Here is a 57,671-nt window from a genome sequence, read left to right as displayed (position 1 = left end):
ACGCCCGGCCCGCTCCAGGTGCCCCCGGCGGGCGTGCCCCCCGTCAGGCGGAAGCGGTTGTTGGTGCCGCACACCACCGTGTCGGGGCCGGCCGTGACGCGCCGGGGCAGCACCGTGACGCTGGCCTGCACGCTGCCGCAGGAGCCGGGCACGTCGAGGGTATAAGTGAGCGTGTGGGTGCCCACACCGGCCTGAGCGGGGTAAAACTGGTTGCCGACCACGCCGGGCCCGGTCCAGTTGCCGCCCGGGGGCTGCATGGGCAGGCTATTAGCCTCCTGGCCCACTTCGCAGAAGCTGCGCGGAGCCACGGGCGGCATGGTTACGGGCGGCCGGACGGTGACGTTGAGGGCGGTGCGGGGGCAGCTGGAGCCGGCTGGCGGGGCGTAGGTGAGCGAGTAGAAGCCTATGCCCACCAGCGCCGGCGAAAACTGCTGCCCGCCGCCCGGGGCCGGTACTACGCCCGGGCCGCTCCAGGTGCCGCCGGCGGGCGTGCCGCCCAGGGGCAGCGGTCCGGCATCGAGGCAGCGCTGCAGGGCGAGGGGCTCGTTGGGAGTGGGCGCCAGCAGAATCTTCAGGGAAGCGTCGTTGCAGTTGCGGGCGGCGTTGGAGGTGGTATAGTAGCCCGCGCCGGGCGGAACAGTGAAGGTACCGCGGCCCCCGGCCGAACAGTCGCCGCACACGGCCTGGTACAGCGTGCCATCGGGCCCGAAGCGGCTGACGGCGTGGGCATGGTCGCCGGTGAAGAAGCCCGCGTATTCGGCCATGACGGCCCCGGCGCTCAGGCGCACCACGTAGGTGCCTTCGCCCTGGGTGGGAGGGGGTGCACTCACGGCCGGCAGATTGAGCACGTAGCCGATGCCCGCCAGGTACAGCCGGCCGCAGTCATCGACCTGAAAGCCGGTGAGGTGCACGCGGTTCGAAGGCACTAGGCGCGTCAACCAATAGGAAGTACTGAGGTCGGCGGAAAGCTGCTGGATAAAGGCCCGGCCGCCGGGCTGCTGGTGGCGGCCGGGTGTCGTGGGCAGGTTGCCGTCGGAGTAGCCGGCCAGGTACACGGTGCCATCGGCCGCGACCTGCACGAAGTGGGCCCCGTCGGCTTCGGCGGTGCCCAGGCGGCGGGAGTGCAGCACGGCCGAGCCATCGGGAGCCAGGCAAGCGACGAAGGCGTCGCCGGGCGCATTGGCGGGGGGCGGGGTGCCGGTGGTTACCGGGAAATTGCTGCTGTTGGTGGTGCCGGCTACGTACACGCGGCCGGCCGCGTCGAGGCTGAGGCCGTAGGCCGCATCGGCGCCGCTGCCGCCCAGCAGCACGCTCCAGCGCAGCTGCCGCAAGTCGCCGGAGAAGCGGCAGACCACGGCATCGGAGGGGCCGCCCTGGTAGCGGGAGCCGGCGCCGCCGGTGGCCGGGAAGCTGCGGTGCGTGGTGGTGCTGGCTACGTAAATGTCGCCGGCGGCATCGGTCTGCACATCGCCCAGAAACACCTCCCCGAAGTTGGGCAGGGCGCCGGCGGGCCGGTAGGAGTGGGCAAAGCCGTCGTAGCCGGGGCTGCCCAACAGGGTGCAGCCGCGCAGGTCGCGGCCGTTGGCGCTGAGCCGGGCCACGAATAAATCGGTGCCCCGGTCGAAGCTCACGCCGTTTTCCGGCTCGCAGGCGGGGCCGCCCTGGAAGCTGCGGCTGTAAGCCCGGCGGGTGGTTGGGAAGTTCTGGGAGCTGGTGGTGCCGAGGATAATCAGCTCGTTGTCCGGCCCGCTCACGATGCGGTGGGGCACGTCGGTGCGGCTGCCGCCCAGGTAAGTAGACCACAGCCGGGCCGAGGAGCCGCGGGCGGTGGGGTTGTACTTGATAATGCCCACGTCGAGCCCGCCGTTGAAGCGCACGTCGTAGGCGCCGTTGGAAGTGGGGTAGCCGGTGCTGAAAGCCACGCTGGCCGAGTACAGGTTGCCGTCGGCGTCGGGGGCCGCGGTGAAGCCCCAGTTGTCGGTGGTGGAGCCGGTAAAGGTGGCAAACACCACCGTGGGGTCGATGGTGAGCGGGCGGGTGGCGTCGTAGGCACCCAGCTGAAAGCTCACGTCGGTGCCCTGCAGCAGGTAGCGGCAGCTCACCGGCTGGCGGCGGCCCTGGGCGTCGAGCTGCCAGGCCCGCGGAGCCAGCTCGTGCACGGCGCCCACGCTGGTCTGAATCTGCAGGCGGCCGTCGGGCAGCAGGCGCAGGCCGCTGGTGCCGGCGTAGCGCAGCCGGATGGCCACGGGCCGAGCCCCGGGCTGCAGCAGGAAGTCGTATTCGAGCCGGCCGAGGCTGTCGGCGTGCAGGCGCAAATCGGTGCCGGCGTACACGCCCGGGTACCACACCTCACGGAAGCTGCGCACGTCGGTTTGCCAGCGGGTGGAGTCGGCGGAGAGGAAGTAGTTGCGCCGCTCGGTGGTGGGCTGGCGGCCGGTGGGCTTGGTGGCCGCGGCGCCCAGCAGCTGCACCCGGTAGGCGTGGGCCTGGTAGGTAGCCCGGGCCGTGTCGGCGCGGTGGGCGGGCCAGGTGCGCGGTCCGGCCACGGCGTAGGTGAAGCCGGCGTTTTCCAGAAACAGCGCGTTGCCGCCCAGCGGGGCCAGGAAGCGCACGGCCGCGTCCCACTGCCCGCGGTTTTCGATGAATTCGGCCGGGGCCGCCGGCTCGGCGGGGGCGGCGCCGGCAGTGGCCGCGGCGGGCAGCAGCCAGCCCAGCAGCAGCCAGGCCCAGAGCCGCCGGTACAGCGGATAAGCGGTAAGAGTATAGCTCATAAGACAAGCACGGCAACAAGCAGCGCACTTTGGCGCCAAACGAAGCCCAAAACGGACTTTACAGATAATAATTGTGCGGCTGAAAAGCCGTTTTCCGACCCGCGCGACGCTGTTTGGGTGGCTGCGGGACGGATTTTATCAGCGCACGATTTCCAGCCAGCCTTTCTGCGTCTGCCCGTTGGGGAAGGTCAGCAGGTAGTAGTAGGTGCCGGCCGCTTGGGTGCCCCCGTTCCAGTCGTTGCGGTAGTCCGGGTTGTCGTACACCTTGTTGCCCCAGCGCGTGAATACCTGCAGGCGGGGCGGGCAGCTGCGCGTTACCTCGAACACGTCGTTTTTGTCGTCGCCGTTGGGCGTAATGACGTTGGGGACCAGGCGCGGGGTCAGCACTTCCAGCGGCACCACCTGCGTCACGGAGCACTGGTCGTTGTTGTAGCCCACCGTCACCCGCGGGTTGTACGTGCGCGCCGTGGTGTACACGTGCTCCACCGAAGCGCCGGTGCCGGTCGTGCCGTCGTCGAAGTCCCAGCGGATGGTGCCGCTGCTACCGGGGCTGCTTACGTTGAACTGCACGCGGAGCGGGGCTTCCATGTCCTCGGGGCACTTCACGTTCTGCTTCACGATGGACACCACCGGGGGCGCGGGCACCGCGATGCGGCGCGTGGCCGTGAGGGTGCAATCGAAGTAAGGGGCGGTATAGGTGAGCTGCACGGTGCCGGTGAAGCCCGCCGGCACGGTAAAGACGCCCGCCGGCGTTACGTTCGGGCCCGACCAGGTGCCGCCGGGTACGTTGGCGCGCAGCCGGATGGGCTGGCGGTAATCGGGGCAGATGAGCGTATCGGGGCCGAGGCTGAGGGCGGGCGGGGCCGCCACCGTTACCTGCTGGGTGGCGCGGGCGGTGCAGCCGTTCAGGGTGTACGTGTAGGTAAGCGTGTGCGTGCCCACGCCGGCCGCCGCCACCGAGAAGCTGTTGCCCGTCACGCCCGGCCCGCTGAACGTGCCGCCCGCCGGCGTGCCCGTGAGCGGATAAGTCGGCAGGTTAGGAGCCTGCGAGCAGAACGAGGTGCGCGGCAGCGCGGTAAACGTGGTGGTGGGCGGGGGCGTCACCGTCATCTGCAGCGAAGCCTGGCTGAAGCACTGCCCGGTGCCGGCGAAGGTGTAGGTCAGCGTCTGGGGGCCGAGCAGGGCCGGACTGGGCGTGAAGAAAAAGCCGTTTTGCACCGAGCCGCTCACGCCCGGGCCCGACCAGGAGCCGCCCAGCGGCGTGCCGCCCAACCGCACCGGGGCGGCCGTGGCGCATACCTGCTGGTTGGCCCCGGCCACCGCCACGCTCACCTCAAAGTTGAAGCGGAACGCCGCGTTGTTGCAGTACACCGTGCCGGGGGCCGTCGGGCTGTAGGTGTTGGCGCCGGGCGGCACCGGCCAGGCAGTGCCCCCGCAGGCGCACACCGACTGGTACACCGCGCCGCGCGGGTCGAAGCGCGAGGTGCCGCCGTCCACGTGGTCGGCCACCAGGGTGTTGTAGGAGCCGTAGAAAGTGGCGTACTCCAGGCCAGTGGCGCCGGCCGACAGGGCCAGCAGGTAAAAGTCGCCGCCGTCGGTATTGGGCTGTACCGCCCCGGCCGACACGGGCATGCCGAAGGTATTGCCGTTGGGCGTATAGTGGCTGTTGTTGTCGCCGCCCCAGCCGCTGGCGTAAATCCGGTCACACTGGTCGACCAGGAACGCCGTGGGCGAAATGTCGATGGTATTGCGGCCCGAGCCGAACACGGTGGAAAAGCCCGTGGCGGTCAAATCGGCGTTGAGCTTGTGGATAAACTGGTGGCTGCCCGCGTTGTTGTAGCGGCCGGGCGTGACGGGGTAAGCCCCCAGGCTCTGGCCCAGCAGGTACGGGTCGCCGCTGCTGTCGAGCTGCACGAAGAAAGCCTGGTCGTAGCTGCCGGTGCCGAGGTAGGTGGCGCGTTGCAGGGCGCTGCCGTCGTTGCTGATGCGCACCAGGAAGCCGTCGACGTTGCCGCCGTACTGCTGGCCAATGACCCCGGGCGTAAAGGGAAAGTTGGCGCTGGTGGTGCCGCCGCACACAAACAGATTGTTCGTGCCCGGCGCCAGCTGCAGCGAGTACGCCGCATCGGCCTGGGAGCCGCCCAGAAAGCTGCTCCACAGCAGCGTGCTCAGGTTGGGGCTGAGCTTGCACACCACCGCGTCGCCGTTGCCGCCGTAGCCGGAGCGGAAGCCGCCGACGATGGGGAAGTTGTTCGAGAACGTGTTCGAAGCCAGGTACACGTTGTCACTGGCGTCCACGATGATGTCGCCGCGAAACGGGTCGCCATAGTTGCGGACCAGGGGGCTCAGGCTCGTGCTGCTGGTGGCCAGCAGGCCGTCGTTGGCACTGCCGCCGAGAAAGGTCGAGCCCACCAGGCTGGCCCCGTTGGCCGCCAGGCAGGTTACCACGATATCGGAGCCGTTGCGCAGCTCGTAGGCCGCGCCGTAGCCGTAGGGGTCCACCAGCGTGCCGCCGTTGTAGATTCGGTCGTAGCCTGTGCCGCTGACCGGGTAATCGAGGGAGCTGCTGGTGCCCAGGATGACCAGCTGGTTCTGGCTGTTGACCACCATGCTTTCCGCAAAGTCGGCCTGGGTGCCACCGATGTAGGTAGCCCACAGCCGGGCGGCCGCGCCGTTGGCGGCGGTGTTGTACTTGATGACGGCCATGTCGATAACCCCGCTGAAGGAGGTGCGGTAGGCCCCGGGCGAGGCCGGATAGCCGGGGTTAAAGGCAATGCCGCCGGAGTACAGGTTGCCCTGCTGGTCGTAGGTGGCCGTGAAGCCCCAGTTTTCGGCCGTGGAGCCCGTAACGCTCGAAAACACCACCGTCGGGTCGATGGTAAGCGGGCGGCGGTGGTCGTAGCGGCCCAGCCGGAAGCTCACCTCGGTGCCCTGTAGCACGTAGTGGCAGCTCACCGGCTGGCGGCGGCCCCGGCTGTCGAGCTGCCAGGCCCGTGGGGCCAGCTCGGTAATAGTGCCCACCGCCGTGCTGATTTCCAGGGCCCCGTCGGCGCGCAGCCGCAGCTGGTCGGCCCCGGCGTAGTGCAGGCGCACGGCGGCCGCATCGGCCTGCGGGGCCAGCTCGAAGTCGTATTCCAGCCGCTGCTGGTCGTTTTCGTAGAAGTGCGCGTCGATGCCGGGCCAGAGCCGCTGATAGCGCAACTGCCGGTAGCCGGCCACGCCGCTGGCCCAGCGCTTCTCATCCTGCCCAATAAAGTAGTTGCGCACCTCGCCGCTGGGCTGGCTGGGCAGCAGCGCCGCGGCCGCCGCCCCCACGAAGCGCACCTGCACCGCCTGACCCTTGAGCAGGCGCTGGGGCGGGGCCGGGCGGCCCTCGTGGTGGTGAAAGTCGAAGGGCTCAATCAGGCTGTAGGTCAGCCCGTCGGTTTCCACGAACAGCCGCCCGCCGGGCACGGGGGCCGCGAAGCGCACGGCATCAACCCACTGCCCGCGGTTTTCGATGAACTCCAGCCCGGGCGCGGGCATGGCGGCGGCGCGGGCTGCTACGGCGGCGCCCAGACAGATAAACAGGGTAAAGAAACGGCGGAACACGATGCGCTAAAAAAGAACAGACCCCCGAATGTACTGCATTCGGGGGTCTAATCAGGCACTTAGCGGCGGATTTCCAGCCAGCCTTTGGCTTTGCGGCCTTCCGTATCGGTGAGGTGATAGTAGTACACCCCGTCGGGCAGGGTGCCGCCGCCCCAGTCGTTGCGGTAGTCCTTGCTTTCGTATACCTGGTTGCCCCAGCGCGTAAACACTTTCATCGTCACCGGCAGGCAGCTCAGGCGCTGCTCAAACACGTCGTTCTGCTTGTCGCCGTTGGGCGTGATGATGTTCGGAATGAACGGGTCGCCCACGTACACCGGCGCAAACTGCGTGGTCGACTGGCAGGTGCCGTTGTAGTAAGCCGTGAAGCTCACGCGGTAGGTGCCGGGCTTGGCGTACACGTGCGTGGGATACTGCTCGGTGCTCGTGTTGGCCGGGCCGGAGTCCGGGTCGCCGAAGTCCCACTCGTAGCGGGTAGCGTAGGGCAGGTCGTGGGTGAAGGTGTGCGTGAACGGGGCCATGCCGGTGTAGGAGGGCAGGCCTTCCTGCGGGCGGGGCGTGAGCGGGCACACGGGCAGCTCCAGCGGGCGGTTGGTGCGGTTGTCGGGCACCAGCATCACGCGCAGCTGGGCGGCGTTCAGGCAGCCGGTGCTGGCGCGGTAGGTGTAGGTGAGCATTACCGGGCCGCTGGTAGCCGGGGGCGTAAACATGCCGCTGGGCGTGCAGCCCTGTCCGCTCCAGGTACCGCCCACGGGCGTGCCGCGCAGTTGGTAGCTCTGGCGCTGGAAGGCGCACAGGGCCGTGTCGCGCCCGGCCACCACCACGGGCAATTCATTAACCAGAATCTGCTGGCGCGACACCCCACACAGCGGGCTGGGCAGGGTGTAGGTAATGGCGTGCGTGCCCGGGCCGGCCGCGCGCGGGCTAAATTCGCCGTTGCTCACGCCGGGGCCGCTGAAGGTGCCCCCGGCGGGCGTGGCCGTCAGGCGCAGCGGGGTTTCGTCGCGGCAGATCTGTTGGGGCAGGGCGAAGCTGATGGGCGTGATGGGCTTCACCGTCATGGTCAGCGTGCTGGTGGTGACGCAGGTACCGGTGCTGGCCACCGAGTACGTCAGCACGTGGTTGCCCACCGCGGCGGTGGCGGGCGTGAAGGTGTAGCCCGCCTGGGCCGAGCCCGTCACGCCGGTGCCCGTCCAGGTGCCGCCGGCGGGGCTGCCCACCAGGCGCATCGGGGCCGCATCGAGGCAGATGTCCTGGTTGGGACCGGCCACCGCGGCGTTGATGCCGAAGTCAATCTTGAAGGCGGCGTTGTTACAGTTGTCGGCGTTGTTGCGCGTTGAGTAGGAGCCCGCGCCGGGCGGTATGGGGAAGCTCGACGAGCCGCCGCAGCCCCCGCACACGGCCTGGTACACGTAGCCGCGCCGGTCGAAGCGCGAGGTGCCGCCGTCGACGTGGTCGGCCCCGGTGCCCCCGAAATAGGTGGCGTACTCCAGGGTGGCCGCGTAGGGCGCCAGCTGCATCAGGTAGAAGTCGTTGCCGTCGGTGGTGCGCTGAATGGCCGTGCTGGTGACGGGCAGGCCCACCACGTTTTCGTTGTCGTAGGGGGCACCCTGGTTGGTGGTGCCGCCCCAGCCGCACACGTAAATCCGCTCGCACTGGTCCACCAGGAAAGCCGTGGGCGAAATATCCGGGTTGGTGCGGCCCGTGCCGAAGGCCGTGCTCAGCACCACGCTACCCAAATCGGGGGCCAGCTTGTTGATGAACTGCCGGCCGTTGGGGTTGCGGTACACGTTGCCCACGATGGGCCAGGTGCCGCGCGTCTGGCCCAGGGCGTACACGCCGCCCAGGTCGTCGAGCTGCACGAAGTACACCTGGTCGTACTGGCCGGTGCCCAGGTACGTCACGCGCTGAGCCTGGTACGAGCCGCCCGCGGTAGGCGTTAGGCGCAGAATGTAGCCGTCGACGCCCCCGAACAGGGTGCCCTGGGCGGCGCCGGCCGTGGGCGTGAGGTCGGCGCTGGCCGTGCCCCCACCGACGTAGATGTCGCGGGCCGCGTTCAGCTGAATGGAGTACGCCGCATCGAGGCCGCTGCCGCCGAAGTAGCTGGAGAAGGTCAGGTTGTCGAGGGTGGGGGTGAGGCGGGCCACTACGGCATCGAACACCCCGCCGCGGTGGCTGCCCTGCACGGCGCCCACCAGCGGGAAGTTGATGGAGTTGGTGCTGGAGGCTACGTACACGTTGTCGCTGGCGTCCACCGTAATGTCGCCGCGGAACTGGTCGCCGTAGTTGCGCACCACCTGGTTGAAGGAGCCGGTGGAGGCCAGCAGGCCGTCGTTGCCGCTGCCGCCCAGGTAAGTCGAGCCCACCAGGTTGGCGCCGTTGCCGCTCAGGCGCGTCACCACCAAGTCGGAGCCGGCCGCGTAGCTGATGCCGTTGAGCGGGGTGACGTTGCTGCCCAGGTTGAAGCTACGGTCGTAGCCGTTGCCCGATACGGGGTAGTTGTTGGACGAAGTGGTACCCAGAATCAGCAAGTCCCCCTGGTTATTGACCACCAGGCTGTGCGGCACATCGGCCTGCGAGCCGCCGACGTAGGTGGCCCACAGCCGCGAAGCCGCGCCGGTGGCAGTGGTGTTGTACTTGATGATGCCGATATCGATAACCCCGCCGAAGGAAGTGCGGAAGGCCCCGGGCGAGGTGGGGTAGCCGGCCGCGAAGACAACGCCGCCAGAATACATATTGCCCTGCTGGTCGTAGGTGGCCGTGAAGCCCCAGTTATCGGCCGTGGAGCCGGTAAACGAGGAAAACACCACCGTCGGGTCGATGACCAGAGGGCGTTTGGCGTCGTACTTGCCCAGCTCGAAGCGCACTTCCTTGCCCTGCAGCACGTAATGGCAGCTCACCGGCTGGCGCTGGCCCTTGGCGTCGAGCTGCCAGGCCTGCGGGGCCAGCTCCGTCACGGTGCCCACCGAAGTGCTGATTTCCAGGGCCCCGTCGGCGCGCAGCTTCAGGGCGTCGGCCCCGTCGTAGCGCAGGCGGATGCGGTCCGGGTCGGCCTTGGCGGCCAGCTCGAAGTCGTATTCCAGCTGGCCCTGGCGGTTTTCGTACAGGCGCGCGTCGATGCCGCTCCACAAACCCTGGTAGCGCAGCTGCCGGTAGCCGGCCACGCCGCGGGCCCAGCGCTTCTCGTCGTTGCCGAGCAGGTAGTTGCGCACCTCGCCGGTCGCCTCGCGGGGCTGCAGCGTCACGCCGGCGCGGCAGTCCACGAAGCGCATGGTGTAGGCGTGGGCGCGCAGCTCGTCGGCCACGGGCACGGCTTTGTCCTCGCCGTGGCGGTGGTGGGCCGCCAGCTGCTGCGGGTCGAGGAAGCTATAGGTAAAGCCCCCGGCCTCGAGGAACATGCGGCCGGCGGGCAGGGGCGCCACGTAGCGGGCCCGGGCGTCCCACTGGCCCTTGTTCTCGATAAATTCGAGGCTGCGGGCGGGTGGCTCAGAGGCGGTGGCGCGCAGCCCACCGGGGAGGGTAAAGAGGCTCAGCAACAGGGCCGAGCGGCCAAAAGTAGAAAGGGACATGGTGCGGGAATATGCTAAGGACCCCGAAGGTACGGCGAAACCCTGGCCTTATTGTGCGCGTCACCCGTTCATGTGGTGGGCGCCGAAATGCGTCGTAGGTTTGCGTCTTTCTGAGGTTCGGTTGGTTTTTCTGGTTGTCGGTGCGTCGTTCGTTCGCGTTTAAGCTCACGCTGCTCACCCTGGCGTGGGTGCTTCTGGCCATAGGGTGCATGCAAGTGCCGCCAAGGTTGCTTTGGCCGGCTGCTTTTGGTGCCCTGACCCTGCCCGTAGCGCTGTTGCTCAACGGGTTGGCCCTGCTATGCTGGCTGCGCCGCCGCTGGCCGCTGGCGTTGCTGCCGCTGGCCGCCCTGCTGCTGACCTGGCCTCACCTGCAGCGGGGCCTGGCTCTGCACCCGTTTGGCGGCGCTAATACCGTACCAACGCTGCGGGTGCTGAGTTCCAACGTGCGCATTTTCAACGTGTACCCCCAGCTGCGCGACCCGCACCTGGCTTCGTCCAAGGCCATGATTCGCTGGCTGGCCGAGCACCCGGCCGACGTGCTCTGCCTGCAGGAATTCTACACCGAGCCCCGGCCCACCGATGTGGGCACCTTATTCAATGCCGAGCGGCGCATCGGCCGGGACACCGGGCGCCAGGCGTTCGTCTCCACCACGCTCACCAATCACCTAGGAGCCAAGTTCGGGCTGGCCATCTTTTCGCGCTTTCCTATCCTGCGCCGCGGGGTCGTCAGCTTCGGCAAGCTCACCCAGAACCACGCCATGTGGGCCGACGTGCGCCTGCCCCAGGGCGACACCGTGCGCATCTTCAACGCCCACCTGCAGAGCATGAGCATGGCCGAGCAGGACATCGTGGACAGCTACAGCAGCAAGGCCGGTTTCAAGGCCAAGGCGCTGGGTTTGCTGCGCCGTTTCAAGCGCGGCATGGTGGCCCGCAGCACCCAGGCCGATACGCTGCGGGCGCGCATCGACGCTAGCCCGTACCCGGTCGTCGTCTGCGCCGACCTGAACGACTTGCCCTACAGCTACACCTACGACCAGCTGGCCGACCGCCTGCAGAACGCCTGGACTACGGTGGGCTTCGGCGCGGGCGCCACCTACAACGGCAAGCTCCCATTGCTGCGCATCGACAACCAATTCGTCAGTCCGCGGTTTGAGGTGCTCGGCTGCCGCGTCCGCCGCGACATTCCCTACTCCGACCACTTCCCGCTCGAAGCCGAATATCGGCTGCATTGAATGGCCAAATGGCTGAATGGTTAAATGGTTGATTGTTCCAGTAGAACGACCAGCCATTTGCCCATCCAGCCATTTAACCATTTAACAGTTTAGCCATTTGGCCCTTTACTTACCTTTGCCCCCATGCAACACCCACTGTCGCTCCACAACACGCTTACGCGCAAGAAAGAACCGTTCGTCCCCGTGCACGCGCCCTTCGTGGGCGTGTACCTCTGCGGCCCGACGGTGTACTCCGAAGCGCACGTGGGCAATGCGCGCGGCCCGGTGGTGTTCGACGTGCTGACGCGCTACCTGCGCCAGCTCGGCTACACGGTGCGCTACGTGCGCAACATCACCGACGTGGGGCATTTGGTGGGCGACGCCGACGAGGGCGAGGATAAAATCAGCAAGATGGCCCGGGCCCAGAAGCTGGAGCCCATGCAGGTGGCCCAGGACTACGCCAACCGCTACCGCCGCCACATGGAGGCCCTGGGCTGCCTCGCGCCCGACATTGAGCCGCTGGCTACCGGCCACATCATCGAGCAGATTCAGATGATCCAGGAAATCATCGACAACGGCTTCGCCTACGAGGTCAACGGCTCGGTGTATTTCGACGTGCCCAAGTACAACGAGGCCGGCAAAGGCTACGGCAAGCTCTCGGGCCGGGTGCCGGAGGAGCTGCTCAGCGGCTCCCGCGACAACCTCGCCGGCCAGGACGAGAAGCGCAGCCCCCTGGACTTCGCCCTCTGGAAAAAGGCCGATGAGCGGCACCTGATGCGCTGGCCTTCGCCCTGGAGCGACGGATTCCCGGGCTGGCACCTGGAGTGCTCGGCCATGAGCCGCAAGTACCTCGGCCGCGAGTCCGATATCCACGGCGGCGGGCTGGACCTTATGTTTCCGCACCACGAGTGCGAAATAGCTCAGAGCCAGGCCAGCCACTCGCACACCGACGAGGCGCGGGTGTGGCTGCACAACAACATGATTACGGTGAACGGCCAGAAGATGAGCAAGTCCTTCGGCAACTTCATCACCATTTCGGAGCTGTTTGCGGGCCGGCACGCCTCCCTCTCGCAGGCCTACTCGCCCATGGTGGTGCGCTTCTTCCTGCTCCAGGCCCACTACCGCAGCACCGTCGATATTTCGGATGAGGGCCTGAAAGCGGCCAGCAAGGGCTACCGCAAGCTCATGAACGGCCTGCGCCAGATCGAGCGCCTGCAGCTGCCCGAGGGCACCGAGCGCGCCGCCGACACCGCCGCGGCCGACGCCGAGCTGCGCAAGCTGGCGGCCGACTGCTACGTGGGGCTCAACGACGATTTGAACACGGCCCGCGCCATTGCCTCCTTGTTCAACCTGCTGCGCAAGTTCAACGGCTATTACAACCAGCCCGCCACGCTGGCCCAGGTGGGCGAATACGCCCTGAACGAGGCCACCGCGGCCTACCGCACGCTGGTAGTCGACATCCTGGGCCTGCGCGACGAGCCCCGGGCCAGCGCCGAGGAACTGTTGGGCCTGACCCTGCAGTTCTACGCCGAAGCCAAGTCGGCCAAGGACTACGCCAGGGTGGACACCATCCGGGCGGCCCTCAAGGAGCAGGGCATCCTGGTGAAGGACACCAAAGCCGGCGTCGACTGGGCCTACGAAGAGTAGTTTTGTCTGTCATGCAGAGGCGCAGCCGAAGCATCTCGCGTGCTGACGTAAGCATAGTAAAATATGCTATCTGGCGAGATGCTTCGGCTGCGCCTCTGCATGACGTTCGTATTTGATTGCAACTGACTCCAATGACCCGCAACCCCCTGCGCCTGCTGTGGCGCCCCGCCGCCCTGCTCGCCGCCACGGTGCTGCTCACGGCCTGCCCCGATAACAAGTCGACCACCGAAACGGCCGACCCGGCCGACCCGGCCGCTACGGCCGAGCCGGAGCTGCGCAAGGCCCCGGCCTTCAACGCCGACTCGGCCTACCAGTTTACGGCCAAGCAGGTGAGCTTCGGGCCGCGGGTGCCCAACTCGGCCGCCCACGTGAAGTGCGGCAACTGGCTGGTGGCCAAGTTCAAGGCCCTGGGCCTGCAGGTGCAGGAGCAGCCCTTCACGGCCATGGCCTTCGACGGCAAGCAGCTGCAGGGCCGCAACATCATTGCCCGCTTTGCCCCGCAGGCGGCCCGCCGGGTGGCCCTGTTTGCGCACTGGGATACCCGCCCCTTCGCCGATAAGGACAAAACCAAGCCCAACGCCCCGCTCGACGGGGCCAACGACGGCGCCTCGGGCGTGGCCGTGGCCCTGGAAATTGCCCGGCAGCTGGCCGCCCAGCCCGATTCGCTCACGCCCGCCGTCGGCGTCGACATCATCCTGTTCGATGCGGAGGACTACGGCTACGACTCTTCCACCCAGGCCGATAAGGAAAACAAGCTGGCCGGCGCGGGCGTGGAAAGCTGGTGCCTCGGCTCCCAGCACTGGATGAAAAACAAGGTGCCGGCGGGCTACAAGGCCGACTACGGCATCCTGTTCGACATGGTGGGGGCCAAGGGCGCCCGGTTTTCGCGCGAGGAGCTAAGCCGGCAGCAGGCCAATGACGTGGTCAACAAGGTGTGGTACACCGCTAGCCGCCTGGGTTTCTCCGACTACTTCATTCCCCAGGACATGCCCGGCATCACCGACGACCACGTGTTTACGAACCAGGCCGGCGTGCGCACCATCGATATCATCGACCACGTGCCCTACGGCGACGAGTTTTTTCCGCCCTACCACCACACCACCCAGGACAACATGAGCATCATCGACCGCGGCACGCTGCGCGCCGTGGGCCAGACGGTGCTGCAGGTGCTGTACCAGGAGTAGCACGGGTTGGTACCCACGAAAGCCCCGATTGCACCCGCAGTCGGGGCTTTTTGCGTTACTTCAACTGGTACTTCTGAATTTGTGCAGCCGCTTTGTTCTATGCCTTTACGTTACTTCGGGCTACTGGCCTTGGTATTGTTACTTCTGCCCGTCTGTCCAATCCGGGCCCAGGCTACCAAATTTGTCTCACCGGTGGTGAGCAATTCGGTAATGTTTCAGCAACGCGTCGGGGTGCGGGCCTACGCAGGCAAGCACTGTCGGTTGTCGGTACGTATGCGGGTGGATACCGCGCAAGTGGACGGCGGCAATGCCCGCATTGGACTGTTGATGCTGGATGGGCGCAAGCGCATCCTCGGCGGGCTGAATATGGGCAACAAGCCCGTGTCTAGCGCTACCTGGCAGACCTACACCTTGCAGGGCACGCTAGCCAAGCAGGTAGACTCGGTAGCAGTGGTGGGCATCAACTACCTCAACGGTACTTTCGAGTACGACGACTTTCAGCTGGAAGTAGAAACCCAGCCGGGCCAGTGGCAACCGGTAGCGTTGCGCAACGCTGGCTTTGAGCAGGCCGGCATTGAGCCCCGTACCAGCCTGCCGCGCGGTTGGCGGACGATGACGCCGGTCGTCGGGTTCGACCACGCGGTGGCGGAAACGAGCCCCGGGCAGCACGTGCTGCGGGTGCAGAGCCGCGGCCTGATACGCTACGGGCACAACGCCCGTGCCGGCCACCACATCAGCGTGAACGGTGTGAAGCTGTACTACGAAACCTATGGGCAGGGCGCGGCTCTGCTGTTGCTGCACGGCAACGGGGAAGACATTCGTTCCTTCGCCAACCAGATTGAAGCCCTGGCGGCCCACTACCAGGTTATTGCCGTCGACACGCGCGGGCATGGGCAGTCGGGCGACGAAAAACGCGCCTACACCTACGACTTGTTTGCCGACGACATGCGCGCCCTGCTCGATACGCTCCGGTTGCCCGCTGCCCACGTCGTGGGCTGGAGCGACGGGGGCAACACCGGGCTGAGCTTGGCCACGCGCTACCCCACGCGGGTGCTGAGCCTAACCACGATGGGCGCCAACCTCTACTGCAACAAAACAAGCGTAGAGGCTAAAACCCTGCGCGAAGTACGGCTGATTCACGCCGCGGGTCTGGTGCTTGGTCCCTTCAAGCCCCATTTCCGACGAGCCCGGCGTCTGAGCACCCTGCTGCTGCGCTACCCGCAAATGCGCCCTGAGCAGCTCAGCGCTGTGCAGGCTCCCACGTTGGTGCTGGCCGGCGAGAAGGATGTCATTCTGGAGTCCCACACTCGGCTAATTGCTAGTCATATATCGGGTGCGCAACTCCACATCTTCCCTGGCCTCACGCACTACGCCCCGCAAGAAGACCGGACGGGCTTCAACGAAGTGCTATTGGCCTTTCTGCGGCAGCTGCCGCCAAGCGGCGGCAAGGTGCGTAGCGGCGCGCAGTAGGCTCGATAGGCAAACGGCTCCCCGGCTAAACGCGTACCTTAAGCCCCCAACCGATTCGCGGCCCGCTATGAAGCACCTCGTCCTCCTGTTGCTGCTGCTCGGCGGCGTGCTGCGCCCGGTCGCGGCCCAGATTGATACCACCGGCGGGCAATTCTACCGCGAGCTGTACCCGGCGCCCACGCCCACCACGGTGCAGTACGGCAGCGCCGTCAACTCCAGCGGCACCACCGTAGCGCTGCTCATGGACGTGTACCAGCCGGTGGGCGGCCCCGCCACGCCGCGGCCGGTCATCATTTTCGCCCACGGAGGCTTTTTCCTGGGCGGCACCCGCGCCGAGTACGACGTATCGGAGCTGTGCCGGCGCTTTGCCCGCCGCGGCTACGTCACGGCCAGCATCGAGTACCGATTGGAGACATTTGCCTTCAACGGGGCGCGGGCGGTGGTTAATGCCGTGCACGACATGCGCGCCGCCGTGCGCTTTTTCCGGCAGGATGCGGCCACTACCAATCAGTACAACGTCAATCCGCTCTACATTTTCGCCGGCGGCTCCTCGGCCGGGGCCATTACGGCCGTGCACCTGGCCTACCTCGACAAGGACGCGGAGCTAGCCCAACTCAACGCGCCCGGCGTGGTCCCCGGGCTGGAAGGCAGCAGCGGCAACCCGGGCTACAGCAGCGCCGTGGTGGCGGCCATCAACCTGTGCGGGGCCATCGGCAACCTGAGCTGGCTGGAGGCCGGCGACGAGCCGCTGGTGAGCCTGCACGGCAACCGCGACACCACCGTGCCCTACGCGGCCGGCGCCACCTTCACCGGCGACGTGGTGTACGGCAGCGGCGCCATCAAGCCCCGCGCCGACGAGGTGCGCGTGCCCAACACGCTCTACACATTCCAGGGTGCCGGCCACGTGCCCTACAACGGCACCAGCGCCACCCAGCAGGCCTACATGGACACCACCGTGCGCGTCGTGCGCGATTTTCTGCGTCCCTTTCTGGGCGTGGCCTCGCCCTTGCCGGTTACGCTTACCGAGTTTCGGGCCGCCGAGCAGGGCGTCGGGGTGCTGCTGAGCTGGACCACCGCCCAGGAAGTCAATAGCGCAGGGTTTGGGGTGGAAGTATCAACCGATGGCAAAGCGTACCAGCCGCTGGGTTTCGTGCCCAGCACGGCGCCCAACAGTACCGCCGCCCAGCACTACCGCTTCCGCGACGAAAACCCCGGCGCCAGCGGCCTGCGCTACTACCGCCTGCGCCAAACCGACCTCGACGGCCGTAGCAGCTACTACGGTCCGCGGGCGGTGCGGCTGAAGGGTAAGGTTGCGGGCCTCCGCCTGAACGTGGCGCCCAGCCCGGCCGCGGGCGCCGCCACGGCTATTGTTACCGCCGAAGCTGAGTTGCCCGAGGCACAATTGCTCGTGCGCGACGTGACGGGCCGCCCAGTGCTGCGGCAAGGGCTGCAAGTACCCGCCGGCACCACGTCGGTAGCGCTGCCGCAGCTGGCCTCGTGGCCGGCCGGCGTGTACCTGATCGAGCTGCAGGCGGCGGGGCAGCGGTGGCAGGTGCGGCTACTCAAGCAGTAGCGGTGGCTTGTACCGCTTGCCAGTAAAGGCGTTAGGCAGGGCAGCTTAATGCCGCCTGCGTGTTGCTTATCAATGTATTCAAGCCTGGAGCAGGAGCTTCAACTACACGAACAGCGCCGGGGCCGCTTTGCCGGCACCCGCCGCGGCTACTTCGCGTAGCTGAGCTGCGTGCCCTCGGCCGCTACCGTGAGCCGGGCACGGCGCCCGCAGATCAGGGCCAGGTTGGCCGGCTCGTGGCCCACGGGGAAGCCGTAGGCTACCGGAAACTGGTACTTGCCGGCGTACTGGTCAATAATTTCGTAGCAGCTCAGTCCGAAAGGAATGGCGTTGTCCTGCGGATTGGTGAAGTGGCCCACGACGAGCCCGGCCAGGTCGCGCAGCTTGCCGGCCCGGTCCAGGTGCACCAGCATGCGGTCCACGCTGTAGAGGTACTCCTCAATGTCCTCCAGAAACAGAATGCGGCCGGCCGTACTCACGTCGGAGGGCGTGCCGCTGAGCGTCTGCAGCAGGCTGAGGTTGCCGCCCACCAATTCGCCCTCGGCCGTGCCGGGGCGGTTCAGCGGGTGCGCCGCCACCGCGTAGCTGATTTCCTCCCCGAACAGGGCCCGGCGCAGGCTTTCCAGCGCGTCGGCCCCGCCGGGCTGGGCGAAGATGAAGGGCATCACGCCGTGGATGCTTTCGTGGCCGAGGCGCAGCAGGTGGCAGTTCAGGGTGGTAATGTCGGAGAAGCCGGCCACCCACTTCGGGTTTTGTTCGAAGCGCGAAAAGTCAATCAAATCTATGATGCGCGGGGTGCCGTAGCCACCGCGGGCCACCAGAATGGCGCGGATGGCCGGGTCGTCGAGCTGGCGCTGAAAGTCGCGGGCCCGCAGCGCGTCGTCGCCGCCGAACTGGTGGTAGGCCGCCGCCACCGACTCGCCCAGCGTCACCCGCAGGCCCCAGCTTTCCAGAATCTGGATGGCCGGCGCCAGCTCCTCGCGCGAGACTTTGCGGGCGGTACACACAATGGCAACCTGGTCGCCGGGGCGGAGGGAAGGGGGCGTGGTGGGCATAATGAAGCGGTGTTGGCTGCCGCAAACCTACGTCGAAGCGGGCAGTCGATGGCACTATTCCCCCGCTGCTGTATGGAATGGTTGGGGAGGACGCATCTTCGCTAGCGAATGCACCTATTCCACCGAATTGTTCCCGTTCTGCTGGGCCTCAGCAGCTGCGCCGCCCCGCGCACGCTGCTGCCCGGCTCCTACCTCGAAACCAAGCCCAATGTGATGCTGTACACCAGCCGGGAACTGGTGGTGCAGCCGGCTAATCGGGTCCGCTACCTGGTCCACGTCGATGATATAAGCATGGGACGGGAAGGCAGCGGTACGTACCGCTTGCGCGGCCGCCGGCTGGAGCTGCAACTCAACGGCCAGCCCGATACCGCTACCGCCCGCACCAATAGCCGCCCACTGGCGGCCTCCGACCAACAGGTGCAGCTTAGCGTCAGCACCCAGGCGGCAGCCGGCACCTCGGAGCCGCTGCCCGGCCTCACGGTGCTGGTGCGCGACGCAGCCGGCGCCATTGTAGCCGCCACTCCTACCGATTCGGCGGGCTACGCCGCCCTGCCCTGGCAGCCAAGTACAACCCCGCAGACCATCGAAATTACCGGTATCGGCTGGCTCCGCTGGCAGCGGCCCTGGCCCACTGGCCCTACGGCTTTTCGCGTGCAGATGGTGCCCCAGCCCTACGAACCATACCCGGCCGGGACTCGCAAACTGTTTCAGCTGCTGGCTGCCTCGCCTCAGCAGCTGGTACTGCTTCAGGGCGCCGATACGCTCACGCTGGTACGTCAGCCATAAAGCGGCTTGAAAAGTAGCCAGCGGCTTACCAGGGAGAGCCTGGTCGTGGCGGCCTAAGTCGGCTAGTGCGCGAAGCTCTGCACGTAGAACCGCTCCAGAAAATGCGCAATCTGCGCAGTTTCAATCAGGAAGCCGTCGTGTCCGTAGCCCGACTCCATTTCGGCGTACATGGCCGCCGGAATCAGTCGGGCCAGAAGCTGCTGCTCGCTCACCGGAAACAGCACGTCGGAGCTGATGCCGAGCACCAGGGTGCGGGCCCGTACCCTGGCCAGGGCTGCGGCCACCCCCCCGCGCCCCCGGCCCACGTGGTGCGAGTCCATCACGTGCGAGAGCGTGACGTAGCTGTAGGCGTTGAAGCGGGCCGTGAGTTTGTCGCCCTGGTACTGCTGGTAGGAGCTGGCCCGGTAAAAAGCCGGCAGCAAGTCGTCCTCGGGCTCGGCCTGACTGCGGCCGTAGGCTTCGTAGCTGCGGTAGCTGAGCAGGGCCACGGCCCGGGCGGCGCGCAGGCCGGCCTTGCCGCCTTCGGGGCCGCCGCCCAGGTAGGTGCAGTCGGCCATGATGGCCAGGCGCTGGGCCTCGTTGAAGGCAACGCCCCAGGGCGAGTGTTGGGCGCTGGTGGCAATGAGCACCAGGTGCCCAAACAGCTCGGGCAGCTGCACGGCCCACTCCAGGGCCTGGTGCCCGCCCAAGGAGCCGCCGATGAGTGTGTGAATCCGCGCCAGGCCCAGGTGCTGGCGCAGCTGCTCGTGGGCGGCCACCAGGTCGCGCACAGTCAGGCGCGGGAAGGCGGCGTACAGCGGGCGGTGGTGGGGCGGCAGCGGCGAGGCGGGGCCGGTGCTGCCGTAGCAGGAGCCTAGCACGTTGGCGCACACGATAAACCACTCGGCCGGGTCGTAGTAATGGCCCGCGCCGAACAGGCCGGGCCACCAGCTCAGCACGTCGGCGTTGGCCGTCAGGGCGTGGCACACCCACACCACGTTGCTGCCCTCGGCGTTGAGCATGCCGTAGGTGTGGTAGGCCACCTGCGCGCCGGCCAGCTGCCCGCCGCATTCCAGCGGCAGGGGCTGCGGCAAAAGGAAAGTTTGAGGAGTACTCATCGGGGTAAAAAGCTGGAATCCGGCCGTAGAACCGGCCTGCGGAACCTGCCGGGCTCGAATCGGGTGCCCGGCGTGGTGAGTGAGGCCACCGGGCAGATCCGACCAAGCAGGCAGGCCGCGAAGCCGGTTCGAAGCCGGATTCAGTATTTCTTTGCTACCGGCCCCTCCCTGGCAGGGGAGGAGCCGGCGCAAAGAGGCCAAGGCAAAGGCGGCGCGTCTTCTCCCGAAACGAACCGCCCGGCCCCGCCAGCTGGAGGGGAAGCCGCACCATGGCAGCGGACCGGCTTCCCAGGTTCCCTCCCTTTTAGACTTCCAGCGTAGCGGGGTGCCCGGCTTGTTGCTCCACGAGGATGGGCGTTTCGTCCTCGTCGGTGTCGGTGGGGGCGGCATTGAGCACCGCGTCGAAGGCGCGCTGCAAGTCCCCCTTGATGTCGTCGATGTGCTCAATGCCCACCGAGAGGCGCAGCAGCGTGGGCGTCACGCCGGCGGCGCGCTGCTCCTCGTCGGAAAGCTGCTGGTGAGTGGTGGCCGAGGGCTGGATAATCAGCGTCTTGGCGTCGCCCACGTTGGCCAGGTGGCTGATAAGCTGCAGGTTGTCGATAAACTGCGTGGCCGTGTCCTTGGAGCCCTTGATGGCGAAGGTCAGCACCCCGCCGAAGCCGCGCTTGAGGTATTTCGCGGCCAGCTGGTGGTAAGGGCTGCTCTTGAGGCCGGGGTAGTTCACGGCTTCCACCTGCGGGTGCTGCTCCAGCCACTCGGCAATCTTCTGGGCGTTTTCCACGGTGCGGTCCACGCGCAGGCTCAGTGTTTCGAGCCCGATGAGCAGCTGCCAGGCGTTGAAGGGGCTCTGCGAGGGGCCAAAGTCGCGCAGGCCTTCCACCCGGGCCCGGATGATGAAGGCGATGTTGCCGAACGGCCCGTTCTTGCCGAACACGTCGTTGAACACCAGGCCGTGGTAGCCCTCCGAGGGCTCGGTAAACTGCGGGTACTTGCCGTTGCCGAAGTCGTACTTGCCGCCGTCCACTATCACCCCGCCGATGGAGGTGCCGTGCCCGCCAATCCACTTCGTGGCCGACTGCACCACGATGTGCGCGCCGTGCTCCAGGGGCCGGAACAGGTAGCCCGCCGCCCCAAACGTGTTGTCGACCACCAGCGGCAGATCGTACTTCTCGGCCAAAGCCGCAATGGCCTCAAAATCCGGAATGTTGAAGCCCGGGTTGCCGATGGTTTCCAGGTACAGGGCCTTGGTATTCTCGTCAATCAGCTTCTCGAAGCTCTCCACATTGTCGCCGTCGGCGAAGCGCACCTCGATGCCCAGGCGCTTGAAGGCCACCTTGAACTGGTTGTAGGTACCCCCGTACAGGAAGGAAGTCGACACGAAATTGTCGCCGGCCTGCAGGATGTTGTTCAGGGCAATAAACTGGGCCGCCTGCCCCGAAGCCGTAGCCAGCGCCGCCACGCCGCCTTCGAGGGCGGCAATGCGCTGCTCAAACACGTCGGTGGTGGGGTTCATCAGGCGGGTGTAGATGTTGCCGAACTCCTTCAGGGCAAACAGGTTGGCCCCGTGCTCGGCGTTTTTGAAGACGTAGGAAGTGGTCTGGTACAGCGGCACGGCGCGGGCCCCGGTGGTGGGGTCGGGCTGCTGGCCGGCATGGAGCTGCAGGGTCTCGAACTGGAAGTTTTGAGCAGACATGGGAAGGCTGAGAAGAGAGGTTGTGGAATCAGAAACCAGGAAGCCAGCCGCGCTACTGCCGCCGAAACGGGGTGCGCTGAAGCCGCAGCCCCCGCCGGCCCGGATGCATCAGCGGGTACGGCAAGGCCACGCGCCGCCCGGAAGCCCGGCGGCTGGCAGAAACACGGAAAGGGTAGGGGCCAGCTATGTCAGGCGCCGGCGGGGCACACTACCAACAACAGCAACAACACATTCGGGCCGCGCCTGAAACAGACGACGGCGCAAAAGCGGCCAGGCAGGCGCGGGCGGCTACGGCCAAAGCGGTAGCAGACGGCGCGGCGAGGGGCGCTGATGAAGGGTTGCCGGAAATGGGGGGGTAGTGGCTCATGGCACGCGGTTTATTTGTCCCCTCCCTGCAATAAGCAGTGGGGCAGGAGTTGGCACCTGCCGGCCTAGTGCGTTGCCGGTGGTTGCCAGAGGGTCACGGAGCCTGGTCTCTCGCCTCTTCGAAATAAATGCGTCAAAAAAAGCCCGCACCGGAAGCACGGGTGGTACAAAGGTAGTACCGGATGCATAAAACGCAAATCCGGCAAAAAGTTTTCAGAAACCAACTGAAAAGTGGCCAGCCGGTAGTGGACATAAAAAAACGCCCCAGGGGTCGGACCTGGGGCGTTGGATGCGCTAGAGGCGGGGCTGCCTAGATTTTCGGCAGCTTCAGCACTTGGCCGACCTCAATGCGGTCGGGGTCGTTGCCGATGGTGGACTTGTTGGCGTCGTAGATCTGGTGCCACTTGGCGGCGTCACCGTAGTGGCGCTTGGCAATTTTGGACAGCGAGTCGCCGCTGACCACGGTGTAGCTTTCGCCCTGGGCGGCGGCGGGTTGGGCCGGGGTGGCAGCCGGCTGGGTGCTGTTGCCGAAAAAATCGGTGGCGCTGCCGGTTTGCTTGGGCTGGGTGGGTTGAACAGGCTTTTTCTCGCCTTTATCGCTCAGAAAATCAAAGAGTCCCATAGTGGTGTCGTGGTTGAGGTGTGGGGGAAGAGTTCAAAAACCTGATGGTCAGTTGAATCAGCCCTGCTTTACGCGGGTACCGCCGCCGGGGTTGCGGCTTAACCCTTTGCCCAAGTGCCCGTAAGAAACGCCGCGGCAACTGCTCAACAGCGGCGCCGTAATCCGCACTCCTTCTCATTCTCCATTCCAGACACCCTACGATGAAACGCACATTCAACACCCCGCTGCATTACCTGGCCAGCCTGCTGCTGCTGCTCTCCATGTTTACCTACGCTTGCGGCAGCAAGGAAGGCAAAGTGGAAGGCGTAAACATGCTCTACGGCACCGAAAGCAAGATGTGGAAAACCCGCCGGGAAGAAGACGCCAGCGGCGACAAAGTCAAACAGTCCTCCGAGCAGAAACAGGAGGAGCTGCGCTTCTTCGCCAACGGCCAGTACGTGATGACCTCGCCCACGGAGTCCGTCAACGGTAAGTACACCTTCGACCAGGCCGCCAAGAAAATCACGCTGACGCCCGACAACGGCAACACGGCCAACACCTTCGACGTGGTCACGCTCACCGACGACCGGCTCACGCTGCGTAGCCCCTCCGGCGCCGAGCTGCAGCTCGAAGCCGAGTAAGCCCCGCTTACCCAGACCCCGCGAAAAAGCCCCGCCGACCCTTGTCGGCGGGGCTTTTTCGTGGCCGGCGGCGGAAGCCGGGCAAACTGCTTAGTTTCGCCGCTTCATCCGCTTGCCGCGTTATGTTTAGTCGTTTATTCTGCCTTGGCTGCGTGCTGGGGCTACTTAGCTGGTTCGGCGCAGCCAGCCACGCCCAGCAACTGCCCGCCGGGGTATTGCCCGCGCACCCGGTGCGCAGCATCAGCCCCGCCGACGAGGACTTCACCGACCTCGCGTTCCTGCCAGCTGAAATCGGGGCGGCGCGGGTGGTGATGCTGGGCGAGCCCACGCACGGCGAAGGCAGCGTAACCGAGGCCAAAATCCGGCTGCTGCGGTTTCTGCAGCGGCGCATGGGCTTCACCACCGTGGCTTTCGAAAGCGGCTTTTACGAGGTGGGCCAGGCCCAGCGGCTGATTGAAGCGGGCACGCCGGTGCGTGAGGCCCTGGCCGGCAGCCTGTTTCCGATCTGGACGGGCACCCAGGAGTTTCAAGCCATTCAGCCGCTGCTGGGCTCCGGCGGCCTGCGCGTGGCCGGCTTCGACAACCAGCTGAGCGGTGAGTTTCAGGGCGAGCTGCTGGAGGAGCTGGAAGCGTTTCTGCAGCCCGAGAAAGGCGCGCAGGCCATCAGCTATGATTACCTCGACGAGTGCATCAGCGCCATGGGCGAGATGGGCCTTTTTCCGCCCACGCACCAGCCGGCTTTGTTCAACGCCCAGTTGAACAAGGCGCGCCGGCTGCTGGAAAAAGTAGCCGGCGGCCCCCAAGCCGCCCGGCGCGAGCGGGCTGCCTTCTGGCTGCAGACGCTGCGCAGCCTGCAGGCCCTGGCCCACGACTACGCCCAGCACGACAACGCCGCCAAGGACTCGGCCAGCTTCCGGGCCGCCGACAGCAACCCCCGCGACGCCCAGATGGCCGACAACCTGCTGTGGTATCTGCGGCAGCACCCGCAGGAGAAAGTGGTGTGCTGGGGCGCGCTGCCCCATTTTGCCAACCGCGTCGAGGCCTTCGACAACGCCGAGCTGCGCGCCTACCAGCCCATGGGCCGCGCCGTAAAAGCCGCCCTCGGCCCCGATGCCGTGTACGTGCTCGGCACGCTGGCCGGCGGCGGCAGCCACCGGTTTGGGGGGCGGGGGCCCGAGCAGCTTATTCCGCCGCCCGCCGCCGGTAGCCTGGAGGCCGAATTGCTCAGCCGCCCCGGCGAGTACCAGTTCGTGAGCCTGAAGCACGACGCGCCGGGCCGGGTACTGACCACCTACGCCTTCGAGTACCGCCCGCTGAGCGGGCCCTGGAGCGAGGTGGTCGACGGCTTCCTGTTCCTGCGCAACTGCCAGCCGCCGCACCCGGTACAGCTGGCCGCCGCGCCCGAAACCGCTCCGGCGGCCACGCCAGCCGCCCCGCCGACTTCGCCGGCCCGGCCGCTGCCGGGCCCCGTGCTGCGCCCCCGTGGCCCCGCCGGCAGCGCCGTGCTAACGCTCAGCGGAACGATTATCGACCGGCGCAGTGGACAGCCGGTGCCGTTTGCTACCGTGGCCCTGCCCGCCGAAGGCAAAGGCGCGGTGGCGGATGCGCAGGGCCGGTTTCAGCTGGCGGTGCCCCGCGGGGCCACGGTGCAGGTAAGCAGCATCGGCTACGAAACGGTGACGCTGCCGGCCGCGGCCGTGACGGGGCGCGTGCAGCTCACGCCGGCCGCCTACGCCCTGGGGCCGGTGCGCGTCACGGCCCAGTCGCAGGACCCGCGGCGGATTCTGAAAAAGGTCATTGCGGCCCTGCCCACCAACTACGAAACCCAGGACTACACGGCCCAGCTGTACACCCGGCGCCGCCTTATCCGCTTCGATACCCTGCGCTTCGCCGTGGAGTACGTCAGCCAGATTTTCGAGCCGGCGGGCTTCCGCAGCTGGGACGGCGGCTTTCTGATGCTGGGCCCGCAGCAGACCCACCAGGTGCAGCAGAAACACGTGCTGCAGCGCTCGGCCCGGCCCCTGCGCTCCGACGAGCTGATGCAGGGCGGCCACGGCTTCTTCTCCGTCAGCACCGACCCGGTGCGCATTTCCCCGCTGTTCCGGCGCCGGGCCCTGAGCCGCTACCAGCTTCGGCTGGACTCCATTGAGCAGCACGGCGGCGAAACGTATTACCGCCTGCGCTTCGAGGCTAAGCGGCCCAACCACCGCACCACCGGCAGCTACCTGACCAGCGGCTACGCGGGCACCTTGCTCATCCGGCAGCAGGACTACGCCGTGGTGCGCTACGAGGCCCGCTGGCAGTACGATACGGTGCAGCACAATGCCGTAGCCCGCAAATACCACGGCCGCCCGGGCCTCGTCGCCCAGCTCTACAACGAGGTGTACTCCGCCAGCTGGCAGACGCATACCGTGGAGTATCAGCGCGGGGCCAACGGGCGCTACCACGCCCTGAGCAGCCTGGGCCAGGCCCTCACCCAGGGCCACGTACTGGGCGGCGCGGCGTTCTACGACCAGAAATCCTGCGAGCAGTACCTCACGCCCCTGCCCGCCGGCAGCCCGCACCCCGACCATAAACTGCAGCCCGAGCTGGAAGCGGGGGAGCTGCAGCAGCTAACCAAGGTGCCGGAGCGCCCGGAGTTTTGGGACGCGTACCAGCGGCCGGTGCCCGCCGCTGCGCCTACGACGCCATAACCTCCCGGGCCGCCTGCTTGCCAAACACCCGGCCCACCCAGCGCGGCAGGAAGATGGTGCCCAGCACGAGGTAGAGGTAGTACGTGACGATGCGGTAGAGCAGCAGGATGAAGTTGGTCATGGTATCCGAGCCGGCGAAGGAGCGGAAGAACATCGGGAAGGCGCCCTCCGCGAAACCCGCGCCACCGGGCGTAATGGCAATCAGCAGCACCACTTTATACACGAGGTTGCGCGCGAAGATGGTCCCGAACTCGCCCCACTCCACGTTGATAAAGGCGGCAATCAGGCAGCCAATAACCAGGTAGCGGGCCGTCCACACAAAGGCCGTGCTCAAGGCCGCTTCGGCCCAGTACCGGGCGCCGTTGCCGCGCAGCTCGGCCGAGGCGTGCACCATTTCCAGCCCGTGGTGGTAGGCCCGGCGACGCCAGCGGTGCAAACCCTTCAGCGAGAAAAACCGCACCAGAAAGCGTTTCACCGAGTGCGGATTGACAAACAGCGCGTAGGCCATCAGGGCCGAATACGCCATTGTGAATACGTAGCTGACCCAGAACGCAACTTTCAGCGTCGTTACCAGGCCGCCCGAGCCCAGCGTCTCGTGGGGGAAAATGTGGTGGCCGGCCAGCAGCCACACCAGCGGCCCGGCCACCACGAAGTACAGGTTGTCGAGCATGGCCGTGACCATGATGTAGGCCAGGGACTTACCCAGCGGAATGCCCTCCTTATTGAGCAGCAGCGAGGCAATGGCCGTGCCGCCCACCGCCGAGGGCAGCAGGCAGGAGGCAAACTCCCAGATCATAATCACGTCGACGCTCTGCTTCCACGACAGCTTTTTCTCGGCAATGTGGCGGATGCGGTACATGTAGCCGAAGTCGCGGGCCAGCAGCACCAGCAGGGTGATGAACAGCCACAGCGGCTTGGCATTGGCCAGGCCGGCCAGGTCGCCGGGCTTATAGCTGCGCCAGAACATAAACCCGACCACCCCAAGGCCGATGACGACCGGCAGCAGCATGCGCGAAGGCGACAGTTTATCGAGCAGCTGGCGGTCCTGCTGGGGCGTGGTCATGCGGGGGGAGCGTTGGTGACAGGCAAAAGTACGGAGCCGGGCCCCGGCGGGTGGCCCAAAAGTGGCAGAACCACAATTCCCCTCCTCAGATAAGGAGGGGACGCCGCCGCTTTAGCGGCGGCTGGGGTGGTTGAATCGTTGCTGACGTTGCTTAAACCGCAACCGCCGCTAATGGATTACAGATTTATTACCGATGGCCGGCGCGGTGCTGCTCAGGCCCAAGGGAAATTACTATCTGGCATCAGCAACGACGCAACCACCCCAGCGGTGCCGAAGGCACCGCGTCCCCTCCTCAACTGAGGAGGGGAGTGGCCGTTCTGCCGGTCGAATGATAACCTGCTAACCCCAACCGCCACTTTGAAAATATCGTACCTTTGCCCGCTAGCTCATGCTTCATTGTTGGCTCCCCGCAACAATCTGGCTGTTAAGCGAGTTAGCCCACTACTCCCACCTGCTGCCGTAACTACCTTCCGATGATTGTTGAACCCGGACCCCTGCTGGCGGCGATAAACTCGCCTGCCGACCTGAAAGAGTTGCGCGAAGACCAGCTGGTCCAGCTGAGCCAGGAGCTGCGGCAGTTTATCATCGATTCGGTGTCCATCTACGGCGGACACTTCGGCGCCTCGCTGGGCGTGGTAGAGCTGTCGGTAGCCCTGCACTACGTCTTCAACACGCCCTACGACCAGCTGGTGTGGGACGTCGGCCACCAGGCCTACGGCCACAAAATCCTGACCGGCCGCCGCAATCAGTTCCACACCAACCGCAAGTACCAGGGCCTGTCGGGCTTCCCCAAACGCTCGGAAAGCGAGTACGATGCTTTCGGCGTGGGGCACAGCAGCACCAGCATCGGGGCGGCGCTGGGCATGGCCGTGGCCTCCGACTACAAAAAGGAATTCGACCGGCAGCACATTGCCGTTATCGGCGACGGGGCTATGACGGCCGGTATGGCCTTCGAGGCCCTGAACCACGCCGGCGTGGCCAACACCAACCTGCTGGTCATCCTCAACGACAACTGCATGAGCATCGACCCCAACGTGGGCGCGCTCAAGGAATACCTCACCGACATTACTACCTCGCGCACCTACAACCGCGTGCGCGACGAGCTGTGGAACGTGCTCGGCAAGCTCTCCAAGTTCGGGCCCAACCCGCAGGCCATTGCCAGCAAGGTCGAGTCGGCCATGAAGGCGACGCTGATGAAGCAGAGCAACCTGTTCGAGTCGCTGAAGTTCCGCTACTTCGGCCCCGTCGACGGGCACGACGTGCAGCATTTGGCCGCTATTCTGAAGGACTTGAAGTCGATTCCGGGGCCCAAGCTGCTGCACTGCGTGACGGTGAAGGGCAAGGGCTACGCGCTGGCCGAAAAAGACCAGACCCTGTGGCACGCGCCCGGGCTGTTCGATAAAATCACCGGCGAGATTTACAAGAAAGTCCCCGACAAGCCCCAGCCGCCCAAGTACCAGGACGTGTTCGGGCACACGATGGTGGAGCTGGCCGAGCAGAACCCCAAAATCATGGGCGTGACGCCGGCTATGCCTTCGGGCTGCTCCCTGAACATCATGATGAAGGCCATGCCCGACCGCGCCTTCGACGTGGGCATTGCCGAGCAGCACGCCGTTACTTTCTCCGCGGGCCTCGCCACGCAGGGGCTGGTGCCGTTCTGCAACATCTACTCGTCGTTTATGCAGCGCGCCTACGACCAGGTGGTGCACGACGTGGCCCTGCAGAACCTGCACGTGGTCTTCTGCCTCGACCGCGCCGGCTTTGCCGGGGCCGACGGCGCCACCCACCACGGCGCCTACGACCTGGCCTACATGCGCTGCGTGCCCAATATGGTCGTGGCCTCGCCCATGAACGAGGAGGAGCTGCGCAACCTGATGTACACCGCCACGCTGCCCGAAAACGCCGGCCCCTTCACCATTCGCTACCCCCGCGGCGAAGGCGTGATGCCGGAGTGGCGCCGGCCCCTGCAGCGCATTGCCGTGGGTACCGGCCGCACCGTCCGCGAAGGCCAGGGCGATGTAGCCATCCTCAGCCTGGGCCACATCGGCAACTACGCCGTGCGCGCCACCCAGCAACTGCTCACCGAAGGCCTCGACACCGGCCACTACGACCTGCGCTTCTGCAAGCCCCTCGACGAGGAGCTGCTGCACCAGGTATTCAGCCGCTACAAGGCCGTGGTGACGGTGGAAGACGGTTGCCTGCCCGGGGGCTTCGGCGCCGCCGTGCTGGAGTTCATGGCCGACCACGGCTACAGCCTGCCCGTCAAGCGCCTCGGCATTCCCGACCGCGTGGTGGAGCACGGCTCCCAGGACGAGCTGTACAAGGAATGCGGATACGACGCCGCCGGCATTGCCCAAGCCGTGCGCGACATGCAGGCCAAGGTGACGGACGCCCGCACGAGCAAGCTGCTGCGCTAGCCGCTCCAAGCTGCAACTGAAACCGCCCCGCTGGATTCGTCCGGCGGGGCGATTTTGCGTTATGTGCGAAATCCAAAAGAACGTCATTCAGAGCGCAGCGAAGAACCGCAGGAAGGCATAGCCAATCTCGCGTGCTGACGTCAGCTAATAACCATCTTATTATCCACAATCAACTTAATCTGGACCGGTATATCTGCCGTGTGCAAGTCGAATGCCGCGGTGAGCGTTCGATAATTGGCCCCGTTGTAAGGGGTTGGATGGGTATAGCCAACGCAAGCATGCGCAATTACTAGAGAGCCTCTCTCAACAATGCCGCGCTCATAAAAGTCCTTGAGCGAAGCGGCTAATTGTCTCAGGCAGTCACTGGCATTGGCGTGGCGTTGCTTCCCATCGGCGGATTGTTCCAATTCGGGTTTCTTAAACTCGACCAGATAAAGCCTGTCCTGTGCCACAAGGGCACAGTCACAGCGAGTTTCTTCTCCGCCATACGGATACAGGCATTTATCCACAGCTATCAGATGGATTTCTCGGTTGCGCGCATTTACTACGCGCAAATCGAACACTGATTGCAGTGTGCCGCTGTACATGTAGCACGGATCAGGGCTGGGTGCCGGTGGATCATGTACGAAGAACTCTGCTTCGGTATTCGACGCCACGCAGCCCCCGCCGCGCATCTGCTGCTGAAATGATAATCGAAATTCTCTAAGCACGAGCGAAGCCGCGGTTAATACGAATAAGTTGATCGAAGGCGTCGGCTTTATCGCCGGATATGTTGTCTAACTCATTATTGTCGATTAAGCCTAACTCGTCATTGACCAATGAGCGTACTGTACCTTCGCCGACGTGGTAGCAAGCGAAATCCTTAGGATTAATCCAGCTCGCTTCGGGCACAATAGCGGCCACAGCTTCTCTGCGGTCAGGATGCTTTTCGGCTACTTGGTAGGCATAGAGCAGTAAGTTGAGGTGGGAGAGAATGTATGGACTGTGAGTTGTAATGATTAGTTCGTTTTTGTTGAAATAGCATTTTGTTAGTATCCAAGTTAGTAAGCTTGTTTGTGTAGATGGATATAAATTGAGTTCGGGTTCTTCTATTACAAAGCTTCTTAAGATGTCTTTTTGCTTGGACAACCATTCCATTGCTATTATTAGCGGTATTGTTGATTGAATTCCACTTGCGGACTTGTGCAACGGGATATTTGTCTTGTTGTCAATTTTGATATAATCATCATTGTTCTTGAATATGTAAGTCAAGGAGAGAAAATCTATGTCTATTTTTTTTACTTGTGTCCTTGCTTTGGAGTACGTATTGGCAAAGTCTACCAAGACTTTGGGTAGATTTATGTCATCTCTGACTATGCCAGCCCATGAATTTTCTATAGATGAAAGGAAGATTCTTTCCGCTGGAATGTATTCCGCTGAAGATGTGTATAGCTCTTTTTTTATAATGCTCTCGATTATATATTTTTTAAATATCTCTTCCTTTTTCTTTTTTGCTTCTTCTAAAAAACTTTTTGGAATATGTTGAAATTTTTTCTTTTTAAGTATCCTGTTAAGGTGTCTTTCTAACTCATGATCTTTCATGTCAAAAGTTTCTGCATAGATGCTATCTACGATTTCTTTGATGTCATTTTTGTTGCTTCCGCCTTTGCCAAAATCAAAGATTGTTCCTTCACTATTGAGCCATCTTACATAAGATTTTCGTGGTTTTAGATATCCATCTAATCCATATCCCTCTAGTATCTGATTGGCGCTAGCATCAGCCTCCAAAAGATTTAGCAAGCCAGATTTTCTAAATATTGCCGCCAGCTTCGCCAGCGTACTTTTCCCCCCACCAGTCGGCCCGATAAACACCGTGACTTTCTTGAAGTCCACCGTGGCATCTTTAATCGGGCCGAAGTTTTTGACAATCAGTTGCTCGTTCATAATTCCAAAGTCAGAGGCAGGCGCCAAAGGTAACAACAACGCAAAACGGCCGCTGTTCCCCGGGAACAGCGGCCGTTTTACTACGCGAAAAGCCTGACGACTACTTCTGAAAGCCCCAGGCGCGCAGCTGGGCCTTGTAGTCCTGCTTGCCGGGGTAGTTGCCGTCGAGGACTTTAGCCAGGCTGCTGAGCACGGTTTCCACCGTGTCGCGCATGGTGTCCTTGTGGCTGACGGCTTTGGAAACGGCGCCGCTGGTGTCGGTGAGCTGCCCGACCAGCTGCTGGTACCGCTCGGCAATGGGCTGCCAAAAGGAGAGGCCGTAGTCGCCGTCGGTGATTTTTTCGGTGCTGAGGCCTTTCACCAGCGTTTGCAAGGCGGCCGCCCTGCGAATACGGTCCCGGTCGAGCACGTAGGCGCCGTTGTACTTGGTAATGCCCACGGTGGGGTAGTGCGCCACGGCCGATTTCTTGCCGTACTTATCGACGAGGCGGTTTTTGACGCGGTAGAGCGTTTCGTCAATCTGCGCGTCGAGGTTGAGCAGTTCGTCGGCGTCGATGGGGCGGGCGGCGCCGAGCTGCTGGCGCGACGACACGGCCGTTTCGTAGGCCTGGGCCTGCTGCAAGAACTGGGCGGCCGTGCTGTGGCGCAAGGTCAGCCAGCTTTCGGCTTGCCAGCGCTGGGCCGCAAACACCGCCAGCGCCGCTAGCTGCTGGTCGTTGGCGGGTAGGAGAGGAGTTTTGCGCGACTTGGGCGCAGGGGTAGTTTCCATGACACTTAGGGAATTGAAGTAAGTGGCAATAAGGTAATGGAATGGCCGGTTTTACGGCTGCTATTTGATAAAAATAAAATTTAGAACTCGCAAAACGACTTTTGTCGCAATAAAACTGGTTTTGCGAGTACGCAAAACCAGTTTCGCCCTGCTAAAAATGCTTTCGCGTGCTTGTAAAACGAGTTTTATCGAGTCAAACACCGTTTTGCGTGCTTATAAAACCGTTTTTGTCAGGCAGAAAATGGCTTGGCGTGCTTGTAAAAGCCCCGTTACCGCATCAGAAGGGGAGATAGGAACCCGCAGTGGCCAAGGCGGCGCGGGGTAAGGAGGCCAGGTAAGTACCGAACAGGCTTGCTGCTCGGCATCTTCGGCGCGCGGCCCTGGCATCTGTGCGGCCCGGTGGCTACGTAGGTAAGGCTATGCGCCAGCCTCCCTCTATGATACGCCTGCTCTGCCTGCTGTCCCTGCTGTTTGCCTCGTTGCTCTACTTCGGCTGCACCCAGGCCGCTCCCGAGCCCACCACTGGCCCTGGCCCCGCGCCGCAGCCACCCACCAGCACCGGCGTCAGCTACCTGGCCTTGGGCGACTCCTACACCATCGGGCAGAGCGTGCCGGAAGCGGACCGCTGGCCGGTGCAGCTGGCCGCCCTCAGCGGCGGGCAGATTCAGGCGCCCGACATCATTGCCCAAACGGGCTGGACCACCACCAACCTGCAGCAGGCCATTGCCACTTCGGGCAACCAGAAAACCTACGAGCTGGTGACCTTGCTGATTGGGGTGAACAACCAGTTTCAGGGCCTACCGCTCAGCCAGTACCGCACGGAGTTTCGCCAGCTGCTGACCACGGCCACCCGCTTTGCCGGCAATCGGCCCGGGCGGGTGCTGGTGCTGTCCATCCCCGATTGGGGCCAGTCGCCGACGGGGCAGACCTACGACCGGGCGCGCATCAGCCGCGAAATCGACCAGTTCAACGCCGCCGCCCAGCAGGAGTGCGCCGCGGCCGGCGTGGCCTTCCTGAACATCACCGACCTGACCCGCAGCGCCGCCGGCGACCCGGCCCAGTTTGCCCCCGACGGCCTGCACTACTCCGGCGCGCAGATGCGGCAGTGGGCCACGCGGGCGCTGCCGGTGGCGCAGGGCCTGCTGCGGTAGCCCGACGAAACCAGCACGTCATGCAGAGGCGCAGCCGAAGCATCTCGCTGGATAGTAACTTCTTCGTTGAACTGAGTTTACTACCTGTCATCAGCACGCGAGATTGGCTGCGCCTTCCTTCGGGTCCTCGGCTACGCTCGGAATGACGTTCTAATCAAAGCACGCGAGATGCTTGACTACGTCGACCTTCGGTTCGCTGCGCGCTGCATGATGCTCTGATATAGTCAAAGTCGTTTCGCAACGGCGCTTGACTACCTGCAGGATGCGGCGCTGAATCTCGCTCATCACGTAGTCGGTCCACAGGCCGGCGTAGGCGTTGAGGTTGGTGCTCAGGCGCTGCTGGCTGTAGAGGATGAGGCGGGTGCGGCCACCGGGCAGGGGCTGCAGCTCGTAGGTACCGCGCAGCACGTCGAAAAACCGCCCGCCCACGATGACGTGCTCGTCGAAGGTGGTGGGCGGAATGGTGGCCGTGTTGGGGGCTATGCTAAAGGAAATCTTGCGCTCCGGCACCCAGGCGTCCACGGTTTCGATAAACTCCACGCCCCGTTCGAAGGTGGCGTGGCGCACCCCGCCCACGCCTTCGCGAGTGAGCGTGGCCTCCACCGGCCGCGGGAAACCAATGCGGTCGACCACGCTGGGGCCCAGCTCGGCGGCCGTGATGGGCGGCACCCGGATGATGTGCTGCCAGACCACTGCTGGCGGAGCGGCCACGTCCACCACGTTCTGCACCCGGCGCAGGCTGTCGGGCGCTGTAAACTGGCCTTCGATGAGGCCCGCCAGCAGCGGCAGCAGCGCCACGGCCGATACCAGCATAAAGTCCTGCGGGTCTTCGTCCTTGGGCTCAAACAGCTTGTAGAGCCGCGCCCCCAGCCAGGACACCAGGAAAAACAGCGGCATGATGATAATCAGGCAGATGGCGCCTTCCAGGTGCGTCAGGAAAGCCACCGCCAGAAACAGCGTCACCGATATCCAGGGCGCAAACACGTAACGCCAGGCATTGCCCCGGCTTTTGGGCGTGAAGTGCGCCGTCAGTACGCCTAGGCCCAGCGGCACGGCCACCAGGAACGAGAGCATGAGCAGGCCGCCCACCTGCCGGAAACCGATGTTGAAGAGGCCCCGGAAAATCAGGGCGTACACTACGCCGGCCAGCAGGGCCGCGAGCTTGGGAATGTGGCGGGAAGGAAAAGCGGCCATCCGTATAGCGAAATAAGCCGCTAAGTAACTCAAGTTGGCGGGTAAGGCCAGGACTAGAAGCTAAGGCTAGTTCCCCTCCTCAGCTGAGGAGGGGCCAGGGGTGGTTGACCCTGACGCCAGAACGGCAACTAGCTCTTATTTTTTAGCTCTAATCTATCAACCACCCCTAGCCCCTCCTCAGCTGAGGAGGGGAACTAGCCCTAGTATCTAGAAGATGTCACTCCGCCGCTAGGCGCGCTCCAGAATCCGCTCCCGGTGATGCACGCCCCACTCGCGAATCTCGCCAATAACGCGCTCCAGGGTGCGGCCGTACTCGGTCAGCGAATACTCCACCGAAATGGGCACCGTGTCGAACACCGTACGCTTCACCAGCTCGTGGCTTTCCAGATCCTTCAGCTCATTCGACAGCACCTTGGCCGTCACCCCGATTTCGCGCTGGATTTCCTTGAAACGCCGCTCTTTGATGGACAGCAGCATGATGACGGGGATTTTCCACTTGCCCCCGAGCACGTCCATGGCGTCGCGGACGGGACGGAGGTAGGCATTGCAGGCTTGCGCAGTCGAGGCGGGCATAACGATGGACTGGAAGGAGGAGAAGACGGTAGCGTGGAAGTAACCGGTAACCGGCAAGTTAGTTGAAACAAATGTACGTACATGAATTATACTTTTGCAGTGTTATCTGCTCCGGCAGCTACTTTTTCCTCTTGACACTCAACCCGCCGGCTCCCGCCGGTTTAACTCCGCAGAACAGCATGGCAACGATCAAATGGGTCCTCGACCCGACCCACTCCGAAGTACAGTTCAAGATCAAGCACCTGGTTATTTCCACGGTGACGGGCTCGTTCAAGACGTTCGAGGGCACCGTCGAAACCGAGAGTGACTCGTTCGAAACGGCCAAAATCCACTTCTCGGCCGATATCGACAGCATCGACACCAACCAGGCTCAGCGCGACCAGCACCTGAAGTCGGCCGACTTCTTCCACGCCGAGCAGCACCCCAAGCTGACGTTCGAATCGACCAGCCTGCGCAAAACAGGCGAAGGCGAGTACCAGCTGGAAGGCAACCTGACCATCAAGGGCGAAACCCACCCGGTGACCCTGGCCGTGGAGTACGGCGGCACCGCTACCGACTTCTACGGCAACGAAAAAGCCGGCTTCGAAGTGAGCGGCAAAATCAGCCGCAAAGAGTTCGGCCTGACCTGGAGCGGTGTGACCGAAGCCGGTGCCATCGTGGTCAGCGACGAAGTGAAGCTGCTGGCCAGCGTGCAGTTTGCCAAAGTGAAAGAAGAAGTGGCCGCCTAAGCGGCCGCCAATACCGGCAGCGTGAATGGGGGAGTTCAGGCCCGGCGGGACACCATTGCAGCCCGCCAGCCTGGGAGAAAAGTTCGCGTTGCCGCCCCCCACGGCGGTTTGGATCTGCCCCGAACCGCACCGAAAAGCCACCCGCCCCGGGTGGCTTTTTTTGTGCCTGCCCGGGGCCACGGCGCTGCAGCGCGAACCGCAGGTCAGCGGAGCTAACTTGTAGTTCGCGTATCGTTGCTGAGGTTGTTCCAGTAAAGGTCCGAACGATTATCCTCCGCGGCGCCACGCGAGCTGCAAGCTCACCCTACGCCGCGGACGACGCGCCACGGGCTAACTTGCACCCCGTGCCGCTCCGCTACCTCGCCCATTCCTTTATCGACCGTGCTGCCTGGGACGACTGCGTGCGGGCGGCAGAGCAAGTGGTGCCCTATGCCCAGAGCGGCTGGCTCGACGCCACCAATGCCGGGCCTTTCGACGCGGTGGTGGAGCCGGACCCCAGCAACGGCGGTTACCGCAGCATTCTGCCCGTGCCCACGCAGCGCCGCCTCTGGGGCCGCGAGGCGCTGCAGCCGCCCTTCACCCAGCAGCTGGGCCTGCTGACTACTGCCGGCAGCCAGCACCGGGAAGTAGGGGAGTATCTGGCCCCGCTAAAGGGCGAGTATGCCCGCCTGCACCTGCAGCTTAATGATGCCACCCCGGTGCCCGCGGCGGTGCCCACCGGCTGGCAGCTGACGGAGCGCCGTACTTACCACTTGCCGCTGGCCGCCGACTACGAGGCCATCCGGGCCGGTTACTGCGCCGACTACCGCCGCCGGCTACGCCAGCTCGGTGAGCGGGCCAACATCAGCATTCAAGAGGTGGCCGGTGCCGACGCCCTCGTTCGGCTGTTCCAGCGCGAAAAGGGCGGGGAAGTTGGTGGGATGAAGCAGGAGTACTACCAGCGGCTGCAGCGCCTGAGCGAGTGGCTGCATGGCCAGGGGCAGAGCCTGCTGCTGCACGCCCACGCCACTGATACCGCCGAATTGCTGGCCGGGGCGTTGTTTGTACGCTACCGCGGCCGGCTCGTATACCTCTTCGCCGCTGCCACGCCGGCCGGCAAAAAAGCCGCCGCCCCGCTGCTGCTGCTCGACGAAGCCATCCGCTGCCACGCCGCTACGCCGGGGCTGGTGCTCGACTTCGAGGGCGGCATGATTCCGAGTATTGCGCGGTTTTTTGCCAATTTCGGGGCGCGGCCCGTGCCGTACTATACCCTCACCCAAACCACCCGCCCGTGGTACCTGACCTGGATGCGCTGACCCAAAGCGGCCGCGTGCACATTGTGTGCGCCGAGCCCAGCATTGCCAACCACTTCCTTGCCGAGCTGCGCGACGTGACCGTGCAGCGCGACTCGCTGCGCTTCCGCCGCAACCTGCAGCGCCTGGGCGAAATCATTGCCTACCGCATCAGCTCCAAGCTCGACTACACCCACAAAACGGTGCAAACCCCGCTGGCCGAGTCGACGGGGGAGCTGCTGGAGGACTTCCCGGTGCTGGCCACCGTGCTGCGTGCCGGCCTGCCCTTTCACCAGGGCTTCCTGAACTACTTCGACCAGTCGCCCTCAGCCTTCGTGGCCGCTTACCGCATCGAGGCCACCTCGCGGGTGGAGGTGCAGGTTGATTACCTTGCTGCCCCGCGTCTGGATGGCCGCGTGCTCATCCTGGCCGACCCGATGCTGGCCACCGGCAAGTCGTTGGCGCTGACGTACCGAGCCATGCTGCGCTTCGGCCGGCCGCGGCAGGTGCACATTGCCGCCGTTATTGCCTCGCCCGAGGGCGTGCAGCACGTGATGCAGGAGGTGCCCGAGGCCCAACTCTGGCTGGCCGCCCTCGACGACCACCTCAACGAACACGCGTATATTGTACCCGGCCTAGGCGACGCAGGGGATTTGGCTTACGGCAGCAAGCTTTAACCGACGCCGCTGCTCCACTGGAAGGAACCTGCCGCCGCGCCCTCGGGTATACCGGTTTGTAGCTCATCTGTTTTGCCCACCATGTCCCAATTCGTCCTGCTCATGATGCCCCACGCGGTCAAGTACGCGTCGGTCTTCCTGCTCAGCATGGTGAAATTCTTCGGAGGGCCGCTGGCCGGGGCGGCGGCCGGGCTGCCCTTCATCGTCATCTGGGCCCTCACGGTGGCCGGCATGATGACCAGCATCCTGATTTTTACGGGCGTGGGCCGGGCTTTTGTGGCCCATTTGCAGCGCCGCCGCCGCCTGCGGCACCAGCCCATCTTCACCCGCCGCAGCCGCCAGATTGTGCGCGTGTTCAGCCGCTTCGGTATCGGGGGCATTGCCTTCCTGACGCCGATTCTGTTCACGCCCATCGGCGGGGCCGTTATTGCCACCCTGCTCGGCGTGAAGCGGCAGCACATTCTGCTGCACATGTTCTGGAGCGCCCTGCTCTGGGGCGCCGCCGGCGCCTTCCTGGCCATCCGCTTCAGCCACCTGTTTCATCAGGTCGGCCACTGAGGGAAACAGCACGGTCATCCTGACGAAGGAAGGACCTTCCTCACACCCCGCACCGCCGCTGATAACAACGCTCTGACGTTTGCCTGCACCAGACAGAAACCGCCGCCCCTGATGCTCTAAGCTTGGGGACGGCGGTTTTAGCGTATCTGCGGAGCAGCGTTGGTACTTTGCAGGTAGCGGCGGTGCGGGGTGTGAGGAAGGTCCTTCGCTGCGCTCAGGATGACCGTGCTGTTACTTGCGGCCTGAGCTTTACTTCCGCCGGGCGTTACGGTTTTTGGCGGCAGCGGCTTTGGCCGCCTTGGCCGTGGGCGACGAAGCCCGGCCCTTCGAGGGGTTCACCTTGCTGCCTTTTTTGCTGCGCTGCGGACCCTCGTAGGTTTTGCCGGTGCGCTTGTCCACTGTCACGCCGGTTTTCAGCCATTCCTGCTTTTCGTGGAAGGCGCCCTTGAATTCGGGGTCGGCTTTGCGGCGCAGGGCGTCCAGCTCGCGGGCCATTTTCTGCGCCTCCTCGAAGGGCGTCTCCGCTATTTTGACGTCGGCCGGAATGTCCTGCTGCGGAATCGGCTGCCGCATCAGCTCCTCGATGCGCTGCACGTGGGGCATTTCGGCCGGCGTGGCGAAGGTGAGGGCCGCACCCGTCAGCTCGGCCCGGCCGGTGCGCCCGATGCGGTGCACGTAGTCGTCGTACACCACGGGCACGTCGAAGTTGATGACGTGGCTAACGGCCGGCACGTCGATGCCGCGGGCGGCCACGTCGGTAGCCACCAGGAAGCGCACGTTGCCCTCGCGGAAGGCGTTCATGGAGTTCAGGCGGGTGTTCTGGTCCTTGTTGCCGTGAATTACGCGCGCCTCGCTGTCGATTTTGCGCTGCAGGAAGTGGTGGATGTTGTCGGCCGTTTCCTTGGAGCGGGCAAAGATGATGACGCGGTTGAACGCCGCGTTGTCCTTGATGAGGTGCTCCAGCAGGTGAATCTTGGTCAGGAAGTTGGGCACCTGGTACAGCGTCTGCTCCACCGTGGAGGCCGGCGCCGCCGGCGGCGTTACCTCGATTTTCACCGGAAATTCCAGGAATTCGGCGCTCAGCTCCTCCACCTTGGCCGGCATGGTGGCCGAAAACAGCATGTTCTGCCGCTTGCGCGGAATAATTTCGAGCAGACGCCGGATCTGGGGCATAAAGCCCATGTCCATCATCTTGTCGGCCTCGTCGAGCACCAAAGTCTTCAGTTCCTTCAGTATCAGGTCGCCGCGGGAGTACAGCTCCATCAGGCGCCCCGGCGTGGCCAGCAGGATGTCGACGCCCTTGAGCACGGCTTCGGAGTGCGTTTTCACGCCCACGCCGCCGTACACGGCCACAATGCGCAGGTCGGTGTACACGGCCAGCTTTTTCAGGTGCGTCTCGATTTGCAGAATCAGCTCCCGGGTGGGGGCCAGCACCAGGGCGCGGGGGTGAGTGCCCTGGGCGTATTTCACCTTCATCAGCAGCGGCAGGCCAAAGGCGGCGGTTTTGCCGGTGCCCGTCTGGGCCACGCCGAGCAAATCGTGGCCGGCCAGCAGCAGCGGAATAGCTTGCTGCTGCACCGGCGTGGGCCGCTCAAACCCGGCCTCGGCCACGGCATTCAGCAGTTGCTTGTTCAGCTTGAAATCCTCGAAGGACGCGGCGGCGGTGGGCTCGTTCATACCGCAAAGGTACCGTTTCCCGGCGCTTACGTCATCCGTCGGGCTTGGCGCAGCTGCCGGAGCTGCCAGGAGTCGATAATATTCGATATTAGAATGTTTTTATTTTATAAAAACATAGTACATTATGTTGGCAATCAACCTGCTTTCTTATGCGCGTCCTTGCTTACTCCCTCTTGGTGCTGGCGGCCAGCCTGAGCGCCTGTGAAAGCCCCAAAACGGCAACCGCCGAGGTCGATAGCCCCGCCGCGGCGGCCCCGCCCAACTCAGCGGCCTCTGCCGGTCCCGCCGCCGCTTCTGCTGCTCCCGCTACTCCCGTCAACGCCATGCAAAGCCCCGAAACGCAGAACCCCGCCCTGCCACCCGACCAGCAGTACCGCCTGCTGGGCGTCATCGACCCCGATATGAACAACGTGGTGGCCTTTGCCCTGAAGGTGCCCCGCGACTGGAAAGTGCAGCAGTCCTTCAAGCGGAAGTGGGCCGGGGCCATTCCCACGCCGCAGGTGTACCTCTCGTTCCGCTCGCCCGATGGCAGCCAGCAGATTGAGTACCTGCCCACCGACGACTATACCTACGCCGACGGCCCCATGGCCCAGAACATGCGCATGCAGATGCAGAGCATGGGTATTCCGAGTCCGGCCAACGACCGGCCGCCCATGCCGGCCCTGGCCTATATCAAGCAGGTGCTGCTGCCCCGGCTGGCCCAGCGCGGGCTGACGTTGCGTAACCTGACCAACGAAACTGCGCTGCCGTCGGAAAAAGCGCCCAACCAAGTGGTGAAGTCTGGCGCCTACGTCGACGGGGAGCTGGGCAACGGCCGCCGCGCCCGCGTGGCCTGCCGCATGCACCAGCAAACCATGCAGGCCAACGGCGAAACCTACTACGCCTGGACGGTGGTGCCCAGCATCACCCAAACCAACGCCGACCTGGCCGCCAGCTACGCCCACACCAAGACGGCCCAGGAGTCCATCACCATGAACCCGACCTGGCAAAAGCTCAACAATGACGTGGTGCAGAAAGGCCAGCGCATGAATAGCGACGCGCACGACCAGAACATGGCCGACCAGCGACGCTGGGCAGACATTCAGCGCCAGGGCCACAACCAGCGCATGGCCGACATTCAGCGCCAGGGCGCCGCCAATACGGCCCGCTACAATGAGCGGATGGACCAGATGGACGCCAGCCACAATGCCTACATGGCCCGCTCCAAGAGCCAGGACCAGCAGCACGAGTACTACGTCGACGCCATTCGTGAAAAGGAGAAGTATACCGACCCAACTACCGGCGAGCGGGTGAAAGTGGATGCCGGCTACAACCACGTGTACACCGACCAGCGCGGCCATTACTACGGCAGCAACACGCCCATTAACGCCAGCTCCGTGAACTGGCAGGAGCTGCAGAAACTGTCGATGAAGGAGTACTAGCGGCTTGGGGAGCAGGTAAATCAAAACGTCATGTCGAGCGAAGTCGAGGCATCTCGCGCGCTGACTACCACCAGTAATCAACTCGTTGGACGAGGATTTTACTATCCTGCAGCAGCACGCGAGATGTCTCGCGGGGCTCGACATGACGTTCGGTATTTCCTGATTAAACGTGCCAAACGCAGATTTTTTTTGCAGAAAACCCGCGGCGTTCTATCTTTGCACCACCAAACCCAACACGGTAGGTATAGCTCAGCTGGTTAGAGCGTCGGATTGTGATTCCGAAGGTCGTGGGTTCGAGCCCCATTACTTACCCTCTCAGGTCCCCGGAACTTTCGCTCCGGGGATTTTTTTTTGCTGAACGGGGTTAAAGCCCGCAACTTCGTCCTTAACGTAACACTCTGACTTTCCTGCTATGAGCTTGGTCGTAATCGGTACCGTGGCTTTCGACGCCATCGAAACGCCCTTCGGCAAAACCGACAAAATCGTGGGCGGCGCCGCCACGTTTGCTTCGTTGGCCGCTTCCTACTCCGTCAAGCCGGTTAAAATCGTCTCCGTCGTAGGCGACGATTTCCACGACAAGGACATTATGCTGCTGCAGGAGCACGGCGTGGACGTGGAAGGTCTGCAAATCAAGCAGGGCGAGAAGTCGTTTTTTTGGTCGGGCAAGTACAACACCGACCTGAACTCGCGCGAAACGCTGGCCACCGAGCTGAACGTGCTGGCCGATTTCGACCCTATCATCCCCGATTCCTACCAAGACTGCAAATACCTGATGCTGGGCAACCTCACGCCCCAGATTCAGCGCCTGGTGATTCAGCGCCTCGTCAACCGTCCCAAGCTCATCGTGATGGACACGATGAACTTCTGGATGGACGTGGCCATGGATGAGCTGCTCGAAACCATTCAGATGGTGGACGTGCTCAGCATCAACGACGAAGAAGCCCGTCAGCTTTCGGGTGAATACTCGCTGCTGAAAGCTGCGCGCAAGATTCTGGCCCTGGGGCCGAAATTCCTCATCATCAAGAAAGGGGAGCACGGCGCCCTGCTCTTCCACAAAAAGCAGGTATTCTTCTGCCCCGCGCTGCCACTGGAAGAAGTGTTCGACCCGACCGGCGCCGGCGACACCTTCGCGGGCGGCTTCATCGGCCACATTGCCGCCACCGACGACTGCTCGTTCGAGAACCTGAAGCGCGCCGTGATTCACGGCTCGGCCATGGCTTCGTTCTGCGTGGAGAAATTCGGCACCGAGCGCCTGCTGAACCTGACGCAGGAAGACATTCAGGAGCGCGAAAAGCAGTTCGGCGACCTGGTGCGCGTAGAAGAAGTGCTAGCCTAAGGCAACCCGACAGCGGGTGCGGGGGTAAAAGAACTATCGTTTCCCCACAACGCACCCACAGCCATGTCACAGAGCCAAAGCAAGCATAACCATAATAAAAACCAGGAGCTGATTCCGAACTCCCAGAAGGAAACCCACCTGGAAAACAGCCAGATTCCGGCTTCGAACAGCGGCGGCACCAAGGTGCAGAACGTAAGCCGCAACCAGATTTCGGAGGAAGGCAACCAGATCCGCAACAACGCCGCCGGCGGCAACAACAGCGAAATCCGCTCGAATGCCTCCAATAAGCCGCGCAGCAACCCGCAAGGCAACCACCCCATGTCGGTTGACAGCAGCCAGAAAGGCCCCGGCCGCAAAGCGGACTAAGCCCTTCGGAACTGCTTGATAAGCAAAAAGCCCCGCTGGATTTGTCCGGCGGGGCTTTTAACTTTTTGCTGCGACGGTGCCAAAAGCTGTCATTGCGAGGCGCAGCCGAAGCAATCTTTCCTCCAGTAGTACGGCCGACCCAATACTTTCGAACCGAAAAACCATCCGAACGATAATAGCCGCGCCCGAAACCATGGTTGCTTAGTTTCGGGCGCGGCTATTTTGGGTTTGTAGGTGTTGGGGCGGCGGTGCCTCGGGAGGAAGGATTGCTTCGGCTGCGCCTCGCAATGACAGCCAACCGCGCCGTTAATCCGGCAGCGTCAGCCGCATGACCCGGGTATCCACGTCGCCGTTGTGGATAAAGTCCTGCTCGAACAGCACCGTGTGGCCATTTAGCCAGCGGGGCTGACTGACGCCCCAATCGGTCTGCCGCTCCCAGAGCAGCTGCGGGCGGCCCGTTTGCATGCTCCACACCTGCAGGCCGCTGGGCTCGTAGCGGGCCAGCACGTCGGAAGAGCCGCAGATAAAGTAGTGGCCGTCGGGCGAGACGGACGGCGGGCTCCATACCACCGTCTGCCGGCCCGTGCGCTGATCCACGAGCAGGTAGTAGCCGCCTTCGTACAGGCGCACCGCAATCAGCCAGTGGTGAATGCCGGGCAGTGTGGCCACGTACTCGTACAGCACGCTGGTGTCGTAGTTCTCCGTGGGGTTGTTGACGAGGCGCACGAATTTGCCGTTCTGGCACTTCAGGGCGAGGGTGCGGCCGGCGCGCTGGGCGGTGCTGGCCTTGCGCAGGCGGCGGCGTTCTTCGGCTTCGGGGTCCAGCTCGTCGCCCTCGTCGGCGGCCTGGCTGACGAGCCATTCCTGCACCGGCAGCCGTTCGTAGGTGGCGCGGGAGCCGGGGTATAGCCGCACAATCTTCTCGCCCACCATCAGCGTGTCGAGGTAAGTGTAGCGGTACACGGGCGGCGGTACGGGGCGTTTTTTGACGGGTACAGGTGCCTGGGCGGGAGCTGGCAGCATGCTGGGCGGCAACGAGACGCCCGGGCGGGCACGCTCCGCTGGCTGCATGCGCAGCGAACAGGAAGTCAGCAGGCACAGGCCCCCCAGCACGAGCGGGGCCGGCAGCGGACGGAGCGGATACATACGCGTAAGCAGGGGAGTGGCGAAACGGACTAAAAGGCCTGGTTAAGCCACTGGCGGAAGCCGGCCTGCTCGGCCGGCGTAGCGTCGGGGCGCTTGTCCACGGTAATCTTGTCCCAGAACCGCCGGCCGGGCTCCGCCTGGAGCGAAACGGTGAGCAGTCGGTCTTGGCGGAATACGCTGATATCGTACACCGGTTGCCCCGTGCTGAGCAAGGTTTGCAGGTTCATGTCCACGCGCCGGCCATTCACGGCCACAATCTGGTCGTCCACCGTCAGGCTGCGGGCCGCGGGCGAATCGGGGTAGATGTCGGTGACTTCCGTCCGCTCGTTCTTGACCACCGTGCGGAAGCCGAACAGCCCTTCCGAGGCCGAGCCGCTGGCCTGCACCATCAGGGCGCAGCCCACGGTGCGCAGGGCCTCATCCAGCGGCGTTTCCAGCTCCTGGGTGCCGTAGATGTGCCCGTCGAAGTACCAGCTCAGGTCTTCGCCGGCCACGTCCTCCACGATGCGGCGGTAGTCTTCCTCGGTGTAGCCGATGCCGGTCTGGCCGAACTCCTGCCAGAGGCGGCGCATCACGTCGTCGAGGCTGCGCTGGTGGTTGTGGCGCTGGCGGATGTGCAGATCGAGCAGCAAAGCCACCAGGGCGCCTTTGTGGTAAACGGACACCTTGCGGTCGGGCACGCCGGGCTTGTAGCCGTCGAGCCAGAGGTCCATGGAGGCGTCGGCTACGGAGAGGTTGTAGCGGCCGTGGTCGTCGTAGTGCTTGCGCAGCACCGTATTCAGCTCGTCGAAGTACTGCCGGGCCGAGCGTACCTGGGCGCGGGCCAGCAGGTACTCGCCGTAGTACGTGGTGATGCCCTCGGCCACGAAGCAGGTGCGGAAGTAATTCTCGCGGGTGTAGTCGTAGGGCTGCATTTCGGCCGGGCGAATGGCCTTGATGTTCCAGACGTGAAACAGCTCGTGGCAGCTCACGCCCAGAAATTCCTTGTACAGGGCCTCGGTCATCAGCAGCTCCGCCGGCCCGAGCGTGACGACGGTGGAGTTCAGGTGCTCCACGCCGTGGTAGTGCTTGTAGGGCAGAATCTGGTTCAGGAAGTGGTAATCCGGGGCCGGAAAGCCCCCGAACAGCCGCAGCTGCTCCTCCGAAAAAGCTTTGAAGTCGCGCACGATAACCGGCCAGTTGGGCCGGGCCTCCGAGCCCTGCACCCACACGTGGAAGGGCAGGCCCCCGGCCTCGTACTCGGCGTGCTGCAGGGTAGGGGAGGCAATCAGCGGCGAATCCACCAGCTGGTCGAAGGAAGCAGCGGCCAGCACGTGCTTTTCGACCTCCTGCATGCCGCAGGCAATCTGCCAGCCCTTGGGCAGGGCCAGGTGCAGCTGGCAGGGCTCCGAGCGGCGGCCTTCGGCGTACATAAAGCACTGAATGCCGTTCAGGTACAACTGCGTCTCGTCGAGCCAGGAGCCGCCGGCATCCATCTGGTGGGCGTAGAAATTGTACTGCACCCGTACCGTACGGCCCGCCGCCCCATCGATTTGCCACCGGTCCTTGGTGAGCTTCTGCAGGGGCAGCGCTGCGTCCGAATCGGCGTCAAACGCTTCGACCCGCTGGATTTTCTGGCCGAAGTTCTGCAGTTCGTAGCGGCCCGGGCGCCAGGCGGGCAGCTGCAATTCCAGCGGCTCCGTGGCCTCGGCGGGCACGGCCAACTGCAGTTGCACCTGCAGGTAAAAAGTGAGCGGGTTGTGAAACGAGACGTAGTAGTGAATCATGCAAGTGGCGTAAACTTCAGTTTGCGCTGTCGCCGAAGGCGGCAATCCGGCCCCGAACAGTAAGCCTGTTCAGTAAGTTCGGGCCCATGAAGTCGTTTTACCGCCGCAATTTACCTCATATCCTGCCGCCCGGCGAAATCATCTTTTGCACCTTCCGTTTAGCCAGCTCCCTGCCCGCCGAAGCGGTATTCCGGTTACAGCAGGAACAAGACACCCTTGCCGCTCAAATCCGCCGTCAGTACGCGCACGACACGGCTGCCCTCGAAGCGGTATTGTACCAGCAGCAGAAGGCCGCTTTTGGGCGAATGGATGCGGTATTGGATGCCGTACGATACGGTCCTGCCTGGCTGAGGGAAACATTCGTGGCGCAAGCTGTAACCGCCGAAATCAGGCGATTGGACGAAGCCGACTGCGTGGTCATCAGTTATTGCATTATGCCCAATCACGTGCATCTGGTGGTGCAGCTGCCGCCGACGATGCCGCAGCCATTCGCCAAGCTGATGCAAGCGCTGAAAGGCCGTTCGGCGCGGCAGGCGAATTTATTGTTGCAGCGCAGCGGGCCGTTTTGGCAGCACGAAAGCTATGACCACATCGTGCGCCATGCGGCGGAGCTGGAGCGAATAATTGCGTATGTATTGAATAACCCAGTCAAAGCCGGATTGTGTAGCTCTTGGAAAGAGTGGCCGCACAGCTACTGGCGGCCGTAGCATAAGCTTCAGCTTGTGCTGCGGCTGAAAGCCGCAATGCGGTAACGCGCCGCCTGTATCGTGTGCACAAACCCTATCCGTAACCACTCCCAATCCGCCTTGGTGTCTTCAGCGCCAGCACAAGCTGAAGCTTATGCCACTTTCTTATTGCCTTTGTAGATATAAGTCCTTACCTTTGCCGGCCTTACATAACCGTGCCCCGTCATGAAAAGAACGTTTCAGCCTTCTCAGCGCAAGCGCCGTAACAAGCACGGCTTCCGTCTGCGCATGGAATCTGCCAACGGCCGCCGCGTACTCGCCGCTCGTCGTAAAAAAGGTCGCAAAAAGCTCACCGTTTCGGACGAGCACAAACACAAGCGCTAGTAGTCCGTCGCACGGCTGGCTTGCTGCTTTCTGACCGACCTTGCCTGATTCAGCAAACCCTCCAGTCGTGCCCCGAGTTTTCATGCCGGGCGCGCGCGCTTACACGTTTTCGAAAGAAGAGCACTTGTGCCGAAAAAAGCTCATCACCGAGCTTTTCGGCCAGGGCTCTTCTTTTGGCGTTTATCCCCTGCGCCTCGTGTGGCTGCCACTGCCGGAGCCTACCAATGAGCCGCCGCAGGTGCTGGTAAGCGTGTCGAAGCGCACGTTCAAGCGCGCCGTCGACCGCAACTACCTCAAGCGGCTGGTGCGCGAAGCTTACCGGCTGAACAAGCATCGGCTAACCGAAGCCGTCGGCGGCCACCGCGTGGGGCAGCTGGCCATTATCTACACGGGGAAGGAAAAAAAGCCTTTCACCGTCGTGCAGAATAAATTAATTTCAGGGCTAGAGCGTTTGGTACGCACTGCCGAAAGTGGAGCCGCGCCGAACAGCGCAACTTCTTCCGCGGTATAAGTGTCTGTGTTGTACAGCTACTGCCCCCTATGAACGTCCGCAAAACTACCCTCGGCCTTGCCGCCGGTGCCGCCCTGCTGTTCTCTTTCAAGTCGGCCACCGACAGTGAGCGGTACTTCGAAATAGCGAAGAACCTCGACATCTTCGCCACCCTGTTCAAGGAGGTCAATACCTACTACGTCGACGACGTGGCGCCCTCTAAGGTGATGAAAACGGGTATCGACGCCATGCTGAAGTCGCTCGATCCGTACACCAACTACATTCCCGAGGACGACATCGAGGACTTCCGCACCATGACCACCGGGCAGTACGGCGGCATCGGGGCGGTGGTCATCAAGCGCAGCGGCAAAACCATTGTGCAGACGGCCTACGAGGGCTTTCCGGCCCAGAAAGCCGGTTTGCTCCCGGGCGACGAAATCCTGTCCATCAACGGCATCAGCATGGACAAGAAGACCAACTCCGACATCAGCAAGCTGCTGAAGGGGCAGGCCAATTCCACCGTGAAGCTGATGGTGACGCGCTACGGGCAGGACGCGCCGGTCGAAATCAACATCACCCGCGACAAGATTCAGGTCGACAACGTGCCTTACTACGGCATGCTGACCTCCGATATCGGCTATTTCCAGCTCTCGGGCTTTACCGTGGATGCTTCCCGCGAGGTACGCAACGCGGTGACCAAGCTCAAGGAGCAGGGCGCCAAGAAAATCGTGTTCGATTTGCGCGACAATCCCGGTGGCTTGCTCAACGAGGCCGTGAACATTTCGAACCTGTTCGTGGACAAAGGGCTCGACATCGTCAGCACCAAGGGCAAGGTGACGGAATGGAACAAGACCTACAAGGCCCTGGACGTGCCGCTCGACACCCAGATTCCGCTGGCTATTATCACCTCTAACCGCTCGGCTTCGGCCTCCGAAATCGTGACGGGCGTGATGCAGGATTACGACCGGGCCGTGGTGGTTGGGGAGCGGACATTTGGTAAGGGCCTGGTGCAGGCTACCCGCCCGCTCAGCTACAACTCGCAGCTGAAGGTGACGACGGCCAAGTACTACATCCCGAGCGGCCGCTGCATCCAGGAAATCGACTACACCCACCGCGCCGACGACGGCACGTTGGGCAAGGTGCCGGACTCCCTGCGCACGGCCTTCAAAACCCACGCCGGCCGCGTGGTGTATGACGGCGGCGGCGTGGCCCCCGACGTGGACGTGAAGGACCCGGAGGTAGCGGCTATTACGCGGGTGCTCATTCAGAAAAACTACCTGTTCGACTACGCCACCCGCTACCGGGCCGAGCACCAGAGCATTCCACCCTCGCGCGAGTTTCAGCTCTCGGATGCCGAGTACCAGAAGTTCACGCAGTGGCTGCAGGGCAAGGACATCAACTACTCCACGCCCGCCGAAAAAGCCCTGGCCAGCCTCACCACGCAGACCAAGGACGAGAAGCACTACGAAGACGTGAAAGCCGAGCTGGAAACCATTCGCAAGAAGGTGACGGTAAACAAGGCCAACGACCTGACTCGCTTCAAGCCCGAAATCCGGGAGCTGCTGGAGCAGGAAATCGTGTCGCGCTACTACTTCCAGAAGGGCCAGATCGAAGCCACTTTCGATGATGACCCCAACATCCTGGCCGCCATTCAGGTGCTCAACGACCAGCCGCGCTACAGCTCCCTGCTGAAGCCGGGTGGCAAATCGGCCAGCGCCATGAAGGGCGCCGGGGTGCCGAACAAGCAGTAACATTCGACTACTTTTGTCGACGGAAAGCAGACTCAACAGTGGGTCTGCTTTTTTGTTGACCTGATTTCTATGTTGACACTCACGGCCAAGTCCTGGCAGGTATTTCTGATAATGATGGTGGCCGTGCTGTTGATGAACTTCAGCATCCGCGACATGCCGTTGGCGACGGATATCCTGTTCGTGCTAGGCGCAGTCATCTACTATGGCTGGTTTGCGGTGATAGGTAATACCCTAGCCGATTGGCTGCCGCGGGGCGCCGATTACAGCCGCACCTGGTTTCTGCTTGACGCATTTTTGGTGCTGGCAGCGCTGTGTCTGACGGGGGTAATGTTCGAAAGTCGCAGCTACACTGCTACGGGGGTAGCGGCGTTGCCCGGGTTCTACTTGCTCTTTGCTTTTTTCCACGTATTCTGGTTTCCGGCAGTTGTCTTGGTTGCCATTGAGAAGCAGCGTCGGCCAGAATTCGGGTTTTATTTTGGAACATTCTTACTCATGCTGTTCTGGCCAATCGGCCTGTGGTTTGTTCAACCCCGCCTGAACCGGATAGCCGCTGAACGCTTCGCCTAATGCCCCTCATTCTCGCCCTCGAAACTTCCTCCCCCGTCTGCTCCGTCGCCCTGACGCTGGACGGAGCCTTGCTGGCCGCCGCGGAGCTGCGCCTGGAAAAGTCGCACTCCTCGCACCTGACCGTGCTCATCGAGCAACTGCTCAGCAACGCCGGCTACACGTTGCCGCAGCTTTCGGCCCTGGCCGTGTCTGACGGGCCGGGCTCCTACACCGGCTTGCGCATCGGGGCGGCGGCGGCCAAGGGGCTGTGCTACGCCCTGGGCCTGCCGCTGCTGGCCGTGGGCACCCTGCCCGCCCTGGCCCACCAGGTAGCCCGGCAGGTGCCCAACGCCGCCGGCTTCCGCTTCGCGCCCTTGCTCGACGCCCGGCGCATGGAAGTGTACGCTGCTCTCTACAGCGCCGACGGGCAGGAGCTACAGGCGCCCGCGCCGGTCATCCTGGAGGCCGACAGCTGGGCCGCTGAGCTGGCCGCCGGGCCGGTAGTGTTCTTTGGCAGCGGGGCGGCCAAGTTTCAGCCCCTGGTGGCCGATAACCCCAACGCCCAGTTCCTGGCCGACGTGCAGCCCTCGGCTATTGCCGTAGCCCAGTTGGCGGAAGCGGCCTTTGCCCGCGGCGAGTTCAAGGATGTGGCCTACTACGAGCCTTTCTACTTGAAAGAAGTGCACACCACCACGCCCAAAGTGGCGCAGGGGTAGCAGCGGTTTGGCCGACTGCCAGCCTCTGTCGAGCCCAAAGCGAAGAGGCTTGTTACGGTCGCAGGACTGTCGGTAACGTGACCCAGGGCAGTGTGGTCAGGGCCCTTGCCTGAGGGCAGTCTGGCCAAGAACATACGCCAGGGTATCAGCCTGTCCGGCCGCAGCGGCTTCAAGTCCCTTCGGAATCCTTGGGGGAACCACCGGCAGCGGCTCTTGGGCATCCGGCACCCCGCCGCTTACGTCCGATACGCTCCCGCGAGGGTCCGATACGTTTCCATTGGCGTTCGGAACCTCCCCGCGAGGGTTAGGAACCTTCCCAACAGTAATATTTCGGCCTTGGCAGGCTCCTTTGGCCGTTTCGGGCGAAATGGGGAGCGGGGCGGCCGGGCGGCGTACCTTTGCCGGCCGCCGGGCGCGCGAACGAAACCGCGCCGGCATTGTTTTACCGGCAACGGCCGCTGCGGCCGCCGTCATTGCTGCTACTACCATGGACGAAATCATCAACCGCGTCGCGCAGAGTGCCCTCACCAGCCTCAACCTGGAGGAGCTGAAGCACCCCGGGGAGCGAATCGTGTACGACATCAAGGAAAACCTCTTCCACGGCCTGATGCTGCGCGAAAAGGACTTCCGCGACTTCATCAAAACCCACGACTGGACGCAGTACGACGGCAAGAACGTGGCCATCATCTGCTCGGCCGACGCCATTGTGCCCACCTGGGCCTACATGCTGCTGGCCTCCAAGTTGCAGGGCCACGCCCACCGCTACGTGTTCGGCAACCTCGAAGCGCTGGAGCAGGAGCTGTTTCACGAAGCCATTGCGGGCATCAACGCCGAAGACTACCGCGACGCCAAGCTGGTTATCAAAGGCTGCGGCTCCGACCCGGTGCCCACTTACGCCTACGTGGCCATCATGCAGAAGCTCTTGCCCGTCACGAGCAGCATCATGTACGGGGAGCCGTGCAGCACCGTGCCGCTGTACAAGCGCCCGAAGGCTTAAAGCGCAGCCAGTAACGAATCCGAGCTTCGGCGGAGCGGCTCCTTCACCACGCGGTAAAGGGGGCGCTCCGCCGAAGCTCGGTTGCTTTGACGCTTCAGCCGGCCTGACGAGGAGGCGTCCGCACTCGGTAACAGTTGTGCCAAACCGACCCTACTGCGCTTTGTCGACGCCGTCGAGCAGGGCGGCCATACCGGCTTCGCTGCTGTCGGCTTTTTTGCTGGCCTGCGCAGTTTTGATGGCGGCGGCCAGCTCCGGGGCGGCGGCGCTGATGGCTTTGGCGTTTAGTTTCACCGGAACGGTGGTGCCGTCGGGGCGGCTGAGGTAGTACGTGTACACCTCCGAAATCCGGTCGTTGTTGCTGTCCCCGTTGAGTACTACCCCGCCCTCGGCGGCCCGGTGGAGCTGGCGGCCGTGGTGCTTCAGCAGGCTATACTTGCCAGCGTGCAGCACCTCCACGAAGTTCAGGCGCTGCTCCGGCTGCGGGGCGTTGTCGAAGCGCCGGAAGGTGCGCATGGTGCCGGCCCCGGCTTCGTCTTTCATCACGAAGCTCTGCACCAGGCGGTGGTCGAGCAGCAGGGTGTCCGTCTTGCCTTTGGTTACGCCCAGCAGCTGCTGCCCGTAAGCATCGTAGCGCAGCAGCAAATCAACCATGCGGCCTTTGCTCATCACCAACTCGCCGGGCTGCCAGCTGCGCTGAATCCAGGGCTGGCCGTCGAGGTTGCGCCAGGCGTTGCCGTAGGTGTGGTCCATCTTGCCCTGCAGCTTGTTGGTCAGCTGGTCGGTGGGGCGCAGCACGAGGCCGGCATTGGGCGAGGGCAAGTTCACATCAAACTGTTGGGCGGTGGCAGAGGCCGTGGTCAGCCCGAGTAATACTAGGGTGGTGGTTAGCAGTTTCATACAGGTTTTCGGATGGGGACAGGTAAAGTAAGGAAACGACGCTGCGGCACTGTCCTGTACTCGACTGCTCACGCTTGGCCGCCGTTGCCTCCCGGCCGGCTCGGGCAGGCCTTCCGACCGGCATTAAGCAAAAGCTGCTTAACATCGCGCCTTATCAGCTTTCTTCCGGATGACGCAACCTGGCGCCCCCATTTATAAAATCGGCTTTTACACCGGCGTGGCCATCGTGGTGGCCAACATGGTCGGGACGGGCGTATTCACCAGCCTGGGCTTCCAGGTGCTGGGTACCCGTAGCGGCTTCGCCCTGCTGATGCTGTGGCTGGTGGGCGGCCTTATTGCCCTGTGCGGCGCCTTGTGCTACGGCGAGCTAGCGGCGGCCCTGCCCCGCTCGGGCGGCGAGTACCACTACCTCTCGCGCATTTACCACCCAGCGGTGGGCTTTTTGTCGGGTTGGGTGTCGGCCACGGTAGGCTTCGCCGCCCCCACGGCGCTGGCGGCCATTGCCCTGGGGCAATATGCCGAAAGCGTGTGGCCCGAGGTGCACGCCAATCTGCTTTCCCTACTGGTGGTCGTCGTGATTACCGCCGTGCACCTGATTAGCAGTCGGGCCGGCAGCCGGTTTCAGGTGGTCGTAACGGTGCTGAAAGTGGCCCTGCTGACGCTGTTTATCGGGGCCGGGCTGCTGGCCGAGGCGCAGCCGCTGCGCTTCGCCCCCGCCGCGCCCGATTGGCGGGAGCTGCTCACGCCCTCCTTCGCGGTGTCGCTGATTTACGTATCGTACGCCTATTCGGGCTGGAATGCGGCCGTGTACATGGCCGGCGAAGTAGAGCAGCCCCAGCGCAATTTGCCTCGCATCCTGCTCACTGGCACGCTGCTAGTAGCCCTGCTCTACGTGGTGCTGAACTACGTCTTCCTGCGCACCACCCCGCTCGACAGCCTCGCCGGCCAGCTGGAAATTGGCTTTCTGGCCGCTAACCAGATTTTCGGCGTGTACATCGGGCAGTTCATGGGCGCCGGCATTGCCCTGCTGCTCGTGTCCACCGTCAGCTCTATGATTTTTGCCGGCCCGCGCATTATCCAGACGATGGGGGAGGATTTGCCCGCCCTGCGCTGGCTGGCCCACCGCAGCCGCCGCGGCCTGCCGGTGCGCGCCACCCTGTTTCAGTCCCTGCTGACGGTGGTGTTCATTGTGTCGGGCACGTTTCAGCAGGTGCTGCTCTACGCCGGCTTCGTGCTGAACCTGTTCACCTTCCTGACGGTGCTGGGCCTGTTTGTGCTGCGCGTGCGCCAGCCCGAGCTGCCGCGGCCCTACCGCACCTGGGGCTACCCGGTCACGCCGCTGGTGTTCCTGCTGCTCAACGGCTGGACGCTGGTGTTCTTGCTGCGCGACAAGCCCATGGAGTCGTTGCTGGGCCTGGGCACGGTGCTGGCTGGCCTGCTGGTATACGCGCTGGTGGTAGCCCTGGGCCGTACGGGCGCCCCCGCTAGCCAGTAGGGGAGGGGCGGGCGGCGCAGGCGAAACGGCCGGGGTAAACGCCGCGGCGCTTATCTTTCCCCCCTCGATACGTAGCCGTTTTCCCACATGTCCTTACTCCGCCGCCGCTGGCTGCTGCCGGTTGCCCTCCTGACCTTCGTCGCCTGTTCCGAACGCAAATCCACGCCTACTGAGCCGGCATCCCCGCCCGCCCAAGCCCCCGATTCGGCTACGGCCGCCCAGCCCAAGCCGGCGCCTCCCGCGCCCGCCGATACTTCCGATGTGCAGGATGTAGCCGCCTACTTGGCCGGGCTGCCCGTCAAGCAAGCTTCTGCGCTGCGCCCCCTCTCGGCCCGCCCCGAGTGGCAACGCTTCGCCGCCGACGCCGACGAGAGCTGGACCAACTACCACAGCACCCGCACCGAAAAGATTGAAGCCTGGGCCCGGCAGGAGCTGGATTCGGTACGCCGCACCAGTCCCGTGGTATTCTACCCCTTCAGCGGCCCCGATTTGCTGAATGCCGTTACCGTCTTCCCCCAGAGCGACGCCTACGTGCTCATTGGCCTGGAGCCCGTCGGCACCGTGCCCGGGCAGGCCTCCCTCGAAAGCCCCAAGCTCTACAACGCGGTTAAAACCTCGCTCTGGTCGGTGCTGAACTTCAGCTTTTTCCGCACCAACAGCATGGCCGTCGACTTGAAGTCCTTGGAGCTGGACGGCTCCCTGCCGCTGATTCTGCTCTTCGCCGCCCGCACCAACCACCAGGTCACCGACGTCAAATACGTCCGCCTCTCGCCCGAAGGCCAGCTGATTCCCGCTGATTCGGCCGATGCCAAGTCCAAGCTGGTGCCCGGCGTCGAAGTCGACATGCGCAACGCCGATGGCCACGAGCAGAAGGTGTATTATTTCTCCGCCGACCTCAGCGACTGGAAGCTGGGCCAGACCAAGGCCTCCATTCTGCAGTACGCCCGCAGCCTGGGCCCACTGACCACCTACGTGAAATCGGCCACCTACCTGATGCACAAATCGTACTTTAGCCAAGTGCGCAACCTTATTCTGGAGCGCAGCCGCTACGTACTGCAGGACGACTCCGGCATTGCCATGAAGTACTTCAAGCCTTCCGACTGGCAATTCATCCACTACGGTACCTACCGCCGCCCCATTCCGATGTTTGCCAAGCACTACCAGCCGGCTCTCACTGCCGCCTATCAGGATTCGGTGAACAAAGCCCGTCCTTTGCCCTTTGGCACCGGCTATAACTGGCGCGTCAACGACTCCAACCTGATGCTGGCCAAGCGCCTGACCGGGCCGTCCAGCTAGTCTGCTTTGGTACAAAAAAAACCGGCCGGTACAAATTGGTATTAACTGAGCGGATGAAGGATGATGTTGGAGCGGATTGTTACTGGCTTACTACTGACGACGATGGGGGGTCTGGCCGGCCACCTAGCGTCCTTTACTGCTCCGTCCGCTGCTCAGCTACCCGTTCCGCTTAATCCTCTCGACAGTCTGTTGCGCGCCACGCCGGCCCTGGCTTCGGTAGTGCAGCAGGCCGAGAAATACGAGCTGCAGATCATCTACACTCGCATCGACCGCGACGTTCAGAACCAGCCTCACTTCACCCAGTACGACTACCGGCTTGACGAGCGGGCTTATTTTAACCCCGCCAGCCTCGTCAAGCTACCTGTGGCCATCCTCTCGCTGCAAAAGCTCAATGAGCTTCGCCAGCAGGTGCCCGCCCTCACGCGCCGCAGCATCATGGCCACCGGCGTAGCCGGCCGCTGCCAGACCGCCGTGCCCTTCGCCGCCCCCGCCGATTCCGACCGCGTGGCCAGCGTGGGCAACTACATAAAGCGCATGCTGCTGGTCAGCGACAACCAGGCCTACAACCGCCTTTATGAGTTTCTCGGCCAGCAGTATCTGCATGAGCAGCTGCAGGCGCTGGGCTACCCCCAAGTCCGCATCACCCGGCGCTTCGCCCCCTGCGACACAGCTGCAAACCGCTGCACCAATCCCATTACCTTTCACGAGCCGTCGGGCTCTCTTATATATAGACAGCCTGCCGCCTGCAATACTTCTCCACTCAGCCTCCCGTTGGGCAGGGTTCAGAAAGGCCGTGGCTATTACGCAGGCGGCAAGCTAATTCAGCGCCCCTACGACTTCACCACAGCTAACTACCTCCCCCTGCAGGTCGTCAACAACCTATTGAAGACGGTAATCTTTCCCCCTTCAGCTCCCGCGGCCAAGCAGCCAACCCTAACCGCGGCTGACATAAGCTTCCTCCAGTACTACCTGAGTGCTACGCCCCAGAGCTCCGGCTTTCGGCCCTACGCCGGGCCTGAATATTTTGCCGCGTATAAAAAGTACCTCTATTATGGCCGTCAGCGGCAGGCTCAACCCCAGCCCGGGCTCCGCATCTATAATATAGTCGGCATGTCGCACGGCTACTTAGCTGATTGCGCCTACTTCTTCGATGAGAAGTCCGGGATTGAGTTCATGCTAAGCGCCGTGCTCTACGTCAATGCCGACGGTATCCTGAACGATGGCCAGTACGAGTACACCACCATGGGCCTTCCATTCCTGGCGCAATTAGGGCAAACCGTTTACCGGTTAGAGCAACATCGGCCCCGGCCTTTCCGCCCGTTTCTACCTGCTCCTACAAGTCGATGAAATATTTTGCGTCGTTTATAGCGCATAAGATCAGACGATTAAGCGGGGTAATATGACTGTATTAGCGTTGAAGAGATAATACGGTTTGGAAAACCGGAAACAACCCGCCACTTTTGCACTCCCAATCCGAGACGCGGATGGCCAAAACAGCCGATTTAGGCTTGTTTCGGGTCAAGCTATATGGGCTAACGCCAAACAAGAGTAAAAAGAATTTTCTCTCGCTCTTGACTTTCTGAAAATGGAAGTGCTACCTTTGCACCCCGATTCAGCAGGAGGCGGCGAGAACAGCGAGCAGCGAAAAAAAAAGTTGCTTGCGGGACTTGACACGAAAGCTTAATTGTACCGACCTTTGCCCTCCGTTTCGCCTTGAAACGATAGTGTAAAGAAAAGCAGCAAGAAAAAAACTTGCGCTTGGAACTTGCAGAGGTGGCAACGAGTTTGTTACCTTTGCAGCCCGGTTCGAAACGCGAGCCGAGCAGAATTGAAAAGACGGGGTCAACGGAAAAAAGTTGCCTCGGGGTTTGGAAAGAAAGAACAACGCTTCTTGCCTTTGCAACCCGAAACGAAAACACCGAAGCGAACCGCGCTTCGGCACTGAACACAGCAGGTGTTCACACGTTCTTTGAGAGAGTGTTGAAAACGACAAGGTAGTAGCCGCTGAGGTGCTGTGAAGCACGGCAGGCGGTGAACCAAGCGAAACGAACAAACCAATCCTGTCAGACCGTCGTGCTTCGGCACGACAACGACAAAAGATGGCTAGGACAATCGCTACTCTAAGGAGTGGCACACAAACTTTTACAATGGAGAGTTTGATCCTGGCTCAGGATGAACGCTAGCGGCAGGCCTAATACATGCAAGTCGAACGGGGCAGCAATGCCCAGTGGCGCACGGGTGCGTAACGCGTAGGCAATCTGCCTATCTCTGGGGGATAGCCCGCCGAAAGGTGGATTAATACCGCATAACACTGCAGGGCGGCATCGCCCAACAGTTAAAGAATTTCGGAGATAGATGAGCCTGCGTGCCATTAGCTAGTTGGTGAGGTAACGGCTCACCAAGGCGACGATGGCTAGGGGAGCTGAGAGGCCGAT

44 protein-coding genes, 1 tRNA gene, 1 rRNA gene and 1 riboswitch (1 of these 47 running past the window's edge) are annotated in these 57,671 nt (G+C 63.5%); of the genes, 29 read left to right on the top strand and 17 right to left on the bottom strand.

Features of this window, described 5'->3' with window-relative positions; all coding sequences use genetic code 11:
- The 3 genes from EJV47_RS12065 to EJV47_RS12055 all read right to left on the bottom strand — a co-directional run.
- Positions 1-2,771: the 5' portion of a DUF7948 domain-containing protein gene (locus tag EJV47_RS12065; RefSeq protein ID WP_126693413.1), read on the bottom strand. 679 nt of this gene lie to the left of the window's left edge; the window shows 2,771 of its 3,450 coding nt (coding positions 1-2,771); its start codon is at positions 2,769-2,771; its stop codon lies off the left edge, out of view.
- A gap of 138 nt (positions 2,772-2,909) precedes the next feature.
- Entirely contained in the window at positions 2,910-6,362 is a 3,453-nt protein-coding gene (locus EJV47_RS12060; RefSeq protein WP_126693412.1) for a DUF7948 domain-containing protein, read from the bottom strand.
- A 59-nt stretch (positions 6,363-6,421) separates the two neighbouring features.
- Positions 6,422-9,928 (bottom strand): DUF7948 domain-containing protein, encoded by a 3,507-nt coding sequence (locus tag EJV47_RS12055; protein WP_126693411.1) that lies wholly within the window; start codon positions 9,926-9,928, stop codon positions 6,422-6,424.
- Positions 9,929-10,068: 140 nt separating this feature from the next.
- On the opposite strand from EJV47_RS12055, the gene EJV47_RS12050 reads away from it, so the two are divergent.
- The 5 genes from EJV47_RS12050 to EJV47_RS12030 all read left to right on the top strand — a co-directional run bounded on the left by EJV47_RS12050 (position 10,069) and on the right by EJV47_RS12030 (position 17,013).
- The gene (locus EJV47_RS12050) at positions 10,069-11,160 is read left to right on the top strand and encodes an endonuclease/exonuclease/phosphatase family protein (RefSeq protein ID WP_165903721.1); all 1,092 of its coding nucleotides are present in this window, start codon (positions 10,069-10,071) and stop codon (positions 11,158-11,160) included.
- A gap of 123 nt (positions 11,161-11,283) precedes the next feature.
- A complete protein-coding gene (cysS, locus tag EJV47_RS12045; RefSeq protein ID WP_126693409.1) occupies positions 11,284-12,786 on the top strand; it encodes a cysteine--tRNA ligase in 1,503 nt (500 codons plus the stop codon).
- 131 nt (positions 12,787-12,917) lie between these two features.
- Entirely contained in the window at positions 12,918-13,970 is a 1,053-nt protein-coding gene (locus tag EJV47_RS12040; RefSeq protein ID WP_165903720.1) for a M28 family peptidase, read from the top strand.
- Between the two features lie 273 nt (positions 13,971-14,243).
- On the top strand, positions 14,244-15,440 hold the full coding sequence (locus EJV47_RS12035; protein ID WP_165903719.1) for an alpha/beta fold hydrolase: 1,197 nt from the start codon (positions 14,244-14,246) through the stop codon (positions 15,438-15,440).
- A gap of 67 nt (positions 15,441-15,507) precedes the next feature.
- Positions 15,508-17,013, top strand: coding sequence for a carboxylesterase family protein (locus tag EJV47_RS12030; protein WP_126693407.1), 1,506 nt, complete (start codon positions 15,508-15,510; stop codon positions 17,011-17,013).
- A 146-nt stretch (positions 17,014-17,159) separates the two neighbouring features.
- Here the strand turns inward: EJV47_RS12030 and EJV47_RS12025 are convergent, their stop codons facing one another.
- Positions 17,160-18,065, bottom strand: coding sequence for a S66 peptidase family protein (locus EJV47_RS12025; protein ID WP_126693406.1), 906 nt, complete (start codon positions 18,063-18,065; stop codon positions 17,160-17,162).
- A gap of 108 nt (positions 18,066-18,173) precedes the next feature.
- Here EJV47_RS12025 and EJV47_RS12020 point away from each other — a divergent pair, with 108 nt between their 5' ends.
- A complete protein-coding gene (locus EJV47_RS12020) occupies positions 18,174-18,851 on the top strand; it encodes a hypothetical protein (protein WP_126693405.1) in 678 nt (225 codons plus the stop codon).
- A 62-nt stretch (positions 18,852-18,913) separates the two neighbouring features.
- Here the strand turns inward: EJV47_RS12020 and EJV47_RS12015 are convergent, their stop codons facing one another.
- From EJV47_RS12015 to EJV47_RS12005, 3 genes are all read right to left on the bottom strand, one after another.
- Positions 18,914-19,948: a homoserine O-acetyltransferase family protein gene (locus EJV47_RS12015; protein WP_126693404.1), complete on the bottom strand. Its 1,035-nt coding sequence runs from the start codon at positions 19,946-19,948 to the stop codon at positions 18,914-18,916.
- A 304-nt stretch (positions 19,949-20,252) separates the two neighbouring features.
- Positions 20,253-21,641, bottom strand: coding sequence for an O-acetylhomoserine aminocarboxypropyltransferase/cysteine synthase family protein (locus EJV47_RS12010; RefSeq protein WP_126693403.1), 1,389 nt, complete (start codon positions 21,639-21,641; stop codon positions 20,253-20,255).
- 374 nt (positions 21,642-22,015) lie between these two features.
- A riboswitch (SAM riboswitch) is annotated at positions 22,016-22,138 on the bottom strand.
- A 179-nt stretch (positions 22,139-22,317) separates the two neighbouring features.
- Positions 22,318-22,629 carry a LysM peptidoglycan-binding domain-containing protein gene (locus tag EJV47_RS12005; protein ID WP_126693402.1) on the bottom strand — a complete coding sequence of 104 codons (312 nt, stop codon included), beginning with the start codon at positions 22,627-22,629 and terminating at the stop codon, positions 22,318-22,320.
- A gap of 200 nt (positions 22,630-22,829) precedes the next feature.
- Here EJV47_RS12005 and EJV47_RS12000 point away from each other — a divergent pair, with 200 nt between their 5' ends.
- Positions 22,830-23,249: a lipocalin family protein gene (locus EJV47_RS12000; protein ID WP_126693401.1), complete on the top strand. Its 420-nt coding sequence runs from the start codon at positions 22,830-22,832 to the stop codon at positions 23,247-23,249.
- 122 nt (positions 23,250-23,371) lie between these two features.
- The gene (locus tag EJV47_RS11995; protein ID WP_126693400.1) at positions 23,372-25,942 is read left to right on the top strand and encodes an erythromycin esterase family protein; all 2,571 of its coding nucleotides are present in this window, start codon (positions 23,372-23,374) and stop codon (positions 25,940-25,942) included.
- Here the strand turns inward: EJV47_RS11995 and EJV47_RS11990 are convergent.
- Positions 25,929-27,005: a lysylphosphatidylglycerol synthase transmembrane domain-containing protein gene (locus EJV47_RS11990; RefSeq protein WP_126693399.1), complete on the bottom strand. Its 1,077-nt coding sequence runs from the start codon at positions 27,003-27,005 to the stop codon at positions 25,929-25,931. The genes EJV47_RS11995 and EJV47_RS11990 overlap by 14 nt on opposite strands.
- A 473-nt stretch (positions 27,006-27,478) precedes the next feature.
- Between EJV47_RS11990 and dxs the strand changes: the two genes are divergently transcribed.
- Entirely contained in the window at positions 27,479-29,422 is a 1,944-nt protein-coding gene (gene dxs / locus EJV47_RS11985) for a 1-deoxy-D-xylulose-5-phosphate synthase (protein WP_126693398.1), read from the top strand.
- A 140-nt stretch (positions 29,423-29,562) separates the two neighbouring features.
- On the opposite strand, the gene EJV47_RS11980 is transcribed toward dxs, so the two are convergent.
- From EJV47_RS11980 to EJV47_RS11970, 3 genes are all read right to left on the bottom strand, one after another.
- Positions 29,563-30,132, bottom strand: a complete 570-nt coding sequence (locus tag EJV47_RS11980) for a hypothetical protein (RefSeq protein WP_126693397.1) — start codon at positions 30,130-30,132, stop codon at positions 29,563-29,565.
- Complete coding sequence (locus EJV47_RS11975; protein ID WP_126693396.1) at positions 30,125-31,345, bottom strand: AAA family ATPase; 1,221 nt, start codon at positions 31,343-31,345, stop codon at positions 30,125-30,127. Before EJV47_RS11975 ends, EJV47_RS11980 begins: the two co-directional genes overlap by 8 nt.
- Before the next feature lie 100 nt (positions 31,346-31,445).
- On the bottom strand, positions 31,446-32,114 hold the full coding sequence (locus EJV47_RS11970) for a hypothetical protein (protein ID WP_126693395.1): 669 nt from the start codon (positions 32,112-32,114) through the stop codon (positions 31,446-31,448).
- Positions 32,115-32,551: 437 nt separating this feature from the next.
- Here EJV47_RS11970 and EJV47_RS11965 point away from each other — a divergent pair, with 437 nt between their 5' ends.
- Positions 32,552-33,265 carry a GDSL-type esterase/lipase family protein gene (locus tag EJV47_RS11965; protein ID WP_126693394.1) on the top strand — a complete coding sequence of 238 codons (714 nt, stop codon included), beginning with the start codon at positions 32,552-32,554 and terminating at the stop codon, positions 33,263-33,265.
- Positions 33,266-33,415: 150 nt separating this feature from the next.
- Here EJV47_RS11965 and EJV47_RS11960 read toward each other — a convergent pair whose 3' ends face one another.
- Both EJV47_RS11960 and EJV47_RS11955 read right to left on the bottom strand, forming a co-directional pair.
- Positions 33,416-34,459, bottom strand: coding sequence for an SRPBCC family protein (locus tag EJV47_RS11960; protein ID WP_126693393.1), 1,044 nt, complete (start codon positions 34,457-34,459; stop codon positions 33,416-33,418).
- Positions 34,460-34,687: 228 nt separating this feature from the next.
- Complete coding sequence (locus EJV47_RS11955) at positions 34,688-35,032, bottom strand: winged helix-turn-helix transcriptional regulator (protein ID WP_126693392.1); 345 nt, start codon at positions 35,030-35,032, stop codon at positions 34,688-34,690.
- Positions 35,033-35,211: 179 nt separating this feature from the next.
- Between EJV47_RS11955 and EJV47_RS11950 the strand changes: the two genes are divergently transcribed.
- From EJV47_RS11950 to EJV47_RS11935, 4 genes are all read left to right on the top strand, one after another.
- On the top strand, positions 35,212-35,760 hold the full coding sequence (locus EJV47_RS11950) for a YceI family protein (protein WP_126693391.1): 549 nt from the start codon (positions 35,212-35,214) through the stop codon (positions 35,758-35,760).
- Positions 35,761-36,104: 344 nt separating this feature from the next.
- Positions 36,105-37,055: a GNAT family N-acetyltransferase gene (locus tag EJV47_RS11945; RefSeq protein WP_165903718.1), complete on the top strand. Its 951-nt coding sequence runs from the start codon at positions 36,105-36,107 to the stop codon at positions 37,053-37,055.
- A complete protein-coding gene (gene upp / locus EJV47_RS11940) occupies positions 37,031-37,708 on the top strand; it encodes a uracil phosphoribosyltransferase (protein WP_126693389.1) in 678 nt (225 codons plus the stop codon). The genes EJV47_RS11945 and upp overlap by 25 nt, the downstream gene beginning before the upstream one ends.
- A gap of 81 nt (positions 37,709-37,789) precedes the next feature.
- Positions 37,790-38,266 carry a hypothetical protein gene (locus tag EJV47_RS11935; RefSeq protein WP_126693388.1) on the top strand — a complete coding sequence of 159 codons (477 nt, stop codon included), beginning with the start codon at positions 37,790-37,792 and terminating at the stop codon, positions 38,264-38,266.
- Positions 38,267-38,515: 249 nt separating this feature from the next.
- Here EJV47_RS11935 and EJV47_RS11930 read toward each other — a convergent pair whose 3' ends face one another.
- On the bottom strand, positions 38,516-39,943 hold the full coding sequence (locus EJV47_RS11930) for a DEAD/DEAH box helicase (protein WP_126693387.1): 1,428 nt from the start codon (positions 39,941-39,943) through the stop codon (positions 38,516-38,518).
- A gap of 149 nt (positions 39,944-40,092) precedes the next feature.
- Between EJV47_RS11930 and EJV47_RS11925 the strand changes: the two genes are divergently transcribed.
- From EJV47_RS11925 to EJV47_RS11910, 4 genes are all read left to right on the top strand, one after another.
- Positions 40,093-41,364: a hypothetical protein gene (locus EJV47_RS11925; protein WP_126693386.1), complete on the top strand. Its 1,272-nt coding sequence runs from the start codon at positions 40,093-40,095 to the stop codon at positions 41,362-41,364.
- Positions 41,365-41,602: 238 nt separating this feature from the next.
- Positions 41,603-41,676 (top strand) — tRNA-His (locus EJV47_RS11920).
- Between the two features lie 100 nt (positions 41,677-41,776).
- Complete coding sequence (locus EJV47_RS11915) at positions 41,777-42,700, top strand: PfkB family carbohydrate kinase (protein WP_126693385.1); 924 nt, start codon at positions 41,777-41,779, stop codon at positions 42,698-42,700.
- Positions 42,701-42,763: 63 nt separating this feature from the next.
- Positions 42,764-43,066, top strand: coding sequence for a hypothetical protein (locus EJV47_RS11910; RefSeq protein ID WP_126693384.1), 303 nt, complete (start codon positions 42,764-42,766; stop codon positions 43,064-43,066).
- 306 nt (positions 43,067-43,372) lie between these two features.
- Here the strand turns inward: EJV47_RS11910 and EJV47_RS11905 are convergent, their stop codons facing one another.
- Together EJV47_RS11905 and EJV47_RS11900 are read right to left on the bottom strand one after the other, a co-directional pair.
- Complete coding sequence (locus tag EJV47_RS11905) at positions 43,373-44,212, bottom strand: hypothetical protein (RefSeq protein ID WP_126693383.1); 840 nt, start codon at positions 44,210-44,212, stop codon at positions 43,373-43,375.
- A gap of 29 nt (positions 44,213-44,241) precedes the next feature.
- Positions 44,242-45,978 carry a M61 family metallopeptidase gene (locus tag EJV47_RS11900; protein ID WP_126693382.1) on the bottom strand — a complete coding sequence of 579 codons (1,737 nt, stop codon included), beginning with the start codon at positions 45,976-45,978 and terminating at the stop codon, positions 44,242-44,244.
- 86 nt (positions 45,979-46,064) lie between these two features.
- Between EJV47_RS11900 and EJV47_RS11895 the strand changes: the two genes are divergently transcribed.
- From EJV47_RS11895 to EJV47_RS11865, 7 genes are all read left to right on the top strand, one after another.
- Positions 46,065-46,685, top strand: a complete 621-nt coding sequence (locus EJV47_RS11895) for an REP-associated tyrosine transposase (protein ID WP_126693381.1) — start codon at positions 46,065-46,067, stop codon at positions 46,683-46,685.
- A gap of 204 nt (positions 46,686-46,889) precedes the next feature.
- Entirely contained in the window at positions 46,890-47,048 is a 159-nt protein-coding gene (rpmH, locus tag EJV47_RS11890) for a 50S ribosomal protein L34 (RefSeq protein ID WP_078014902.1), read from the top strand.
- A 67-nt stretch (positions 47,049-47,115) separates the two neighbouring features.
- A complete protein-coding gene (gene rnpA / locus EJV47_RS11885; RefSeq protein WP_243651127.1) occupies positions 47,116-47,559 on the top strand; it encodes a ribonuclease P protein component in 444 nt (147 codons plus the stop codon).
- 29 nt (positions 47,560-47,588) lie between these two features.
- Positions 47,589-49,289, top strand: a complete 1,701-nt coding sequence (locus tag EJV47_RS11880; protein ID WP_126693380.1) for a S41 family peptidase — start codon at positions 47,589-47,591, stop codon at positions 49,287-49,289.
- Positions 49,290-49,358: 69 nt separating this feature from the next.
- The gene (locus tag EJV47_RS11875; RefSeq protein ID WP_126693379.1) at positions 49,359-49,856 is read left to right on the top strand and encodes a hypothetical protein; all 498 of its coding nucleotides are present in this window, start codon (positions 49,359-49,361) and stop codon (positions 49,854-49,856) included.
- On the top strand, positions 49,856-50,551 hold the full coding sequence (gene tsaB / locus EJV47_RS11870) for a tRNA (adenosine(37)-N6)-threonylcarbamoyltransferase complex dimerization subunit type 1 TsaB (protein WP_126693378.1): 696 nt from the start codon (positions 49,856-49,858) through the stop codon (positions 50,549-50,551). Before EJV47_RS11875 ends, tsaB begins: the two co-directional genes overlap by 1 nt.
- A 487-nt stretch (positions 50,552-51,038) precedes the next feature.
- A complete protein-coding gene (locus EJV47_RS11865; protein ID WP_126693377.1) occupies positions 51,039-51,548 on the top strand; it encodes a DUF2480 family protein in 510 nt (169 codons plus the stop codon).
- A 150-nt stretch (positions 51,549-51,698) separates the two neighbouring features.
- On the opposite strand, the gene EJV47_RS11860 is transcribed toward EJV47_RS11865, so the two are convergent.
- Positions 51,699-52,445, bottom strand: coding sequence for a hypothetical protein (locus EJV47_RS11860; protein ID WP_126693376.1), 747 nt, complete (start codon positions 52,443-52,445; stop codon positions 51,699-51,701).
- Between the two features lie 169 nt (positions 52,446-52,614).
- On the opposite strand from EJV47_RS11860, the gene EJV47_RS11855 reads away from it, so the two are divergent.
- From EJV47_RS11855 to EJV47_RS11840, 4 genes are all read left to right on the top strand, one after another.
- Positions 52,615-53,940, top strand: a complete 1,326-nt coding sequence (locus tag EJV47_RS11855; protein ID WP_126693375.1) for an APC family permease — start codon at positions 52,615-52,617, stop codon at positions 53,938-53,940.
- A gap of 87 nt (positions 53,941-54,027) precedes the next feature.
- Entirely contained in the window at positions 54,028-55,236 is a 1,209-nt protein-coding gene (locus EJV47_RS11850; protein WP_126693374.1) for a hypothetical protein, read from the top strand.
- A 189-nt stretch (positions 55,237-55,425) separates the two neighbouring features.
- Entirely contained in the window at positions 55,426-56,583 is a 1,158-nt protein-coding gene (locus EJV47_RS11845; RefSeq protein WP_165903717.1) for a serine hydrolase, read from the top strand.
- A gap of 797 nt (positions 56,584-57,380) precedes the next feature.
- Positions 57,381-57,671, top strand: a 16S ribosomal RNA gene (locus EJV47_RS11840); the annotation flags it as partial.

This window comes from Hymenobacter gummosus (genome assembly GCF_003970915.1).
Classification (GTDB): Bacteria; Bacteroidota; Bacteroidia; order Cytophagales; family Hymenobacteraceae; genus Solirubrum; species Solirubrum gummosum.
This window is presented reverse-complemented; position numbering and strand designations above follow the sequence as displayed.

Excerpts from the sequence above, each read along its gene's own strand:
- EJV47_RS12055 (WP_126693411.1), bottom strand. The coding sequence starts at position 9,928 with ATGTCCCTTTCTACTTTTGGCCGCTCGGCCCTGTTGCTGAGCCTCTTT.
- cysS (WP_126693409.1), top strand. The coding sequence starts at position 11,284 with ATGCAACACCCACTGTCGCTCCACAACACGCTTACGCGCAAGAAAGAA.
- EJV47_RS12040 (WP_165903720.1), top strand. The coding sequence starts at position 12,918 with ATGACCCGCAACCCCCTGCGCCTGCTGTGGCGCCCCGCCGCCCTGCTC.
- EJV47_RS12035 (WP_165903719.1), top strand. The coding sequence starts at position 14,244 with ATGCGGGTGGATACCGCGCAAGTGGACGGCGGCAATGCCCGCATTGGA.
- EJV47_RS12030 (WP_126693407.1), top strand. The coding sequence starts at position 15,508 with ATGAAGCACCTCGTCCTCCTGTTGCTGCTGCTCGGCGGCGTGCTGCGC.
- EJV47_RS12025 (WP_126693406.1), bottom strand. The coding sequence starts at position 18,065 with ATGCCCACCACGCCCCCTTCCCTCCGCCCCGGCGACCAGGTTGCCATT.
- EJV47_RS12020 (WP_126693405.1), top strand. The coding sequence starts at position 18,174 with ATGCACCTATTCCACCGAATTGTTCCCGTTCTGCTGGGCCTCAGCAGC.
- EJV47_RS12015 (WP_126693404.1), bottom strand. The coding sequence starts at position 19,948 with ATGAGTACTCCTCAAACTTTCCTTTTGCCGCAGCCCCTGCCGCTGGAA.
- EJV47_RS12010 (WP_126693403.1), bottom strand. The coding sequence starts at position 21,641 with ATGTCTGCTCAAAACTTCCAGTTCGAGACCCTGCAGCTCCATGCCGGC.
- EJV47_RS12005 (WP_126693402.1), bottom strand. The coding sequence starts at position 22,629 with ATGGGACTCTTTGATTTTCTGAGCGATAAAGGCGAGAAAAAGCCTGTT.
- EJV47_RS12000 (WP_126693401.1), top strand. The coding sequence starts at position 22,830 with ATGAAACGCACATTCAACACCCCGCTGCATTACCTGGCCAGCCTGCTG.
- EJV47_RS11995 (WP_126693400.1), top strand. The coding sequence starts at position 23,372 with ATGTTTAGTCGTTTATTCTGCCTTGGCTGCGTGCTGGGGCTACTTAGC.
- EJV47_RS11990 (WP_126693399.1), bottom strand. The coding sequence starts at position 27,005 with ATGACCACGCCCCAGCAGGACCGCCAGCTGCTCGATAAACTGTCGCCT.
- dxs (WP_126693398.1), top strand. The coding sequence starts at position 27,479 with ATGATTGTTGAACCCGGACCCCTGCTGGCGGCGATAAACTCGCCTGCC.
- EJV47_RS11975 (WP_126693396.1), bottom strand. The coding sequence starts at position 31,345 with ATGAACGAGCAACTGATTGTCAAAAACTTCGGCCCGATTAAAGATGCC.
- EJV47_RS11970 (WP_126693395.1), bottom strand. The coding sequence starts at position 32,114 with ATGGAAACTACCCCTGCGCCCAAGTCGCGCAAAACTCCTCTCCTACCC.
- EJV47_RS11965 (WP_126693394.1), top strand. The coding sequence starts at position 32,552 with ATGATACGCCTGCTCTGCCTGCTGTCCCTGCTGTTTGCCTCGTTGCTC.
- EJV47_RS11960 (WP_126693393.1), bottom strand. The coding sequence starts at position 34,459 with ATGGCCGCTTTTCCTTCCCGCCACATTCCCAAGCTCGCGGCCCTGCTG.
- EJV47_RS11955 (WP_126693392.1), bottom strand. The coding sequence starts at position 35,032 with ATGCCCGCCTCGACTGCGCAAGCCTGCAATGCCTACCTCCGTCCCGTC.
- EJV47_RS11950 (WP_126693391.1), top strand. The coding sequence starts at position 35,212 with ATGGCAACGATCAAATGGGTCCTCGACCCGACCCACTCCGAAGTACAG.
- EJV47_RS11935 (WP_126693388.1), top strand. The coding sequence starts at position 37,790 with ATGTCCCAATTCGTCCTGCTCATGATGCCCCACGCGGTCAAGTACGCG.
- EJV47_RS11930 (WP_126693387.1), bottom strand. The coding sequence starts at position 39,943 with ATGAACGAGCCCACCGCCGCCGCGTCCTTCGAGGATTTCAAGCTGAAC.
- EJV47_RS11925 (WP_126693386.1), top strand. The coding sequence starts at position 40,093 with ATGCGCGTCCTTGCTTACTCCCTCTTGGTGCTGGCGGCCAGCCTGAGC.
- EJV47_RS11915 (WP_126693385.1), top strand. The coding sequence starts at position 41,777 with ATGAGCTTGGTCGTAATCGGTACCGTGGCTTTCGACGCCATCGAAACG.
- EJV47_RS11910 (WP_126693384.1), top strand. The coding sequence starts at position 42,764 with ATGTCACAGAGCCAAAGCAAGCATAACCATAATAAAAACCAGGAGCTG.
- EJV47_RS11905 (WP_126693383.1), bottom strand. The coding sequence starts at position 44,212 with ATGTATCCGCTCCGTCCGCTGCCGGCCCCGCTCGTGCTGGGGGGCCTG.
- EJV47_RS11900 (WP_126693382.1), bottom strand. The coding sequence starts at position 45,978 with ATGATTCACTACTACGTCTCGTTTCACAACCCGCTCACTTTTTACCTG.
- EJV47_RS11895 (WP_126693381.1), top strand. The coding sequence starts at position 46,065 with ATGAAGTCGTTTTACCGCCGCAATTTACCTCATATCCTGCCGCCCGGC.
- rpmH (WP_078014902.1), top strand. The coding sequence starts at position 46,890 with ATGAAAAGAACGTTTCAGCCTTCTCAGCGCAAGCGCCGTAACAAGCAC.
- EJV47_RS11880 (WP_126693380.1), top strand. The coding sequence starts at position 47,589 with ATGAACGTCCGCAAAACTACCCTCGGCCTTGCCGCCGGTGCCGCCCTG.
- EJV47_RS11875 (WP_126693379.1), top strand. The coding sequence starts at position 49,359 with ATGTTGACACTCACGGCCAAGTCCTGGCAGGTATTTCTGATAATGATG.
- tsaB (WP_126693378.1), top strand. The coding sequence starts at position 49,856 with ATGCCCCTCATTCTCGCCCTCGAAACTTCCTCCCCCGTCTGCTCCGTC.
- EJV47_RS11865 (WP_126693377.1), top strand. The coding sequence starts at position 51,039 with ATGGACGAAATCATCAACCGCGTCGCGCAGAGTGCCCTCACCAGCCTC.
- EJV47_RS11860 (WP_126693376.1), bottom strand. The coding sequence starts at position 52,445 with ATGAAACTGCTAACCACCACCCTAGTATTACTCGGGCTGACCACGGCC.
- EJV47_RS11855 (WP_126693375.1), top strand. The coding sequence starts at position 52,615 with ATGACGCAACCTGGCGCCCCCATTTATAAAATCGGCTTTTACACCGGC.
- EJV47_RS11850 (WP_126693374.1), top strand. The coding sequence starts at position 54,028 with ATGTCCTTACTCCGCCGCCGCTGGCTGCTGCCGGTTGCCCTCCTGACC.